The sequence below is a fragment of the Xanthomonas melonis genome (assembly GCF_020783655.1).
Classification (GTDB): domain Bacteria; phylum Pseudomonadota; class Gammaproteobacteria; order Xanthomonadales; family Xanthomonadaceae; genus Xanthomonas; species Xanthomonas melonis.
Map to the genome: position 1 here is coordinate 1 of NZ_JAJGQH010000009.1, position 57,671 is coordinate 57,671.

Annotated in this window: 45 protein-coding genes and 1 pseudogene (1 of these 46 running past the window's edge); 39 read left to right on the forward strand and 7 right to left on the reverse strand. The window is 67.3% G+C overall.

What is annotated here, in order from left to right; translation table 11 throughout:
- The first annotated feature begins 334 nt into the window (after positions 1-334).
- From LL964_RS10255 to LL964_RS10265, 3 genes are all read left to right on the forward strand, one after another.
- Complete coding sequence (locus tag LL964_RS10255; RefSeq protein WP_167395360.1) at positions 335-718, forward strand: hypothetical protein; 384 nt, start codon at positions 335-337, stop codon at positions 716-718.
- Between the two features lie 55 nt (positions 719-773).
- The gene (locus LL964_RS10260) at positions 774-2,039 is read left to right on the forward strand and encodes a TolC family protein (RefSeq protein WP_104587813.1); all 1,266 of its coding nucleotides are present in this window, start codon (positions 774-776) and stop codon (positions 2,037-2,039) included.
- Between the two features lie 203 nt (positions 2,040-2,242).
- Positions 2,243-3,514 (forward strand): efflux RND transporter periplasmic adaptor subunit, encoded by a 1,272-nt coding sequence (locus tag LL964_RS10265; RefSeq protein WP_104587835.1) that lies wholly within the window; start codon positions 2,243-2,245, stop codon positions 3,512-3,514.
- Between the two features lie 289 nt (positions 3,515-3,803).
- Here LL964_RS10265 and LL964_RS10270 read toward each other — a convergent pair whose 3' ends face one another.
- Positions 3,804-4,139 carry a hypothetical protein gene (locus tag LL964_RS10270; protein ID WP_228329437.1) on the reverse strand — a complete coding sequence of 112 codons (336 nt, stop codon included), beginning with the start codon at positions 4,137-4,139 and terminating at the stop codon, positions 3,804-3,806.
- Between the two features lie 155 nt (positions 4,140-4,294).
- On the opposite strand from LL964_RS10270, the gene LL964_RS10275 reads away from it, so the two are divergent.
- The 3 genes from LL964_RS10275 to rpmG all read left to right on the forward strand — a co-directional run bounded on the left by LL964_RS10275 (position 4,295) and on the right by rpmG (position 8,270).
- Positions 4,295-7,507: an efflux RND transporter permease subunit gene (locus LL964_RS10275; RefSeq protein WP_104587811.1), complete on the forward strand. Its 3,213-nt coding sequence runs from the start codon at positions 4,295-4,297 to the stop codon at positions 7,505-7,507.
- Positions 7,508-7,852: 345 nt separating this feature from the next.
- Positions 7,853-8,089, forward strand: coding sequence for a 50S ribosomal protein L28 (gene rpmB, locus LL964_RS10280; RefSeq protein WP_002809459.1), 237 nt, complete (start codon positions 7,853-7,855; stop codon positions 8,087-8,089).
- Between the two features lie 13 nt (positions 8,090-8,102).
- Positions 8,103-8,270, forward strand: coding sequence for a 50S ribosomal protein L33 (gene rpmG, locus LL964_RS10285; RefSeq protein ID WP_002809462.1), 168 nt, complete (start codon positions 8,103-8,105; stop codon positions 8,268-8,270).
- Positions 8,271-8,545: 275 nt separating this feature from the next.
- Here rpmG and LL964_RS10290 read toward each other — a convergent pair whose 3' ends face one another.
- The 3 genes from LL964_RS10290 to LL964_RS10300 all read right to left on the reverse strand — a co-directional run bounded on the left by LL964_RS10290 (position 8,546) and on the right by LL964_RS10300 (position 11,786).
- The gene (locus LL964_RS10290; RefSeq protein ID WP_104587810.1) at positions 8,546-9,568 is read right to left on the reverse strand and encodes an amidohydrolase family protein; all 1,023 of its coding nucleotides are present in this window, start codon (positions 9,566-9,568) and stop codon (positions 8,546-8,548) included.
- Positions 9,569-10,066: 498 nt separating this feature from the next.
- The gene (locus LL964_RS10295; RefSeq protein ID WP_104587809.1) at positions 10,067-11,122 is read right to left on the reverse strand and encodes a 4-oxalomesaconate tautomerase; all 1,056 of its coding nucleotides are present in this window, start codon (positions 11,120-11,122) and stop codon (positions 10,067-10,069) included.
- A complete protein-coding gene (locus LL964_RS10300; protein WP_104587808.1) occupies positions 11,115-11,786 on the reverse strand; it encodes a 4-carboxy-4-hydroxy-2-oxoadipate aldolase/oxaloacetate decarboxylase in 672 nt (223 codons plus the stop codon). Before LL964_RS10300 ends, LL964_RS10295 begins: the two co-directional genes overlap by 8 nt.
- Positions 11,787-11,887: 101 nt before the next feature.
- Here LL964_RS10300 and LL964_RS10305 point away from each other — a divergent pair, with 101 nt between their 5' ends.
- The 4 genes from LL964_RS10305 (at position 11,888) to uvrD (ending at position 18,806) form a co-directional block, all read left to right on the forward strand.
- Positions 11,888-13,198 (forward strand): LysR family transcriptional regulator, encoded by a 1,311-nt coding sequence (locus LL964_RS10305; protein WP_104587807.1) that lies wholly within the window; start codon positions 11,888-11,890, stop codon positions 13,196-13,198.
- A 13-nt stretch (positions 13,199-13,211) separates the two neighbouring features.
- Positions 13,212-14,630: a cardiolipin synthase gene (cls, locus tag LL964_RS10310; RefSeq protein WP_104587806.1), complete on the forward strand. Its 1,419-nt coding sequence runs from the start codon at positions 13,212-13,214 to the stop codon at positions 14,628-14,630.
- 211 nt (positions 14,631-14,841) lie between these two features.
- Positions 14,842-16,278, forward strand: coding sequence for an FAD/NAD(P)-binding protein (locus LL964_RS10315; RefSeq protein WP_104587805.1), 1,437 nt, complete (start codon positions 14,842-14,844; stop codon positions 16,276-16,278).
- Between the two features lie 341 nt (positions 16,279-16,619).
- Entirely contained in the window at positions 16,620-18,806 is a 2,187-nt protein-coding gene (gene uvrD / locus LL964_RS10320; RefSeq protein ID WP_104587804.1) for a DNA helicase II, read from the forward strand.
- 429 nt (positions 18,807-19,235) lie between these two features.
- On the opposite strand, the gene LL964_RS10325 is transcribed toward uvrD, so the two are convergent.
- Positions 19,236-19,541, reverse strand: coding sequence for a hypothetical protein (locus LL964_RS10325; protein ID WP_146092381.1), 306 nt, complete (start codon positions 19,539-19,541; stop codon positions 19,236-19,238).
- Between LL964_RS10325 and LL964_RS10330 the strand changes: the two genes are divergently transcribed.
- A complete protein-coding gene (locus LL964_RS10330; RefSeq protein ID WP_104587802.1) occupies positions 19,534-19,980 on the forward strand; it encodes a universal stress protein in 447 nt (148 codons plus the stop codon). The genes LL964_RS10325 and LL964_RS10330 overlap by 8 nt on opposite strands.
- A gap of 138 nt (positions 19,981-20,118) precedes the next feature.
- Here LL964_RS10330 and tagK read toward each other — a convergent pair.
- Positions 20,119-20,777 (reverse strand): annotated as a pseudogene (gene tagK, locus LL964_RS10335) (transcriptional regulator TagK).
- 292 nt (positions 20,778-21,069) lie between these two features.
- Here tagK and tssB point away from each other — a divergent pair.
- The 21 genes from tssB to LL964_RS10440 all read left to right on the forward strand — a co-directional run bounded on the left by tssB (position 21,070) and on the right by LL964_RS10440 (position 47,196).
- Positions 21,070-21,579 carry a type VI secretion system contractile sheath small subunit gene (gene tssB / locus LL964_RS10340; protein ID WP_008572540.1) on the forward strand — a complete coding sequence of 170 codons (510 nt, stop codon included), beginning with the start codon at positions 21,070-21,072 and terminating at the stop codon, positions 21,577-21,579.
- 4 nt (positions 21,580-21,583) lie between these two features.
- The gene (gene tssC, locus LL964_RS10345) at positions 21,584-23,077 is read left to right on the forward strand and encodes a type VI secretion system contractile sheath large subunit (RefSeq protein WP_104587801.1); all 1,494 of its coding nucleotides are present in this window, start codon (positions 21,584-21,586) and stop codon (positions 23,075-23,077) included.
- 83 nt (positions 23,078-23,160) lie between these two features.
- Positions 23,161-23,664: an Hcp family type VI secretion system effector gene (locus LL964_RS10350; RefSeq protein WP_104587800.1), complete on the forward strand. Its 504-nt coding sequence runs from the start codon at positions 23,161-23,163 to the stop codon at positions 23,662-23,664.
- Positions 23,665-23,872: 208 nt separating this feature from the next.
- A complete protein-coding gene (locus LL964_RS10355; RefSeq protein ID WP_104587799.1) occupies positions 23,873-24,667 on the forward strand; it encodes a type VI secretion system accessory protein TagJ in 795 nt (264 codons plus the stop codon).
- Between the two features lie 6 nt (positions 24,668-24,673).
- Positions 24,674-25,177, forward strand: coding sequence for a type VI secretion system baseplate subunit TssE (gene tssE, locus LL964_RS10360; RefSeq protein WP_104587798.1), 504 nt, complete (start codon positions 24,674-24,676; stop codon positions 25,175-25,177).
- 1 nt (position 25,178) lies between these two features.
- Positions 25,179-27,062 (forward strand): type VI secretion system baseplate subunit TssF, encoded by a 1,884-nt coding sequence (tssF, locus tag LL964_RS10365; RefSeq protein WP_104587797.1) that lies wholly within the window; start codon positions 25,179-25,181, stop codon positions 27,060-27,062.
- Positions 27,026-28,066 (forward strand): type VI secretion system baseplate subunit TssG, encoded by a 1,041-nt coding sequence (gene tssG / locus LL964_RS10370; RefSeq protein WP_104587796.1) that lies wholly within the window; start codon positions 27,026-27,028, stop codon positions 28,064-28,066. Before tssF ends, tssG begins: the two co-directional genes overlap by 37 nt.
- Positions 28,067-28,122: 56 nt before the next feature.
- Positions 28,123-30,864 carry a type VI secretion system ATPase TssH gene (gene tssH, locus LL964_RS10375; RefSeq protein WP_104587795.1) on the forward strand — a complete coding sequence of 914 codons (2,742 nt, stop codon included), beginning with the start codon at positions 28,123-28,125 and terminating at the stop codon, positions 30,862-30,864.
- A 90-nt stretch (positions 30,865-30,954) separates the two neighbouring features.
- Positions 30,955-31,170: a hypothetical protein gene (locus LL964_RS10380; RefSeq protein WP_104587794.1), complete on the forward strand. Its 216-nt coding sequence runs from the start codon at positions 30,955-30,957 to the stop codon at positions 31,168-31,170.
- A 42-nt stretch (positions 31,171-31,212) separates the two neighbouring features.
- On the forward strand, positions 31,213-32,007 hold the full coding sequence (locus LL964_RS10385; RefSeq protein ID WP_146092380.1) for a hypothetical protein: 795 nt from the start codon (positions 31,213-31,215) through the stop codon (positions 32,005-32,007).
- 240 nt (positions 32,008-32,247) lie between these two features.
- Positions 32,248-32,706 carry a hypothetical protein gene (locus LL964_RS10390; RefSeq protein ID WP_104587792.1) on the forward strand — a complete coding sequence of 153 codons (459 nt, stop codon included), beginning with the start codon at positions 32,248-32,250 and terminating at the stop codon, positions 32,704-32,706.
- A 302-nt stretch (positions 32,707-33,008) separates the two neighbouring features.
- A complete protein-coding gene (locus LL964_RS10395; RefSeq protein ID WP_146092379.1) occupies positions 33,009-33,845 on the forward strand; it encodes a hypothetical protein in 837 nt (278 codons plus the stop codon).
- Between the two features lie 150 nt (positions 33,846-33,995).
- Positions 33,996-34,718 carry a ThuA domain-containing protein gene (locus LL964_RS10400; RefSeq protein ID WP_104587791.1) on the forward strand — a complete coding sequence of 241 codons (723 nt, stop codon included), beginning with the start codon at positions 33,996-33,998 and terminating at the stop codon, positions 34,716-34,718.
- A gap of 201 nt (positions 34,719-34,919) precedes the next feature.
- Positions 34,920-35,459, forward strand: coding sequence for an ECF-type sigma factor EcfK (ecfK, locus tag LL964_RS10405; RefSeq protein WP_104587790.1), 540 nt, complete (start codon positions 34,920-34,922; stop codon positions 35,457-35,459).
- Positions 35,438-37,966, forward strand: coding sequence for a serine/threonine-protein kinase (locus LL964_RS10410; protein ID WP_104587789.1), 2,529 nt, complete (start codon positions 35,438-35,440; stop codon positions 37,964-37,966). The genes ecfK and LL964_RS10410 overlap by 22 nt, the downstream gene beginning before the upstream one ends.
- Before the next feature lie 69 nt (positions 37,967-38,035).
- Positions 38,036-38,323 (forward strand): PAAR domain-containing protein, encoded by a 288-nt coding sequence (locus tag LL964_RS10415; protein WP_029218002.1) that lies wholly within the window; start codon positions 38,036-38,038, stop codon positions 38,321-38,323.
- A 208-nt stretch (positions 38,324-38,531) separates the two neighbouring features.
- Positions 38,532-39,863 carry a tetratricopeptide repeat protein gene (locus tag LL964_RS10420; RefSeq protein ID WP_104587788.1) on the forward strand — a complete coding sequence of 444 codons (1,332 nt, stop codon included), beginning with the start codon at positions 38,532-38,534 and terminating at the stop codon, positions 39,861-39,863.
- A gap of 149 nt (positions 39,864-40,012) precedes the next feature.
- Complete coding sequence (locus LL964_RS10425; protein WP_104587833.1) at positions 40,013-41,977, forward strand: type VI secretion system Vgr family protein; 1,965 nt, start codon at positions 40,013-40,015, stop codon at positions 41,975-41,977.
- Positions 41,974-42,522 (forward strand): DUF6931 family protein, encoded by a 549-nt coding sequence (locus LL964_RS10430; RefSeq protein ID WP_104587787.1) that lies wholly within the window; start codon positions 41,974-41,976, stop codon positions 42,520-42,522. The genes LL964_RS10425 and LL964_RS10430 overlap by 4 nt, the downstream gene beginning before the upstream one ends.
- 271 nt (positions 42,523-42,793) lie before the next feature.
- Positions 42,794-44,128, forward strand: coding sequence for a type VI secretion system-associated FHA domain protein TagH (gene tagH, locus LL964_RS10435; protein ID WP_104587786.1), 1,335 nt, complete (start codon positions 42,794-42,796; stop codon positions 44,126-44,128).
- 800 nt (positions 44,129-44,928) lie between these two features.
- Complete coding sequence (locus LL964_RS10440; RefSeq protein WP_146092378.1) at positions 44,929-47,196, forward strand: rhamnogalacturonan lyase family protein; 2,268 nt, start codon at positions 44,929-44,931, stop codon at positions 47,194-47,196.
- 374 nt (positions 47,197-47,570) lie between these two features.
- On the opposite strand, the gene LL964_RS10445 is transcribed toward LL964_RS10440, so the two are convergent.
- Positions 47,571-48,452, reverse strand: a complete 882-nt coding sequence (locus LL964_RS10445; protein ID WP_104587831.1) for a LysR family transcriptional regulator — start codon at positions 48,450-48,452, stop codon at positions 47,571-47,573.
- A gap of 234 nt (positions 48,453-48,686) precedes the next feature.
- Here LL964_RS10445 and LL964_RS10450 point away from each other — a divergent pair, with 234 nt between their 5' ends.
- From LL964_RS10450 to LL964_RS10480, 7 genes are all read left to right on the forward strand, one after another.
- Positions 48,687-49,586, forward strand: a complete 900-nt coding sequence (locus LL964_RS10450; protein ID WP_104587785.1) for an oxidoreductase — start codon at positions 48,687-48,689, stop codon at positions 49,584-49,586.
- Positions 49,583-50,050 carry a nuclear transport factor 2 family protein gene (locus LL964_RS10455; RefSeq protein ID WP_167395359.1) on the forward strand — a complete coding sequence of 156 codons (468 nt, stop codon included), beginning with the start codon at positions 49,583-49,585 and terminating at the stop codon, positions 50,048-50,050. Before LL964_RS10450 ends, LL964_RS10455 begins: the two co-directional genes overlap by 4 nt.
- A 485-nt stretch (positions 50,051-50,535) precedes the next feature.
- The gene (gene tssK / locus LL964_RS10460) at positions 50,536-51,870 is read left to right on the forward strand and encodes a type VI secretion system baseplate subunit TssK (RefSeq protein ID WP_104587783.1); all 1,335 of its coding nucleotides are present in this window, start codon (positions 50,536-50,538) and stop codon (positions 51,868-51,870) included.
- A gap of 4 nt (positions 51,871-51,874) precedes the next feature.
- Positions 51,875-53,125 (forward strand): type IVB secretion system protein IcmH/DotU, encoded by a 1,251-nt coding sequence (gene icmH, locus LL964_RS10465; protein ID WP_104587782.1) that lies wholly within the window; start codon positions 51,875-51,877, stop codon positions 53,123-53,125.
- Positions 53,122-56,649 carry a type VI secretion system membrane subunit TssM gene (gene tssM / locus LL964_RS10470; RefSeq protein WP_104587781.1) on the forward strand — a complete coding sequence of 1,176 codons (3,528 nt, stop codon included), beginning with the start codon at positions 53,122-53,124 and terminating at the stop codon, positions 56,647-56,649. The genes icmH and tssM overlap by 4 nt, the downstream gene beginning before the upstream one ends.
- A complete protein-coding gene (gene tagF, locus LL964_RS10475; protein ID WP_104587780.1) occupies positions 56,646-57,221 on the forward strand; it encodes a type VI secretion system-associated protein TagF in 576 nt (191 codons plus the stop codon). Before tssM ends, tagF begins: the two co-directional genes overlap by 4 nt.
- Positions 57,218-57,671 carry the 5' portion of a PP2C family protein-serine/threonine phosphatase gene (locus tag LL964_RS10480; RefSeq protein ID WP_104587779.1) on the forward strand. It continues 263 nt past the right edge of the window, so the window shows 454 of its 717 coding nt (coding positions 1-454); it begins with the start codon at positions 57,218-57,220; its stop codon lies beyond the right edge, outside the window. The genes tagF and LL964_RS10480 overlap by 4 nt, the downstream gene beginning before the upstream one ends.

Sequence of the window (57,671 nt, forward strand, 5' to 3'; positions counted from 1 at the left end):
CTTGGGTGGGCGCCCCATCTCGATCCCTTGTTTCCACGTTGGGATCATAGATTACCATTATGTAAACACCCTCTTAGGGTTGTGGCGCGGCGCCCTTTGCTCTCAACACACTACCAGCCAACTGCCTGGTGCGGTGTCCTCGCCGCTTGCGGGACCGTTGGCGGCATGGATGCCGCCATCGAGCCCCCATGGAGGGGTTCACGGCGTGTCCCGCGAGCGGCGAGGGCACCGCGCACTCGGTCACCAGGCATCTGACTTGAGCGACCGACGACACCAAGCAATACAACGCTCCCGTGCAATTGCGTAACCACCCCGGCCTCTATACGCTGCGCCCATGCTGCTCCGCCGCGCCCGTCGATTGCATCCCCTGCTGCGCCTGATGGCGCTGGCGGTATTGGTGTTGGGCGTGCTGGTCGCGCCGGTGGCCTGCGCGCTGGGCGATGTGCATGCGCTGGCGCACGACCAGGCGCATCTGGACGACACCGCGCCGCATGGCCATGACGGCGCCGATGAAGGCGATGCCGGTGACCGCGATGGTGCCGGCCTGTTGCATGCGCTCATGCACAGCGGGTATTGCCATGGGCATAGCCCGGCGATGCTGCCCGCGCTGGTCTGGGGGCAGCTGCCGCTGCGCGCGCAGGTGCAACCGGCCGCGCTGATCAGCGACTACCGATCGCATCTGATCGACACCTTGTTGCGTCCCCCGATCGCGGCCTGATGCCTTGCCGGCGGCTGCCGGCTGACCATCGATCCCGATTTGCGGAGACTTCCACATGTGGTTGCGACTGGCGGCTGTTGCTGCCTTCGCGGTCGTGCCGTGCGCCGTGGCGCAACACGCACCGCCCCAAACCGTGCTGACCCTGGACGACGCCATTGCGCGCGTCGCCGCAACGCACCCCGATCTGCGCCTGGCCGACGGCCAGCAGGCCGTACTCGCCGCCGAGGCGCAGCGCGATGCCCTGCGTCCACCGTTGCGGGTGGGTGCGGAGATCGAAAACGTGTTCGGCAGCGGACCGACCCGCGCGCTGGATCAGGCCGAGCTCACCGTCACCCTGGCCAGCGTGCTGGAACGCGGCGGCAAGCTCGATGCGCGCCGCACCCTGGCGCAGGCGCGCATCGATGCGCTGGCACCGCAACGCGCGCTCGCTCGATTGGACGTACTGGCCGACGTGGCGCGGCGCTACCTGGCCATCACCGCCGCGCGCCAGCGCCGTGCCATCGCGCTGGAAACCCTGGCGCAGCGCCAGCGTACGGTTGCCGCTGCACGTCAGCGGCTGCAGGCTGGTGCCTCGCCGGAATCGGTGCTGCTCACCGCACAGGCGTTGCAGGGCCGGGCGGAACTGGAGCGCGACCGCGCGCAACTGGAGGTCGCCGCGGCGCGCCGGCAACTGGCGGTGCTGTGGGGCGCACGCAGCCTGGACGCCGGCGACACCAGCGGCGATGCCCTGCAGTTGCCGGACATCCCGGAGTTCGAGGTGCTGGCGCAATTGCTCGACAGCACGCCGGAACTGGCGCGCCTGACCAGCGAACAGCGCCTGCGCGAGGCGCGGCTGCAGCTGGCCCGCAGCCAGGCCACGCCGGACCTGGACTGGCAACTGGGCGTCCGCCGGCTGCAGGGCAGCGATGCAACCGCACTGCTCGGCAGCGTGTCGCTGGCGTTGGGTAGCGCGGCACGCGCGCAGCCGGAGATCGGCGCTGCGCAGGCCGAACTGTCGCTGCTGGACATCGAACACCAGGCGCAGGCGCTGCAGCTGTACGCCACGCTGGCCGATGCGCATGGACGCTACCGCGCCGGCCAGCTCGAAGTGGCGCGCATGCGCGATGAGGTGTTGCCGGCGTTGGCGCGTGCCGATCTGGCAGCCGAACGTGCCTACCGCGCCGGTGCCACCAGCTATCTGGACTGGGCGCAGGTGCAGGCACAGCGCAGCGATGCACGCCAGCAGCAACTGGCCGCCGCAGTGGAGGCGCAGACCGCCTTGATCGAGATCCAGCGGCTCACCGGCCAACCGTTCGTCGCCACTGCGCAGGCAAGGCCATGAGCGCGCGCACCGTGATACCCGCAGGTCTGCATGCGCGGGGCGACTGCTTGCCACCCATCCGTGCGGTGCTCAAGCACGCGCCGACCGCGTTGCGCACGCCTGCGCATCGCCATTGGCACATGGCCGACAACGCGCGCCGTTCGTCGCTTCCCTTCGCTGCACTGGTCGGCGCACTGCGCCGGCCTTCCAGAGGATTTCCATCGATGACGCACTCCATTCTTGCGCCACTGCTGCTGGCGCTGCTGCTCGGCGGTTGCGGCCGCACCCAAGAAGACGGCCATGCCCATGCGGGCGGCGAGGCAGGACACAGCGAAGAGGGCGGCAGCGATCATGCCGACGAGGCGGCCAAAGGCGCGCACGGCGGCCGGCTGCTCAGCCAGGATGGTGACAGCGTGGAGCTTGCGATCGCCGAAGACGGCCGCCCGCCGACGTTCCAGGCCTGGCTGTATCGCGATGGCAAACCCTTGCCGGCCAGCGCCGGCAGCGTGGAGATCAAGACCACGCGGCTGGGCGGTAAGGTCGACATCTATCCATTGCGCGCGCACACCGACGGCAGCCTGCTGGCCACCAGTGAGGTGGGTGAGCCGCATTCGTTCGATGTCGAAGTGCGCGCCACCGTGCAGGGCAAGACGCATCGATGGAGCTATCCCAGCTACGAGGGGCGCACCACCATCGCATCGACGATCGCGCAGGAGGCGGGCATTCGGGTAGCGACAGTCGGTGCCGGCAGTATCGCCGATCAGCACGAAGTGCAGGGCCTGCTCACGCCGGCCGAAGGCGCGCAGGCGCAGGCCACCGCGCGTTTCCCGGGCCCGGTGCGCAGCCTGCGCGTCAATGTCGGCGATCAGGTCCGTGCCGGGCAGGTGCTGGCCACGGTGGAAAGCAACCTGAGTCTGACCACGTACACGATCACCGCGCCGATCGGCGGCACCGTGCTGGCACGCACTATCAGCCTGGGCAGCACTGCCAGTGAAGGCCAGGCCTTGTTCGAAATCGCCGACCTGTCCACCTTGTGGGTGGATCTGCACATCTTCGGCGCCGACGCCGGGCACATCACCGCCGGCGCACCGGTGACGGTCACGCGCATCAGCGATGGCGCGGTGGCGCAATCCACCCTGGAGCGTGTGTTGCCGGGCACGGCGACCGCCAGCCAGAGCACGGTGGCGCGGGCGGTGTTGCGCAATGCCGATGGGTTATGGCGGCCAGGGTCGGCGGTGAAGGCGCGGGTGACCGTGGCGCAACAGCCTGCAGCGATGGTGGTGCCGGTGGGGGCGTTGCAGCGCTTTGGCGACTGGGACGTGGTGTTCGTGCGGGTGGGCGATGTGTACGAGGCGCGGCCGGTGAGGCTGGGTGCGCGCGATGCGCAGCAGGTGGAAGTGGTGTCGGGGGTGTCGCCGGGCGAGACGGTGGTGGTGGAGCAGAGTTATCTGGTGAAGGCCGACATCGAAAAGTCGGGGGCGTCGCATGATCATTGAGCACGTTGGTTTGGGTGGCATTGCGTTGTCGAGTAAGGGCGTTTGTTGGGTGCAGGGGGATGCGCCACGTCCAAGGCTTTCGCGCCCTGTCGGGCTAGAGCAAAGGCTTTCGCGCCCTGTCGGGCTAGAGCAAAGGCTTTCGCGCCCTGTCGGGCACGAGTTACTTTTCTTTGCTTGTGCAAAGAAAAGTAACCAAAAGAAAGCACACCCCGTCCTCGCGCCCTCCGCGCCTGCGGCGCTCCGGGTTCCCAAGTCCAGCAGAAATTTTTGTAAGGGACATCCATGTCCCCTACAAAAACGGCGCGCATCCCTGCGCGCCGCCCTGCGGGTCGTATCTGCCGGCCTTGCCGCTGCGGTATGGGGGCCCGAAAGCAAACAGCAACAGCAACAGCAACAGCAACAACAACAACAACAGCAACAACAACAACAGCAACAACAACAACAACAGCAACAACAGCAACAACAGCAACAACAACAGCAACAACAACAGCAACAACAACAGCAACAACAACAGCAACAACAGCAACAACAGCAACAACAACAGCAACAACAGCAACAACAGCAACAACAACAGCAACAACAACAGCAACGGCAACGGCAACGGCAACGGCAACGGCACTGGCACTGGCACTGGTGCTGGCACTGGTGCTGGTGGGTTGGCGGAGGTTGGTTTGGGGTGTTGCGCCGCGCCGCGGTTGGGAGGCGGTGCTATGGGTCGTTGGCACGGCGGGGCGCGCGCGCTGCGCAGTGCGATGTCAGGTTCGCAGGGAGGGGCCTGTCATGCTGACCCACGTCATCCGCTTTGCGATCGCACAGCGCTGGTTGATGCTGGCGTTGACAGGGGTCTTGATTGCGATCGGGACATGGAGCTTTACACGCCTGCCGATCGATGCCACGCCCGATATCACCAACGTGCAGGTGCAGGTCAATACCGCGGCGCCGGGCTATTCGCCGCTGGAATCCGAACAGCGGGTGACCTTTCCGTTGGAGACGGTGCTGGCGGGCTTGCCCGGTCTGGAGTCCACGCGCTCGCTGTCGCGCTACGGGTTGTCGCAGGTGACCGCCGTGTTTGCCGATGGAACCGATCTGTACTTCGCGCGGCAGCAGGTGGCCGAGCGTCTGCAGCAGGTCAAGTCGCAATTGCCGGCCGGGCTGGAGCCGCAGCTGGGGCCGATCGCCACCGGCCTGGGCGAGATCTTCATGTACACCGTGGAGGCCAAGCCCAATGCGCGCAAATCCGATGGAACGGCGTGGACGGCGACCGATCTGCGCACCCTGCAGGATTGGGTGGTGCGGCCGCAGCTACGCACTGTGCCTGGCGTGACCGAGGTCAACACCATCGGCGGCTACGCGCGGCAACTCCATATCACCCCGGATCCGGCACGTCTGGTCGCACTGGGTTTCACGCTGGACGATGTGGCGCGGGCGGTGGAGGCGAACAACCGCAACGTCGGTGCCGGCTATATCGAACGCAACGGCCAGCAATTCCTGGTGCGGGTGCCGGGGCAGGTGGACGACATCGCGCAGATCGGCGCAATCGTGCTGGATCGCCGCGAAGGCGTGCCGATCCGGGTGCGCGATGTGGCGCAGGTGGGCGAGGGCCGTGAGTTGCGCACTGGTGCGGCCACGCAGGACGGTACCGAGGTGGTCCTCGGCACGGTGTTCATGCTGGTCGGCGCCAACAGCCGCACCGTGTCGCAGGCCGCTGCCGAGCGCTTGAAGGTTGCCAACGCCAGCCTGCCGGCCGGCGTGCAGGCGGTGCCGGTCTACGATCGCACCGCACTGGTGGACCGCACCATCGTCACCGTCGCCAAGAACCTGATCGAAGGCGCGTTGCTGGTGATCGTGGTGCTGTTCCTGCTGCTGGGCAATGTACGCGCGGCCCTGATCACCGCCGCCGTGATTCCGCTGGCGATGTTGTTCACCCTTACCGGCATGGTGCGCGGTGGCGTGTCGGGCAACCTGATGAGCCTGGGCGCGCTGGATTTCGGCCTGATCGTCGATGGCGCGGTCATCATCGTGGAAAACTGCCTGCGCCGGTTCGGGCAGGCGCAGGCGCGGTTGGGGCGCGTGCTGCAGCGTGAGGAGCGCTTCGAACTTACCGCCGAGGCCACCGCCGAGGTGATCCGCCCCAGCCTGTTCGGGCTGGGCATCATCACCGCAGTGTATCTGCCGGTATTCGCGTTGACCGGCATCGAAGGCAAGATGTTCCACCCGATGGCGATCACCGTGGTGCTGGCACTGACCGGCGCGATGCTGCTGTCGCTGACCTTCGTGCCGGCCGCCATTGCGTTGCTGCTCGGCGGCAAGGTGGCCGAGCACGACAACCGCGCGATGCGCGGGGCACGCAGGGTGTACGCGCGCCTGCTCGATCGCACGCTGCGCCACGGACGCTGGGTCGGCATGGCGGCGCTGGCAACGGTGGTGGCGTGCGCGCTACTGGCCACGCGGCTGGGCAGCGAATTCATTCCGAACCTGGACGAAGGCGATGTGGCGCTGCATGCCTTGCGCATTCCCGGCACCAGCCTGGAACAGGCCATCACCATGCAATCCACGCTGGAGAAACGCATCAAGCAGTTCCCGGAAGTGGCGCATGTGTTCGGCAAGCTGGGCACTGCCGAGGTGGCCACCGACCCGATGCCGCCGTCGGTGGCCGACACGTTCCTGATCATGCATCCGCGCGCGCAATGGCCGGACCCTCGCAAGCCCAAGGCGCAGTTGCTGGCCGAGATCGAGGCGGCAGTGAAGCAGTTACCGGGCAACAACTACGAGTTCACCCAGCCGATCCAGATGCGCATGAACGAGCTGATCTCCGGCGTGCGTGCGGATGTGGCGATCAAGGTCTACGGCGACGATCTGGACACGCTGCTCGCGCTGGGCCAGCGCGTGCAGGCGATCGCCCGCACGGTGCCGGGCGCAGCCGATGTCAGCCTGGAACAGGCCAGCGGCCTGCCGATGCTGGCGGTGGTGCCGGATCGCGTCGCCCTGGCCGGCTATGGGCTCAATCCTGGCGTGGTGCAGGACACCGTGGCTGCGGCAGTGGGCGGGCAGCAGGCCGGGCAACTGTTCGAGGGCGACCGCCGCTTCGATATCGTGGTGCGCCTGCCCGAAGACCTTCGGCAGGATCCGGCCGCCCTGGCCGACCTGCCGATCCCGCTGCGCGGCGATGGCGAGCGCACCGATGCCGACGAATCCAGTCGCGCGGCCGGCTGGCGCAGTGGCGAACCGACCGCCGTGCCACTGCGCGAGGTGGCCAGGATCCAGGCCGTGCTGGGGCCCAACCAGATCAATCGCGAAGACGGCAAGCGCCGCATCGTGATCACCGCCAACGTGCGCGAGCGCGATCTGGGCAGCTTCGTGGCCGAGCTGCGCCAGCGCGTGCAGGCCGAGGTCGCGCTGCCCACCGGTTACTGGGTCGGCTACGGCGGCACCTTCGAGCAGCTGATCTCCGCCGGCCAGCGCCTGGCCTGGGTCGTACCAGGCACCTTGCTGCTGATCTTCGCCCTGCTGTACTGGTCGTTCGGATCGTTGCGCGATGCGGTGGTGGTGTTCAGCGGCGTGCCGCTGGCGCTGACCGGCGGCGTGGTGGCGCTGGCCATACGCGGGCTGCCGCTGTCGGTGTCGGCCGGTGTCGGCTTCATCGCGCTGTCGGGCGTGGCGGTGCTCAATGGCCTGGTGATGATCGCCTTCGTGCGCAGCCTGCGGACCGAGGGCATGCCGTTGGAGCAGGCGCTGCGCGAGGGTGCGCTGGCCCGCCTGCGGCCGGTGCTGATGACCGCGCTGGTCGCGGCGCTGGGTTTCGTGCCGATGGCGTTCAATGTCGGCGCCGGCGCCGAGGTGCAGCGCCCGCTGGCCACGGTGGTGATCGGCGGCATCGTCTCCTCCACTCTGCTCACCTTGCTGGTGTTGCCGGTGCTGTACCGATGGTTGCATCGGCAGCGGGCCGGGCGCCGGGCTGAACCGGTCGAGGGCGCGTACCGCAGGCAGGGCTGAGCGCGCCTGGCAGGATGGCTGCGCGGCTGCCGGACGAGCGCAGCCGGTGCCAGGGATCGGCATCTCTGCCCCGTGCTGCGGCTTGCGCGCGCCGCCCCGCTGCTCCTGGCGACTGCTCGCCCGGTTTCGGTCAATCGCTCCAAGTGCTTGCGGCACAAGGGATTGCCGTGCATAATGCGCGGCTCGCTGTGCCCGGATCGCTCCGGATGGCGGCACCCAACGCGATGGGGTGCCGGCCTGTTCCAGCGGTAAGTGATTGATTCCCAACGTTGCGTGGCAGCCAGGCGCTGTCGGGGCCGCCGTTTTCCTGGCTAAGGAAGACACCAAACTTCATCGAGGTGCGCAATGTCCCGCGTATGCCAAGTGTCCGGCAAGCGTGTGCAGACGGGTAACAACGTCTCCCACGCCAACAACAGAACCCGTCGTCGCTTCCTGCCCAACCTGCACGAGCGCCGCTTCTGGGTCGCCAGCGAGAACCGCTGGGTCAAGCTCCGTGTTTCCGCGCATGCACTGCGCACCATCGACAAGAACGGCATCGATGCCGTTCTGAAAGAGCTGCGCGCGCGCGGCGAAAAGGTCTGAGGAGTAAACAGTCATGGCAAAAGGCAAGCGTGACAAGATCCGTATGATTTCCTCGGCCGCTACCGGCCACTTCTACACCACGGACAAGAACAAGAAGAACACTCCGGGGAAGATGGAAATGATGAAGTACGACCCGGTCGTGCGTAAGCACGTGATGTACAAGGAAGGCAAGATCAAGTAATCCACCGATTACCGATCTGCATCCGGGCAAACACCCGCCGCGAGGCGGGTGTTTGCGTTTGTATCGAGCCCCTCTCCCACCGGGAGAGGGGTTGGGGTGAGGGTACGGGGCGGGCAGTGAAGCAGTCGGTGATTCAGGTCTGATGGCGCGTGGCGACGCGTTTGTCATGACAGGTGATGGTAGATGTCCGAGGCGCACCCTCATCCGCCCTGCGGGCACCTTCTCCCAGTGGGAGAAGGGAGCAATAACAGGAAGCGCGCCGTGCAACGCCGCCGTCAAAGCCCGCGCGCGCGCAACTGCGCGTCCAGCCGCGGGTACACGCGCCGCGCGTTGCCTTCGAACACCTTGCGTTTGTCGGTATCGGATATCGCCAAGGCATCGATGTAGCGCTTGGTGTCGTCGAAGTAATGCCCGGTCTGCGGGTCGATGCCACGCACCGCGCCCACCATTTCCGAGCCGAACAGGATGTTGTCGATGTCGATCACCTCGAACAGCAGGTCGATGCCGGGCTGGTGATACACGCAGGTATCGAAGAACACGTTGCGCATGACGTGGGTGGCCAACGGCGGTTTGCCCAGCATGTCGGCCAGGCCGCGGAAGCGGCCCCAGTGATACGGCACCGCGCCGCCGCCGTGCGGGATGATGAAGCGCAGGTCGGGGAAATCGCTGAACAGATCGCCTTCGAGGAACTGCATGAAGGCGGTGGTGTCGGCATTGAGGTAATGCGCGCCGGTGGCATGAAAATTTGAGTTGCAGCTGCCCGACACATGCACCATCGCCGGCACGTCCAGTTCCACCATCTTCTCGAAGAACGGATACCAGGCGCGATCGGTCAGCGGCACGCCGGTCCAGTGGCCGCCGGACGGGTCCGGGTTGAGATTGCAGCCCACGAAGCCGAGTTCGCCGACACAGCGTTCCAGCTCGGCGATGGACTGGGCGATCGACACGCCCGGCGACTGCGGCAGCTGGCAGACGCCGATGAAGGTCTGCGGGTAGAGCTGCACCACGCGCGCGATGAGGTCGTTGCAGTGGCGCGTCCACACCTGGCTCACCGCCTCGTCGCCGATGTGATGGGCCATGGTGCTGGCGCGTGGGGAGAAAATCGTCATGTCGGCGCCGCGTTCGCGCAACAGGCGCAGTTGGTGCTGCTCGACGCTCTCGCGCAGCTGGTCGTCCGAAATGTGCGGATACACCGCCGCCGGCAGCGCGGCATCGCGGTAATGCGCGATCTGCGCCTTGCGAAACGCGTCGTGCGCAGCGGGCGCGGTGGTGTAGTGACCGTGGCAGTCGATGATCATGGCGCTACTCGTGCAGTGATGGAGAAGACGCGGATGCGCCGCAGCACGCAGGCGTGCGATGGGCAGGGGCCGACGCGCCTGCCATATGGCCACCAGGCGCGCGGTCGATGCGCGGCACCGGCGGGGATCGCCCCATCGGCAGGTGCGGCCTGATGGCCGCCAGACGCGCGCCATGGCGTGTCTGCCGTGCCTGCGCCTGCGCCTGCGCATCGCAGGCTGCGGTCATTGCACCGGCCTTCGGGCGCACCAGCGGAGCTGCCCTAGCCATCCAGTGGATCCGCAGATGGGTCCTGGCGGCCATCGCGGTAACGCCCGGCTGCGCTGGAAGGCGCCGCCCCGGCATCTGCTCTGCGGGGCGGCAGGCGCGTCATCTTGCAGGGGAATGGAGACAACGCAGGGCAGCGCATCGAGGATCGGGGCCGCAGACGGCGCGTGCCGCATCCTGTTGCCGCAGGCCGGGCGGGCATTCTGGCTGCACCTGCGCGCTGGTCAGCGCGGTCATCCAAACAGCTCACCATCGAACAGTTTGCGCGCAGTCCTGACCACCGCTGCGCGTACCACCGCGCCCGACGCATCGCATTCGATGATGCAGCCGCTCGCACCGCTGGGATGCTCCACCTCCAGCTGTTGCGTACTGCCACCGGGGAGCTGCGCCAGCGCATGCGCGGGCGAATCGGGCAACAGGCAGGCGGTGGCGACGCTGACCGCGCCCAGTACGCCGATGGAGGCGTGGCAACGATGCGGAATGAACGAGCGCACGCTGATCGCGCCGCCGTTGCGCGGTGCGGCCACCAGCATCATCTTCGGGACCGTGGCCGTGCCGACATTGCCCAGCCGCATCAACGGGCCCGCCTGCAGGCGAATGGATTCCAGCCGCGCCTTGAGCGGCTCATCGGCATCCAGCGTGGCGCGGTCCTCGTAGCCGCTGATTCCCATGTCGCTGGCGCGCAGCACCACGCAGGGCATGCCGTTGTCGATCAGGGTGAGCGGCACGCCGTCGAGCACATCCACCGCGCGCCCGGTGGGCAGCAGCGCGCCGCAGGAGGAGCCGGCGATATCGGCGAATGCCAGTGCGACGGGCGCGGCGGTGCCGGGCACTCCGTCGATGCGGGTGTCGCCGTCGTAGCGCACCCGGCCCCCGGGCGTCTGCACGCTCGCGGTGGCCAGGGTACCGGTGTTGCGCATGAAGATGCGCACCTCGGTGCTGCCATCGCGCGCCGGCAGCAGGCCGCGTTCCAGCGCGAAGGGGCCGACGCCGGCCAGCAGGTTGCCGCAATTCTGTGCGTCGCTGACCTGTGCCTTGTCCACCGCCACCTGCAGGAACAGATAGTCCACGTCGGCATCGGCGCGCGCCGAGCGCGACACCACCGCCACCTTGGAGGTCAACGGATCGCCGCCGCCCATGCCATCGATCTGGCGTAGATCCGGAGAGCCGTAGGCGCGCAGCAGGAAGGCGTCGCGGGCGCTCGCCTCGCCGGGCAGATCCTCGGCCAGGAAGAAGCCGCCCTTGGAGGTGCCGCCACGCATCCACATCGCGCGGACGCGCTCAGACATAGCGCAGGCCCTTGGCTGCCAGCCGTTCGCGCATGGCGTAGATGTTCAGGCCCAGTTCGCCGCGCGCCAGCCGCTCGCGCTTGAGCGCCTCGCGCGCTTCGCGCGCCCGCGCTTCGGCCAGCACGTCTTCGGCGCTGGCGCGCGGCACCACGCATACGCCGTCGTCGTCGGCCACCACCACATCGCCGGGCTGGACCAGCTGTCCGGCGCACACCAGCGGCACGTTGACCGAACCCAGCGTCTCCTTGATGGTGCCCTGCGCGCAGATGGCGCGGCTCCAGGCGGGGAACTGCATCGCGGTGAGATCGCGTACGTCGCGGACGCCGGCATCGATGATCAGCCCGCGGCAGCCGCGCGCCTGCGCCGAGGTCGCCAGCAGGTCGCCGAAATAGCCATCGCAGCAATCGCTGGTGGGCGCCACCACCAGCACGTCGCCGGGCTGCAGCTGTTCGATGGCCACATGCATCATCCAGTTATCGCCTGGCGGCACCGAGACGGTGATCGCCGTGCCCGCCACCCGGCATCCGGCATAGATCGGGCGCAAACGGTGGTGCAACAACCCGCTGCGACCCTGTGCCTCATGCACCGTGGCCACGCCGGCCTGTGCCAGGCCGTCGACGATGGCGACAGGCGTGCGCTGGACCTGGGTGACGACCTCGCTCATCCATCCATCCTCGTTAGCGTTGTGGCGAGTCTGTGCGCGCATCGCTAGACAGCTCAAGCTACATTTGAGGTATGCACATTGATTTTGCTTATAGTTAGAGCATGCCTCCACATGCCGGCCCGAATCTTCGTCATCTGTATGCCCTGGTCGTGGTGCATCGGCTGGGCAGCATCAGTGCGGCTGCGCCGCAGGTGAACCTGTCGCAGCCGGCCCTGACCCAGGCGGTGGCGCGGCTGGAGCAGCAGCTGGGAGCGCGCCTGTTCGAGAGACAGCCGGGCGGCATGCAGGCCACCGAGGCGGCCTTGCTGGTGGTGCCGCGTATCGAGCGCGCGCTGGCGCACCTGGGCCGGGGCATCGCGGTGGCCCGGCGTGCGCTGCGGTTGCCGGCCCACCCGGGGCTGGAACGACGGGTGTCGTTGGGGCAGTTACAGGCGCTGGTGGCAGTGGAGACTGCCGGCAGCTACTCGCTGGCGGCGGCGCGTGCCGGCGTGTCGCAACCGGCGATCTACCGCGCCGTGCAATCGCTGGCCGACGTGATCGGGGTGGCGCTGACGGTACGCCGTGGCAAGGCGGTACAACCCACACCGGTCGCCGAACGGCTGTTGCGGCAGGTGCGCCTGGCCTTGGCCGAAGTGCGCGCCGCGCTCGACGAGGTGGCCGCGCTGCGATCGCAGCACGCCGGCCGGATCGTTCTGGGGGTGATGCCGCTGGCGCGGGCGATCCTGCTGCCGCAGGTACTGGCACGGTTCGCGCGGGCACATCCGGACGCCAGCATCGGCGTGGTGGAGGGGCCGTATGAAGCCTTGCTGGGGCATCTGCGCGAGGGCGGGCTGGATCTGCTGATCGGCGCGTTGCGCGAGCGCCTGCCGGTCGGCGATGTCGTGCAGGAGCCGCTGTTCGACGACGAGCCGGTGATCGTGGCACGTAGCGGGCATCCGCTGGCGGCGCGACCCTACACATTCGCGCATTTGCTGGAGTATCCATGGGTGATCGCTGCCGCCGGCACACCGGTGCGCGAACGCTGGGAGCGCATGTTCCGCGACCACCAGCTGACGCCGCCGCCGCTGCGCATCGAATGCGGGGCCGAGCTCACCGTGCGCGGGCTGTTGCTGGACGGCGACTGGCTGACCCTGATGTCGCGCGATCAGTTCCTGTTCGAGCGCCGCGCCGGACTGCTGTGCGAGATCGGCCGTGCCGGGCCGCAGTTGCGCCGCCAGATCGGCATGACCACCCGCAGCGACTGGCACCCCACCCGTGCGCAGACGGTGTTCGTGCAGATGCTGCGGCAGGTCTGCGCCGAGCGCGTGCAGCCGGCCGACGCACATGCAGGACCCTTCCGCCATTGCGCCATGCCGGCGGCCGAGCCGCCCTTGCGTTCACGCCCGGCCGGGTCAGAATCGGCTTCCTCATGAGATTGGAGTGCCGATGCTGCCCGACTGGGTGAGCGGAACCTGGCTGCTGGCGCTGGACTGGACGATCCGCCTGGCGGCCCTGTTCTGGATTCCTGCGCGCACCACGCCGGGAGCGGCACGCAGCTGGCTGCTGTTGATCGGATTCGTGCCGGTGGTCGGCCTGCCGCTGTATCTGCTGTTCGGCCATCCGTGGTTGTCGCGTTTGCGCGTGGAGCGGCAGGCCACCGCCTCCCAGGTGATCCGCGAGCAACAGCTGCCGCTGCATGCGCTGCGCTGGACACCGCCGGCGGGCACCAGCAGCGCCGAGGTGGTGCCGTTGGTCGAGCGGCAGGGCGACTTCATGCCGACCCTGGGCAATGCGGTGGAACTGCTCGACGACTATGCGCAGTCGTTGCAGGCCCTGATCGCGGCGATCGATGCGGCCGACAAGCGGGTGCACCTGCTGTACTACCTGATGTTCGACGACGCGGTGGGCGAGGCGGTGGCTGCGGCGCTGGAACGCGCACAGGCCCGCGGCGTGCGTTGCCGCGTGTTGCTCGATGCGGTGGGCGCCAAGCGCGGTCTGCGGCGGTATCGCAAACGCCTGCGGGCCGGCGGCATCGAGGTGCTGGAGGTATTGCCCGGTGGCCTGCGCTGGCGTCGCAGCGGGCGCATGGATCTGCGCAACCACCGCAAGATCGCGGTGATCGACAACCAGGTGGGGTTCGTCGGTTCGCAGAATCTGGCCGAGGCCGGCTTCATCGACGGGGTGCCCAATCGCGAGCTGGTGGCACGCGTGCGCGGGCCGGTGGTCAATCATCTGGAAGCGGTGTTCGCCAGCGACTGGTTCACCGAAACCGGGCAGCGCCTGGACGTGTGGCCGGACGCGCCGGTCTGCCAGGCCAATATCGCAACCCAGTTGCTGCCCAGCGGGCCGGCCTATCCGTTCGAGAACGCACGCGATGCGATCAATGCGGTGATCCATCTGGCACGGCGCAGGGTGGTGCTGGTCACGCCGTACTTCGTGCCGGATGAGGCCCTGCTCAGCGCGCTGCGTATCGCGGCGGTGTCCGGCGTGGAGGTGCAGCTGATCCTGTCCGAGCGCAACAACCAGTGGCTGGCCGCCTGGGCGCAGGACGCCTACTTCGACGAACTGCTGCGCTGCGGAGTGAAGATCGCGCTGTACCGCCCGCATTTCCTGCATGCCAAGCACCTGAGCGTGGACGAGGACATGGCGCTGGTCGGATCGATCAACCTGGACATCCGCTCGTTCGCGCTCAATGCCGAGATCGGCCTGCTCTGCTACGACCGGGGTGTGGTGCAGCGGTTGCGCCAGATCGAGCAGGACTATCTGGACAACGCACGCCAGCTGGATCTGCAACAGTGGCGCCGCCGCCCTGCCTGGCGCCGCAGCCGCGAAGGCATTGCGCGGCTGGCCGATGCGTTGATGTGAGCTGGCGCGGGCACTGCGGGCTGATGGGTCGATTGGCGGCGGCTCCTGGTCTTCCTGCAGCGCTGGCAGCCGCCGCGCCTGCCAGGCCCGGAGCGTGGCCGCGCGTGCGCCGGCGGATGCGTCCGGCAGCAGGCGTGACGGCTGCTGCCAGGCGTATGTCCGGTCGCGCAGCGGTCATCGGCGCGACGCAGGCATCGCCTACACTTGCGGTATGAGTGAACTGCACAATTCCGGCGACGCGGTGATCGTCATCGTCGGCGGTGGCGCATCCGGTGTGCTGGTGGCAGTGCAGCTGTTGCAGCAGGCGACCACACCGGTGCAGATCGTGTTGATCGAACCGCATGCGGTGCTGGGCGAGGGCGTGGCGTATTCCACCACGCGCCCCGAGCACCTGTTGAACGTACCGGCCGGCCGCATGAGTGCGCTGGTGGATGTGCCGCAGGATTTCGTCGACTACCTGCGCATGCAGGGATGTTGCGCGGAGCTGGACGATGCACAGCTGCCGCTGCAGTTCGTCGGGCGCAGGCATTACGCAGCGTATCTGCGCGATCGCCTGCAGGCCGCACGTGGTGCCAGCCCGGCCACCCTGCGTGTGCACACCGCACGCGTGCAGACCCTGCAACCCAGCGCCACCGGTGCGTTGTTGCAGCTGGACGATGGACACACGGTGCTGGCTGCCGCGGTGGTGTTGGCGGTGGGCAACGCGCTGCGGCCGCTGCCGGTGCGCGGCGCCACCGGCTTGTCGGGCACCCAGCGGGTGGAAGCCTGGGACACCGGGGCGGTGGCGGCGTTACCGCCGGAGGCCGCAGTCTGTATCGTCGGCTCCGGCCTGAGCATGGCCGACACCGTGGTGACGCTGGCTGCGCAGGCGCACCGCGGCGCGGTGCATGTGGTCTCGCGGCACGGCTTGCTGCCATTGCCGCATGCGCATGGCGCGCTGGCCGACTTCGACCCTCAACCGCTGCTGGGCTTGCCGCTACGCGCACGCCTGCGTCGCCTGCGCCAGCAGGCGCGTGAGGCAGGGGCGCAAGGGGTGCCGTGGCAAAGCGTGATGGAGCGGATCCGTCCGTTGAGTCAGGCGCTGTGGCAGACGCTGTCGCTGGACGATCAGCGCCGTTTCCTGCGGCATGTGGTGCGCTACTGGGATGTGCACCGCCACCGCATCGCCGCGCCGGTGTATGCGCAACTGCAGGCGATGCAGGCGCGTGGACAACTGCAGCTGCACCGCGCGCGGCTGGACGTGGCCTTCGAAGTGGGCGCCTGCGTCCGCGTGAGTGCCGGTGCCGCCAGCGCCGGGCATGCCTTGCAGCTGGATGTGCAGACGCTGGTCAACGCCACCGGCGTGGAAATGCGCGTGCAGGCGATGCGCAATCCATTGTTGCAGCAGCTGCTGGGGCAGGGGATCGCGGTGGCCGGCCCGCATGGCATCGGCATGGACACCGCTGCCGACGGCAGCCTGATCGATGCCGAAGGGCGGGCCGATCCGCGGCTGCGCGTGATCGGCAGCCTGCGCATCGGCTCGCTATGGGAGAGCCTGGCGGTGCCGGAATTGCGCGAGCAGGCTGCGGCGATTGCGCGGGATGTGTTGGTAATGCCGGGCGTTGTTCCCTTCTCCCCTCGGGAGAAGGTGCCCCGAAGGGGCGGATGAGGGGCGCCGCAGAGAGTCGCCAGTCTCTGCACTGATAAACGCGTCGCCACGCGCCTGCAGAGGTGACGCGACCACTGCTTCGCCCCGGACCCTCACCCCAACCCCTCTCCCCAACCCCTCTCCCGGCGGGAGAGGGGCTCTGCCACGGCGAGCATCCGCCTGCGCTCTTGCAGGCGGTAAAACAATCAGCGCCCCGCCTTCTCTGGCAGGCGGCAGAGCAACCACTATCCTGCCTTCACCCGCCTGCGGGGGAAGGTGCCCGAAGGGCGGATGGGGCAGCAATCCCAACCCCTTCATCGCAATCTCAGCCGCAGCGACGTCACAACCGGTAAAATGCGCCGGTGGATGTCTCTCATTTGCTCGATCATCTGAACCCCGCCCAGCGCGAGGCCGTTTCCGCGCCGCCGGGGCATTACCTGGTGCTGGCCGGCGCCGGCTCCGGCAAGACGCGCGTGCTGATCCATCGCATCGCCTGGCTCAACGAAGTCCAGGGCGTGCCTCCGCACGGCATCTTCGCGGTGACCTTCACCAACAAGGCCGCCGGCGAAATGCGCCACCGCACCGACCTGCAGCTGCGCAACGGCAGCCGCGGGATGTGGATCGGCACCTTCCATGGACTGGCGCACCGGCTGCTGCGTCTGCACTGGCAGGATGCGCGGCTGCCGGAAGGCTTCCAGGTGATGGACAGCGACGATCAGCTGCGGCTGGTCAAGCGCGTGGTGCAGGCGCTGGAGCTGGACGAGGGCAAGTATCCGCCCAAGCAGATGAGCTGGTGGATCAACGAGCAGAAGGACGAAGGCCGCCGTCCGCAGCACATCCAGCCCGAGCCCAACGACGACTGGACCGAGGTGCGCCGGCAGGTCTACGCCGCCTACCAGGAACGCTGCGACCGCTCCGGCCTGCTGGACTTCGCCGAGTTGCTGCTGCGCGCGCATGAGTTGCTGCGCGATACCCCGGCGCTGCTGGCGCATTACCGCGCGCGCTTTCGCGAAATCCTGGTGGACGAGTTCCAGGACACCAACGCCATCCAGTACGCCTTCGTGCGCGTGCTGGCCGGTGAATCGGGCAATGTGTTCGTGGTGGGCGACGACGACCAGGCCATCTATGGCTGGCGCGGCGCCAAGGTCGAGAACGTCCAGAAGTTCCTGAAGGATTTCCCCGGTGCGCAGACCGTGCGGCTGGAGCAGAACTACCGTTCCAGCGCCAATATCCTGGGCGCGGCCAATGCGGTGATCGCGCACAACCCCGACCGGATCGGCAAGCAGCTGTGGACCGATTCGGGCGACGGCGATCCGATCGATCTGTATGCGGCCTACAACGAAGTGGACGAAGCGCGTTACGTGGTCGAGCGCGCGCGCCAATGGGTGCGCGATGGCGGCAGCTATGGCGAAGTGGCGGTGCTGTACCGCAGTAACGCGCAGTCGCGCGCGCTGGAAGAGGCGCTGATCTCCGAGCAGCTGCCGTACCGCGTGTATGGCGGCATGCGCTTCTTCGAGCGTGCCGAAATCAAGGACGCACTGGCCTACCTGCGCCTGCTCACCAACCGCAGCGACGACGCCGCGTTCGAACGCGCAGTCAACACGCCCACGCGCGGCATCGGCGACCGTACGCTGGACGAAGTACGCCGGCTGGCGCGCGCCAATGCGCTGTCGTTGTGGGAAGCGGCGATGCTGGCCACGCAGGAGAACAGCCTGGCCGCGCGCGCGCGCAACGCCCTGGCCGGCTTCCTGAGCCTGGTCGGCCAGCTGCATGCCGAGACCGGGCAGATGGACCTGGCCGAACGCATCGACCACGTGCTGGTGCGCTCGGGCCTGCGCGAGCACTGGGCCAAGGAAAGTCGCGGTGGGCTGGATTCGGAATCGCGTACCGAGAACCTGGACGAACTGGTCTCGGTGGCCTCGCGCTTCACCCGTCCGGACGACGAAGACAGCCAGGGCATGACCGAACTGGTCGCGTTCCTGGCCTACGCCTCGCTGGAGGCCGGTGAAGGCCAGGCGCAGGCCGGCGAGGAAGGCGTGCAGTTGATGACGCTGCATTCGGCCAAGGGCCTGGAGTTTCCGATCGTGTTCCTGGTCGGTCTGGAAGACGGCCTGTTCCCGAGTGCACGCTCGCTGGAGGAAAGCGGCCGGCTGGAAGAGGAGCGCCGCCTGGCCTATGTGGGCATTACCCGCGCGCGGCAGAAGCTGGTGCTGTGCTACGCCGAATCGCGGCGCATCCACGGCCAGGACAACTACAACGTGCCCTCGCGCTTCCTGCGCGAGATTCCGCGTGAGCTGCTCAACGAAGTCCGCCCGAAGGTACAGGTCTCGCGCACCGCATCGCTGGGTGCGGCACGCGGCGGCCCGGTGCATGGCATCGTGGAGACGGCACCGATCAAGCTCGGCGCCAATGTCGAGCATCCCAAGTTCGGCGGCGGCGTGGTCGTCGATTACGAAGGCGCCGGCGCGCATGCCCGGGTGCAGGTGCAGTTCGACGACGTCGGCGCCAAGTGGCTGGTGATGGCCTACGCGAACCTGACGGTGGTGTAGCCGGGTTTGCTTCCGGCGGTGCCGTGCCGTCTCGAAAGATGGACGTTGCTTGCGCTGGAACAAGCCTTCACCGACCCTGCATTGAGAACAGGTAGCGCCTGGGATGACACTGCCAGCCGGCCGTTGAAATCTCCCCGCCGCAGTCGTGCCCCCACCCCCCCCTCTTCCGCGGGCGGGAGCGGGGCAAACTCGCGTGTTCGTGTGATTTCCCGCGCGTGTAAGACATGCACCTCGCCGTACACCCGTATGGCCTCCTTCCCCCGCTTGCGGGGGAAGGTGCCCGAAGGGCGGATGGGGTGGAGGCCTTCGTTCGCATCGGTACCCGGGTCGCCGCGCCGGTCTGAGCTGTTGGCACGGCTAGCGGGTGCGCCGGCGTGCACCCTGCACGGCCGCGTCAGCATCCGGCGGCAATCCCGGGCAGATGTGCGGTCATGGCGGCATGGCATCGCGCCATGGATCGTCCGCGTCGCATGCGCCCCGCAGCCCATTGGTGCATCGCTCGATGCATTGCCCATTGCACCCATGACACCCTGCTGTCGACGTTGTCGCCAACGCAGTCAACGGATACAGCCACAGCGCCACGAACCAAGCAGCAGCGAGCACATCTGCGCCACGCCAGCGCATGCCGCCGCGATCGCCGCACTGATCCGCATCAAGGTCGCGCACACCCGCATATGCCACCGTGTACTCACCCATCGGCAGCAATGCCGCCTTGCAGGAGGTCATCATGTACAAACGCATTCTCATCGCCATCGATGCATCCGAGCTTTCGCATCGGGGGCTGTTCCAGGGCCTGGAACTGGCCAAGGCCACCGGGGCCAGCGTGGATATCGTCACCGTGTCCGAGCCATGGGCAATGGGCATGTACGACGCGATGGGCTGGAGCGTGGGATACGAGGCGAGCCCGGAATACCGCAAGGAGCGCGAGGCGGCCGCCGAGAAGATCCTGCGCCCGGCGCTGGAGCTGGCGGCCGCCGCCAACCTCAAGGCCAACGCGCGCCACGTGCTGGACCGCTTCGCGGCCGAAGGCATCGTGCAGACCGCCGAGGAGTGCAAGAGCGATCTGATCATCATGACCTCGCATGGCCGCCGCGGCATGCGGCGCATGCTGCTGGGCAGCCAGACGGTGGAGGTGCTGACCCACAGCACGATCCCGGTGCTGGTGATCCGCTGACGCAGCGACCCTGCGGTGCCAACAGGAGCGTCGCACCGTGGTTGCCTGCAGATCCAGCGTAGAGGGGCGACGGGGCGCTGCCGACCCGCTCCATTGCGCATGCAGGCGCGCTCCAACGCAGCGCGCCCCAACCAGCGCTCAGGCGTCCATCGATTCCACTCGGGCCGCCGTGTTCTGCGCCGGCCGTGCCAGCCGGCGCAGCGCCTCGGCGTGCACCAGCGGCGCGCCGTGGCTGGCTGACACACCGTTGCGCGGTGTGGCAGCCGTCGGGGCCGGTGCGTCCTGGCTCAGCTCGCGCATGAAACGCCACATCGGCATGTAGTGGCCGCGGCGCGGCGCCGGTGCGTGCGGCCTGGCGCGGCACTGGCGTCGCCACTGCATCGGCGGCATGCCGAAGCGCTGCTGGAAGGCCCGCTGGAACTGCCGCTCCGAGGCGAACCCCATCTCATACAACAGCCAGGTCAGGCTGCAGTCCGGATAGGCCTGCAGATAGCGATGCGCAGTGCACAGCCGCTGCTCGCGGATATAGCTGGCCACCCCGCCGCGCGACTGGAATAGCCGATACAACGAGGCGCGCGAGAGCGCGAATGCCTGCTGCAGCGAATCGGTGCCGAGTTCGGCTTCGCCGATATGCTGTTCGATGTATGCCAGCAGATCGATCATCAACGGCGTCTGCGCGTCCATGGTCGCGCACGCCTGCGGAACGATGGCGCTGTAGTAACCCATGCTCATGTGGTGCTGCCTCCGGCCCACTCCCCGGGGCCTGTCCCTGGATCAACCGAAAAAAGCGGCGGCAACCCATCACGCGCCTTTCACGAACCCGGTGGGGCATCACGCATCGATGCGATTGAGACGATTTGTCGGGTGAGCGTTGCGGGCCGTTCCTAGACTCGCCGCAGCGCTGAGAAAGCGTCATCGCACGGCCTGCCGCTTCGGTCCGCGTGGTGCGCGGCAGTTGCGGGATGGCCCGCAGCACCGGCGTCGCACGCAGGCCGCAGGCCATTCGCCGGGCCGGCGACATCCAAGCCACACGGCAGCGCCCGTGCCCGACACGGTGGCGCAACGGGCAAGCTCAATCGGAGATCAGGCATGGCCAGCAGTCAGAAGTTCATCGCCCGCAACAGGGCACCACGGGTGCAGATCGAATACGACGTGGAGGTCTACGGCGCGCAGAAGAAGGTGCAGATTCCGTTCGTGATGGGCGTGATGTCGGACCTGTCCGGCGCCAATGCCGGCGAGCTGCCGTCGCTGGACGAGCGCAAGGCGCTGGAGATCGATGTCGACAACTTCGACAGCCGCCTGCAGTCGATGCGCCCGCGTGCGCAATTCAAGGTGCCCAACACGCTGACCGGCGAAGGCGAACTGGCGGTGGACATCACCTTCGAGAGCATGGACGACTTCTCGCCGGCCGCGATCGCCCGCAAGGTCGCGCCGCTGGCCAAGTTGCTGGAAGCGCGCACCCAGCTGGCCAACCTGGATACCTACATGGATGGCAAGGCCGGTGCCGAGCAGCTGATCGCCAACGCCATCCGCGACCCGGCGCTGCTGCAGTCGCTGGTGTCGGCGGCCAAGCCCGCCTCCGAGCCGGAAGGAGCCTGACGCCATGTCCGCCACCGAAGCCGCACTGGCCAGCAGCAGCACCGAAACAGCCGAGCAAGGCGATTTCGCCGCGCTGCTCAACCGCGAGTTCCGCCCCAAGAGCGAACGCGCCAAGGAAGAAGTGGAATCGGCGGTCCGCACGCTGGCCGAGCAGGTGCTCGCGCGCAGCGATGTGGTCGGCGAGGACGTGTCGCAGACCATCAAGGCCTATATCGCCGAGATCGACCGCACGCTCACCGAACAGCTCAACCAGATCCTGCACCACCCGGATCTGCAGCAGCTGGAAGGCGCCTGGCGCGGCCTGCACTATCTGGTCAACAACACCGAAACCGACCAGCAGCTCAAGATCCGCGTGCTGAACATCAGCAAGAAGGAACTGGGCAAGGTACTCAAGCGCTACAAGGGCACCGCCTGGGATCAGAGCCCGATCTTCAAGAAGGTCTACGAGCAGGAATACGGCCAGCTCGGCGGCGAGCCGTATGGCTGCCTGGTCGGCGATTACTACTTCGACCAGAGCCCGCCGGACGTGGAATTGCTCAACGGCATCGCGCAGGTGGCCGCAGCCGCGCACGCGCCGTTCATCGCCGCCGCCGCGCCGAAACTGATGGGCATGGACAGCTGGAACGAGCTGTCCAACCCGCGCGATCTGGCCAAGATCTTCTCCACACCCGATTACGCCGCGTGGCGCTCGCTGCGCGAATCGGAAGACTCCAAGTACATCGGCCTGGCGATGCCGCGCACGCTCTCGCGGCTGCCCTACGGCGCGGCCACCAGCCCGGTGGACGAGTTCGATTTCGAGGAAGACACCGCCGGTGCCGATTCGGGCAAATACACCTGGCAGAACGCTGCGTATGCGATGGCGGTGAACATCAACCGCTCGTTCAAGCAATACGGCTGGTGCTCGCGCATTCGTGGTATCGAGTCCGGCGGCGCGGTGGAGGGGCTGCCCACGCACACCTTCCCCACCGACGACGGTGGTGTGGACATGAAGTGCCCCACCGAAGTGGCGATCACCGACCGTCGTTCGGCCGAGCTGGACAAGATGGGCCTGATGCCGCTGGTGCACCGCAAGAACTCGGACATGGCGGCCTTCATCAGCGCGCAATCGTTGAACAAGCCAGACGAGTATGACGACCCGGATGCCACCGCCAATGCGGCACTGGGCGCACGTCTTCCCTACATGTTCGCCTGCTGCCGGTTCGCGCATTACCTCAAGTGCATCGTGCGCGACAAGATCGGCTCGTTCTCCGATCGCGAGCAGATGCAGAGCTGGCTGACGCGTTGGGTGACCCAGTACATCGATGGCGATCCGTCCAACTCCAGCGAGGAAACCAAGGCGCGCAAGCCCTTGGCCGCGGCCGAAGTGGTGGTGGAGGAAGTGGAAGGCGCGCCGGGCTATTACAGCTCCAAGTTCTTCCTCAAGCCGCATTACCAGCTCGAAGGCCTGACCGTGTCGCTGCGCCTGGTCTCGCGCCTGCCTTCGGCCGCCAAGGCCTGATCCGACGCATCCGCGTCATGGGCGCAATGCCACCGCGCGTTGCGCCACCCCTGTGTTGTCACTTTCATTGAAGGAGCAGTTCCATGGCGTTCGACATGCACATCAAGTTCGGCAGCGGCAAGGTCAAGATCGAAGGCGCGTCCAACCACAAGAAGCACAAGGGCGAGATTCCGATCCTGGCGTGGTCGTGGGGCGCGAGCAATTCCGGCGACCTGCATACCGGTGGCGGTTCGGCCAGCGGCGGCAAGGCGCACGTGCAGGACATCTCCATCACCAAGTACGTGGACGGCTGCTCCAACGCGCTGCTGGATGCAGTGTGCACCGGCGCGCGGGTAGAGAACGCCTGGCTGTACGTCACCAACGCCACCGGCGAGCAGAGCGACTTTCTTACCCTGGAACTGAGCGAAGGCGTGCTGATCACCTCGCTGTCCACCGGTGGTTCCGGCGGCGAAGACCGTCTGACCGAGAATGTGACCCTGCACTTCGGCAAGTTCAAGTACGGCTTCCAGCCGCAGGACGACAAGGGCGCGGCGCAGGGCGGCGCGAAGGAATTCACCTACGACATCCAGGGTGTCGCCAAGGCGTAGGGCCAGGCGCATTAAGACCGCACGAGCGCAGGGTGCGCGGCCCAGGTCCTAGGTCAGCATGTACCACACGACATGCTGGCGACGCGGCCGCGCTTGCGCCGTTCCGGCAACGCCGCGCGGCAGTGCGCTGGCTGCCCTGATCTCTGCCAGGTATTGACCGGCGGTGCTGCGATCGGCGCCGCCCCCTTTTTCGACGAGGACATGCGCGATGGATGCCACCGCACAGACCTTGCTCGCCCGCGGCGAGCCGGCGCAGGCACTGCAGCAGCTGGTGCAGCAGGTACGCCGGCAGCCGGCCGATGCCGCGCAGCGCGTGTTCCTGTTTCAGCTGCTGGCGGTGCTGGGCCAATGGTCACGTGCGGCCGACCAGCTGCGCGCCTGCGGTGAGCTGGATGGCACCATGCAGCCGTTGGTGCAGACGTATCTCACCGTGTTGCAGGGCGAGCAGACACGCGCGCAGGTGTTTGCCGGCACCCAGTTGCCGCATGTGATCGGCGAGCCCGCCGAGTGGCTGGCGTTGCATCTGCAGGCCTTGCGTCTGTCTGCGCAGGGGCATGGCGAGCAGGCGAGCGCCTTGCGTGCGCAGGCCTTCGAACTGGCGCCGGCAAGCGCAGGCGCGCTCGATGGCGAACGCTTCGAATGGCTGTCCGACGCCGATACGCGCTTCGGTCCGTGCATCGAACTCATGCTCGACAGCGGCTATGCCTGGGCGCCGCTGCAGCAGATCCATCAGCTGCGCTTCGAAGCGCCGGTGGATCTGCGCGATACCGTGTGGGCGCCGGTGAGCGTGTTGTGGCGCAATGGCGGGCAGGCGCTGGCCTACATGCCGGTGCGCTACCCCGGCAGCGAACATCTGGATGCGGGCGAGCTGCAGCTGGCGCGCCGCACGGAGTGGACGCAGGGCGCGCAGGGCGAGATCGGCCTGGGTCAGCGCATGTGGAGCACCGACGCGCGCGAGGTGGCACTGCTGGACGTGCGCCATCTGCAGTTCGATCTGGGCTGACAGCACATGGCCGAACTCACCACCACCGAACGCCTGCAGCCCTCGCTGCTGGACCGGCTCACCGATGCCGCGCCCAGCCAATGCGAGGAGAGCCGCGAGCAGCGGGTGATCTCGGCCACACGCCTGCGCGAGTGCGTGATCCGCGATCTGTCGTGGTTGTTGAATGCGGTCAATCTGGATACCAGCCATCCATTGGGCGCGTATCCGCAGGTGCAGCGTTCGGTGCTCAATTTCGGCATTCCGGATCTGGCCGGCGTGGCGGTCACCGGCATCGATGCGGCGGCGCTGCAGCAGCGTCTCCGCGAGGCGATCCTGGCCTTCGAGCCACGCCTGATCCCCGACACGTTACGGGTCAGCGTGCATGCCGATACCACGCGCATGGACCGGCGCTCGCTGCTGTTCACCATCGAATCGGAGATGTGGGCGCAGCCGCTGCCGCTGAATCTCTACCTGAAGACCGCGCTGGACCTGGAAACCGGCCGGCTCGATGTCGTCGAAGGGCATGGCTGACATGGACCCGCGCCTGCTCCCGTACTACAGCCGCGAATTGCAGCATGTGCGCGACATGGGCGCCGAGTTCGCACGCGAGTACCCCAAGATCGCCGGCCGGCTCGGGCTGGACGCTTTCGAATGTGCCGACCCGTACGTGGAGCGCCTGCTCGAAGGCTTCGCGTTCCTGGCCGCGCGCGTGCAGCTCAAGCTGGATGCGCAGTATCCGGTGTTCACCCAGCACCTGCTGGAAATGGTCTATCCGCACTACCTGGCGCCGCTGCCATCGATGGCAGTGGTGCAGTTGCAGCCGGACCTCAAGGACAGCGGCCTGGCGGCCGGGGTGACGGTGCCGCGCCACAGCGCGCTGCGCAGCCTGATCGGCGCAGGTGAGCGCACCGCCTGCGAGTTCCGCACCGCGCACGCGGTGACGCTGTGGCCGCTGCAGGTGGCCGAAGCCAAGTATCTGGACTCGCCGGCCGCGCTGGCGGCCGCCGGCATCGGCTTGCCGGCAGGGCGCACGGTGCGTGCGGGTATCCGCCTGCGGCTGGAGCTGGTGGGTGGCGCACAGGTGCAGGCACTGGCGCTAGATCGCCTGCCGATCTTCCTCGCCGGTGCCGATGGCCTGCCCAAGCGGCTGTACGAACAACTGCACGCCGACACCAGCGCGGTGGTGGTGCGTGGCAGCGACGCCGGCGGTGGCAGCGTGGAAACCATGCTGGCTGCGCACAGCTTGCAGATGCGCGGTTTCGACGACGCCGATGCATTGATTCCTTACGATGGCCGCTCGTTCAGCGGTTATCGGTTGCTGCAGGAATACTTCGCCTGCCCGGAGCGCTTCCAGTTCGCCGAGTTCGCCGGATTGCGCACTGCGCTGCGCCGCCTGCACGGCAGCAGCGTCGAGCTGGTCGTGCTGCTGGAGCGCAGCGTGCCCAGCCTGGCGGCGGCGCTGAGTGCCGAACACATCAAACTGTTCTGCACGCCGGCGATCAACCTGTTCCCGCGCCGTGCCGATCGCATCCACCTGCAGCCTGGCGCGCATGAGTACCACGTGCTGGCCGACCGCACCCGGCCGATGGATTTCGAGATCCATCACCTGGGCGAGGTGGAAGGCTTCGGCGACCGTCAGGAGCCGGAGCAGCGCTACACGCCGTTCTATGGCGGCGACGCATGCAGCTGGCACGCGCGGCATGGCGCGTTCTACACCGTGCGCCGCGAGCCGCGGGTGTTGTCGGCGCGGCAACGGCGCGACGGCGCGCGCTCCAGTTACGTGGGCAGCGAGGTGTTCGTCAGCCTGGTCGATGCCAATGACCAGGCGCAGGCCAGCAGCCTGCGCCAGCTGGGCCTGCAGCTGTGGTGCAGCAACCGCGACCTGCCGCTGCACATGCCGGTGGGCAAGGGTGCGACCGACTTCACCATGGACAGCGGCGTGCCGGTGCACAGCGTGCGCTGTGTGGCCGGGCCGACCAAGCCGCGCCCCGCACTCTCCGACGGGCAGACCGCCTGGCGCTTGCTCAGCCAGTTGCAGCTCAATTACCTGTCGTTGTTCGAAGACGGGCCCAATGGCGTGGCCGCGCTGCGCGAAATCCTCACCCTGTACTGCGATCCGTTCGATGCCGCCGCGCAACGCCAGATCGAAGGCATCAAACAGGTGAGCGGCACACCGATCGTGCGGCGCATTCCGGTGCCCGGCCCGATCACCTTCGGCCGCGGACTGGAGATCACCCTCACCTGCGAGGATGCTGCGTTCGAAGGCACCGGCGCCTTCCTGCTGGCCGCGGTGCTGCGGCACTTCTTTGCGCGCTATGTCTCGGTGAATTCCTTCACCGAAACCGTGCTGCGCACCACCGAACGCAACGAGGTGGCCCGATGGCCAGCCCAGCCCGGCACGCGCCCGCGCCTGTGAGCGCGGCGGCTGCGGCGCTGGCACAGGCGCTGCAGACCCGCCCACAGGATTTCAGCCCGTTCGCGGCCTTGCGCGCGCTCGAGCGCTGCCATCCGCAGCATCCGCGCCTGGGCGAATCCGCCCGTGTGGCGGACGACATGGTGCGCCTGCGCCACACGCCGTCGCTGGCGTTCGCTCCGCATGCACTGGACCGGTACACGCCGGCGCGGGAAGACCGGCCGGCCGCCTTGCACAGCCTGTTTCTTGGTCTGTTCGGCCCGAATGCCCCGTTGCCGTTGCACCTGACCGAATACGCCATCGAGCGTGCGCAGCAGGCCAAGGACGGCACCTTCGCCGCCTTTGCCGATGTGTTTCATCACCGCATGCTGAGCCTGTTCTATCGCGCCTGGGCGCAGGCGCAGCCTGCCGTGCAGGCCGAACGCCCGGCAACCGACCAGTTCCGCGCGTGGCTGGATGCCTTGGTGGGCATTGCCAGCCCGCACCTGCGCGAGCGCGATGCACTGCCCGACGATGCGCGCCGGTACCACGCCGGACGTCTGGGCGCGGTCACCCGCACGCCGGAAGGCTTGCGTGCCCTGCTGCAGCAATTGTTCGAGTGGCCGGTGCAGGTGCAGGAATTCATTGCCGAATGGATGCGGCTGCCGGCCGACGCGCAGCTGCGGTTGGGCCAGGGCCCACGCACTGCGCAGTTGGGTGTGGATAGCGTGGTCGGCGCACAGGTGCGCGGCGCGCAGCAGCGCGTGCGCATCCGTCTGGGGCCATTGCCACGCATCGTGTTCCAGCGTTTCCTGCCCGGTGGCCAAGCGCTGCGCCAGCTTACCGCTGCGGTGCGCGCCTATCTGGGCGACGAATTCGGCTGGGAACTGCAGTTGCTGCTCAAGGCCGACGAGGTGCCCACCCCGCAGCTAGCACGCAACAGCCGGCTGGGCCTGGACAGCTGGCTCGGCCGCCGTGCCTGGAGCATCGCCGACGCCGACGACGTGTTGCTACGCCCCTCTGGCTGACCCGCACGGCTCTCACTTTCGCTCATACGCAACGTACCGACTTCGAAGGACGCATCATGGCCGAGATCTCCCGCAATGCCCTGTTCGGCAAGCTCAACCCGCTGGCGTATCGCGGCATCGAAAGCGCCACCGTGTTCTGCAAGCTGCGCGGCAACCCGTACGTGGAGTTGGTGCACTGGCTGCATCAGTTGCTGCAGCTGCAGGATTCGGACCTGCACCGCATCGTCAAGCACTTCCAGCTCAACCCGTCCGCGCTGGCGCGCGATGTCACCGCCGCGCTGGACGGCCTGCCGCGCGGCTCCACCGCCGTGACCGATTTGTCGGCCAATATCGAAGAAGCGGTGGAGCGCGGGTGGGTGTATGCCTCACTGAGTTTTGGTGAAGCGCAGGTGCGCACCGGCTATCTGGTGGTCGGCATTCTGAGCGTGCGCGGCTTGCGCAATGCGTTGCTGGCGATCTCCAGGGAGTTCGACAATCTCAAGCCTGCGGCGCTGAGCGAGCATTTCGCGCAGATCGTGGCCGGATCGCCGGAAGAGGGCCTGCTGCCCAGCGATGGATTTTCGCTTGGTCAGACCGCTGCACCGGGCGAGGCGAGCGGTGCCATCGCACCGGCGGCGATGGGCAAGCAGGAAGCGCTGAAGAAATTCACCACCGACCTCACCGCACAGGCGCGCGAGGGCAAGCTGGATCCGATCATCGGCCGCGACGACGAGATCCGCCAGGTGGTCGACATCCTGATGCGCCGCCGGCAGAACAACCCGATCCTGGTCGGCGAAGCCGGTGTCGGCAAGACCGCGGTGGTGGAAGGCTTCGCGCAACGCATCGCACGCGGCGACGTGCCGCCGGCATTGAAGGACGTGCAACTGCGCGTGCTGGATGTGGGCCTGCTGCAGGCCGGCGCCAGCATGAAGGGCGAGTTCGAACAGCGCCTGCGCGCAGTCATCGATGAAGTGCAGGCCAGCCCCAAGCCGATCATTCTGTTTGTCGACGAAACCCACACCCTGGTCGGCGCCGGTGGCGCGGCCGGCACCGGCGATGCGGCGAATCTGCTCAAGCCGGCGCTGGCGCGCGGCACGCTGCGCACGGTGGGTGCCACCACCTTTGCCGAGTACAAGAAATACATCGAAAAGGATCCCGCACTGACGCGGCGCTTCCAGGCCGTGCAGGTGGACGAGCCGGACGAGGCCAAGGCCGTGCGCATGATGCGCGGCGTCGCCTCGATGATGGAGCAGCACCACCGCGTGCAGATCCTGGACGAGGCGCTGGAAGCGGCGGTCAAGCTCAGTCACCGCTATATCCCCGCCCGCCAGCTGCCGGACAAATCGGTGAGCCTGCTCGATACCGCCTGCGCGCGCGTGGCGGTGAGCCTGCATGCCACGCCGGCCGAAGTGGATGATAGCCGCCGCCGAATCGAAGCGCTGGACACCGAGCACGCCATCATCGCGCGCGAGCGTGCCATCGGCATCGTGGTCGACGAGCGCGCTACTGCATGTGCCGGCCTGCTGGCCAGCGAGCACAGCCGGCTGCAGGAGCTGGAACAACGCTGGGCGGCCGAGAAGACCTTGGTCGACGAGCTGCTGTCGCTGCGTGCGCAACTGCGTGGCGGCCACGCGCCAGTCGAAGGCACTGGCAGTGCGTTGGAAGCGGAGGCGGCTGCCGAGCAGGTCGCGTCCGGCGACACCGCGGTACTCGAAGCGCCTGCCCACGTGGACCGCGACACGCTGCTGGCACGCCTGCAACTGGTGCAGGCCGAACTGGCCGCGTTGCAGGGCGAATCGCCGTTGATCCTGCCCACGGTCGACTACCAGGCGGTGGCCGCCGTGGTCGCCGACTGGACCGGCATCCCGGTCGGGCGCATGGCGCGCAACGAGATCGACACCGTGCTGCGCCTGCCCGAGTTGCTGGCCAAGCGCGTCATCGGCCAGGACCACGCCATGGAGATGATCGCCAGGCGCATCCAGACCAGCCGCGCCGGCCTGGACAACCCGGACAAACCGATCGGCGTGTTCCTGCTCGCCGGCACCTCCGGCGTGGGCAAGACCGAAACCGCGCTCGCGCTGGCCGAAACCTTGTACGGCGGCGAACAGAACCTGATCACCATCAACATGAGCGAGTACCAGGAAGCGCACACCGTCTCCTCGCTCAAGGGCGCACCGCCGGGCTATGTCGGTTACGGCGAAGGCGGCGTGCTCACCGAAGCCGTTCGGCGCAAGCCGTACTCGGTGGTGCTGCTGGACGAGGTGGAAAAAGCCCACCCGGACGTCCACGAACTGTTCTTCCAGGTCTTCGACAAGGGCTGGATGGAGGACGGCGAAGGCCGCCGCATCGACTTCCGCAACACCTTGATCATTCTCACCAGCAACGCCGGCACCGACCTCATCGCCAGCCTGTGCAAGGACCCGGAACTGATGCCGGATCCCGAAGGCATGGCCAAGGCTATTCGCGAACCGCTGTTGAAGGTGTTCCCGCCGGCCTTGCTCGGGCGCCTGGTGGCGATTCCGTATTACCCGCTGAGCAATGACATGCTCGGCCAGATCGTGCGGCTGCAGTTGAACCGGATCAAGCGACGGATCGAGGAGCGCTACAGGATTCCGTTCGAGTACGACAACTCGGTGGTGGAGCTGGTGGTGAGTCGGTGTACCGAAAGCGAATCGGGCGGGCGGATGATCGATGCGATTTTGACGAATTCTATGTTGCCGGAGATTTCGCGTGAATTCTTAGACCGGTTGATTGAGGGCGAGCCGATCAAGAGAGCAAGGGTCGACGCTACCGATAAGGACTTCCGCTATGTGTTCTGACTGGCTTGAAGCGTATTGCACGTGGGCGGCCCTTGGAAGCTGGTGCTCCCGTTATGCCACTGACGATGCACTCGGCCAGGAGAGTATGTGATGCAGCTTATCGAGGGCCAGGCCGGCGCATGTCACGCGTATGGCGAAGATATTATCTATCCGTTGATCAAAAGCTGCATGACCATGACCGTCGTCTACAGCGATCCGGCATATGTCGTCAGCGGACATTCTCCAAGGCTGGTACTCGGGATGGCGAGCATGGCGCGACTCACCGTCGCCCAGACAGCAGACATACTCAGGCTCAGATTCAGTTGATTCCCTCTTACGCACACTCCAATAGGTCCTGACATGCCAGCGGTGAATGAAGCTGAGATCAAGAGCGCTTATGATGACTTGATCGAATATAGCTACAACAATCTTAGCGGTGCGGAAAGAAACGAGGGTATTGTTCTTTGCGAGGATCTAGAAACGTATTGCCTGGGGGGTAGGTGGGCTGGACTTGCACTCGACTACCGCCGGGCGTGGCTGGGTGAGATCATTCGGCGCGTGCAGGGACTGATTTCCAGCAAAGACGCAATCGTTGCAGGAACAACATCGCGCAAGGTGTTGGTTGAGAGGCTGAGCGGGGATGCAGGATGCCGTCCGCTCAAGATAAGCACAATAGGCTTCAGCCAGTACACCGTTAATCGGCACTTCCAAAGCCATTACGTTGGCCAGCCGGAGTGGGTTGCCAATAAGGAAATCAAGGATGTTGCCAAGGTGTTGCGTGGCGAGCCAAAGAAAAGTACCGATCTGAGAATCCGTCTGCATTTACATGCAGGAACGTGGGTTGCCTTGAATAATCGAGGATTCGCACTGCATTGTCTGGCCAATGTCGTTCCCCGGCGCCTCGCTTTTGATCCAGATCTGTCGAGCGACGAAACCTCGCGTATGACAAAGTCATTTGCAGACTCAGGGTTGAGGTTGACAATGTCCATTCCGGAGAGTCGGCGATCCAAGGACCAGTGGAGCAAGACGATTCCGACCCTAATCACAGGAATTCCCGAGACCAGAAACAGTGTCGAGATTTTGTACACGATCAAGGCCATCGGTATGGCGGTCGGCGCAGCAGCGGATGTTGGAAACGAAATTGTCTACAACACCGGGCCATAGTCGGAGTAAAGGTGTTAGGTTATTTTCCAAATCGACCTGGCCCGTTTCCGCTACGCTTCCGCCGTCTCCGTAGCGATGTCATCTCCAAATTTGCCAGCTGAGCGAAGCGTCGCTGTGCGATACATGCGCTTCGGTAGCCTACCGACAGCCACGAGCGGGCAGTCATGGAAAGGCGCGCAGACACGGATATCGAGAAGGGATGCAGAAGCGATGGATCGCCATCAACAGAGGAGTGATGAAATGCCAGTTTTGATCAAGGTTACCTACGATATAAACAGCGCCAATGGTGTGGTCCAGGCGTGCCTGCGGAAGAAGCGCGAAGTCGTCCAGTCCAGGGACAATGGCGGTATCACCGGTATCGGTGCGGGCTCATGTTGTTCCTTCGTGGCGTACATAACGCACGGAGGAGAAGTCGACAACGTCTTTGGAAATAGCCGCATTCGCATCCCGTTCAAGGTCAACGGGGTCGATGTCGCAAATGCCTGCGCCCACGGCGAACTGACCGCCTTATGGAACGCAATTGCCGACGAACCCTCTATTCCCACAATTCTGGCGATGTACATCGAGATGTCGCCTTGTACTAAATGTCAGAGCGCGCTGGACAACCTCTTGCAACCTGGTCAGGAAATCTATTACTCCTTCGATCACCCGGGGGAGTTGGGAGCCTGGCAAACCGCAGCCAAGCATCTTTGCGCATGACGCCGGAATCAGGGGCGTAACGCGCATTGGGAATGTGTTGAGATCAATGACAAACGTGGGCCAGTCGACACACCGGGCATATGGCCTATCCCGTCGATGGCGCGTCTGATTGATCGCCCCGGCGTCGTCGTTGGTTCCACTGTGGGGCATGTGATCTTGGCGGCGCAGCGCTGCAACGCGGCGCGTTCAGTAGATATCGATGAGTCGAACCGGAGAGCATTGTCATGGGGTCTTGCGAAGAATGCGGTCAGCAGCTGTACGGAAGTGCGCACGACCATATGCCCACCTGTAGTCGCCGCAGGATGCTGCTCAAGCGTCAGGGTAACGGATTATCTCGGGGGAGCGACAACGTTTCCAATGACGGTGTCGTCAAGCGGCAGAGATCGGCGCGGATTCAGCAGCGTGCGCAGTCCGAGATGGGGGCGCTGCTGAATTCCGCATATGGACATGACAGGCCAACGCTGATCGTTGGAGACATCACGCCGTCGCTCTATCGACCCTTGACCCAAGGGAATGATGGAAGGTATTACACGTCGACACAGGCGCGTCGGGAGATCGAGAGAATCATCGATAGCACGGCGAGAACCTACGCCAGTGAAGATGAGCTGCCTGCACTGGCGCAGCAGATGCTGCAGCGCTCCAGGAGTACCGGCAGATCGATGCTGCATTTCAGTAGTCGAACTGCGAATACCGGCTACCGCACGGGACAGGACGTGACCTACACCGAGGTCACCGGTGCCGATCACTCCGGTACGAGGACAGCAAACGACACGCCGCGGCCAAGAAGTCCTCCGCCGATGTCCACCGGCGAGGAGCTGCCAGTTCCAAACCTGCGCTACGAGCAAACTCATCAGTCGGCTTATAGTTTTACCGGTTTGCCCGGTAGCACGGTGCATGCGCCGACGCAGGCCAATCAGGCGGCCGATACCAATCTGGAGCGATTCGTGGGTCGCTCGCCGGGAGGATTCATCGTGCGTGAGGACACTTATGAGCGGTCATCGCTATCGGCCTTTCGCCCTACCGGTGGCGGACGCTACGAAGGCCGCAGCGTAAGTTACATGCGGCGCCTGTCTGTACCGGATGACACAAGCGTGCCGCACACGGATGGTTCGGGGTCAAAGGACCAGTCGAAAAAATGAGCGGCTTACCGAGATCTTGCCCGCATGTTCACTGATGGCTTGCCGGGTATCGGTATCGTATATCGAAGGTGCGATCGAACGTCGGTGGCAGCCGCAGGTACTTGTCGCCACGGTCGTGTGTCCAGAGCAGGATTGCGCAACAATGCCCGCATGCACAGACTCCTGCTCACCCTGATCTGCATGCTCGCCTCATCCGCCGCCACGGCTGCGTCCGCTCCGGAGCGGATGTTGATCTTCAGCAAGACCGCCGGGTTCCGGCATGAGTCGATTCCGACGGCTGTGGCGACATTGCGCCAGCTGGCGGCTGAGGAGGGCATGGCGGCCGACCATAGCGAGGACGCGGATGTCTTCACTGCCGACAACCTGGCGCGCTATCGCGTAGTGGCGTTCGCCAGCACCACCGGGGAGATTCTGGCGCCGGCGCAGCAGCAGGCGTTCGAAGGATTCGTTCGTCGGGGTGGTGGCTTTCTGGGCGTGCATTCGGCCGCCGATACCGGCTACCAGTGGCCGTGGTACGGGCAGTTGGTCGGGGCCTGGTTCAAGGGGCATCCGCCGGGGCTGCAGTCCACCCGTGTGCAGCCTGAGCGAGAGGGGCAGGCGGTCGGCAAGAGCTGGCCGATCACCGACGAGATCTACAACTACCGGCACAATCCGCGCGGGCAGGTGCAGGTGATCGCCACGGTGGACGAGCGGCTGTATGCCGGCGGCACGATGAGCGCCGACCATCCCATCGCCTGGTGTCATGCCTTCGACGGTGGCCGTGCCTGGTACACCGGGCTGGGCCACGATGCGGCGGTGTATGCGAATGCAGAGTTTCTGGCCCAGCTGCGGCAGGGCCTGCGCTATGCGGCCGGGCGTGAGCCTGGCTGCTAGGTGCGTCGGCCGGATGGATCGGGTGCGTCGATCAAGCGTGCGAAGATGGCTGGCAACGCTCCGACCATCACGGTCTAGGTCGCTGCAAACGCCGCCGCTTGTCTGTCGCCGAGTCCCAGCCAGCTAAACCATTACGTCTCGCCTGTTCCGCCTGCTCGCCAATGCGGGATACTGCGCGCTCACGCAGGCGAGATGAGGCCAATGGCGGAGCTGCCGATCACCGAGTTGTTGCAGGCCTGGCAGCGCGACGAGCCAGGGGCGGGCGACGCACTGGCGCGCCAGGTCTACGAGGTGCTGCGTGCCACCGCACTGCGCGAGCTGCGCCGCGACGGGCGCACCGGCCTGCAGGCGACCGAGCTGGTGCATGAAGCCTGGATGCGACTGGAACAAGGCCAGCAGGCATTTCGTTCGCGCACGCACTTCTATGCGGTGGCCGCCTTGCAGATGCGGCACCTGCTGGTGGATCTGGCGCGTCAGCAGGCCAGCGCCAAGCGGCTGGGGCAGGCGGTGACGCTGACCATCAGCCTGTCCGATGGCGCGGCGCGGCCGGAGGCGTTGATGCTGGTGGCCGATGCCTTCGACAAGCTGGCACAGGTGGACGAACGCAAGGCCCGTGCGTTCGCGTTGACCGAGCTGGTGGGTTTCAGCGTGGCCGAGGCGGCCGCGCAACTGGATGTCTCGGTGCCCACGTTGGAACGCGACCTGCGCTTTGCACGGGTCTGGCTGGCGGCGCAGCTGTGAGTACGGCTGCGACCACCTGGCAGCGGCTGGAGGCCTTGTTCCATCAGGCGTGTCTGTTGCCGCCGGAACAACGCGATGCCTTTGCGTGGGAGCAGACCGGCGAAGACGCGGCGTTGCGCACACAGTTGCTGGCGATGCTGGCGGTGGAATCGCAGGCCACCTTGCGCGTGCGGGGGCCGCTGAAGCAGGCCGTGGCCACCTTGCATGCTCCGCTGCCGGAGCTGCCGGCGGGGACACGCTTCGGCGCTTGGGCGATCGACCGCCTGCTCGGTGCCGGCGGCATGGGCCAGGTGTACCTGGGCCACCGCGCCGACGGTGCCTACGAGCGCGAGGTGGCGATCAAGCTGGTGGCCGCCGACGCGCTGGACGCGCAGGGCCGGGCCTTGTTCGAATTCGAATGCCGGCTGCTGGCGCAGATGGTGCACCCGGCCATCGCACAGATCCACGACGTGGGCACCGATGCACAGGGCCGGCCGTATCTGGTGATGGAGTATCTGCGCGGGGAGCCCATCACCTGGTGGTGCGACGAACACCGGCTGTCGTTGCATGCGCGCGTGCTGCTGATGCTGCGGGTGAGCGAGGCGGTGCAGCATGCGCATCAGAAGGGTGTGATCCATCGCGACCTCAAACCCAGCAATGTGCTGGTCAGCGACATCGACGGACGGCCGATGCCCGGGGTGATCGACTTCGGCATCGCCATCGATGCGGCCAACCCGGGCCTGACCTCGGCGCATGGCCGTGGCACGCCCGGCTACATGAGCCCGGAACAGGCGCGTGGGGCGCAGGACGTGGACGCACGCAGCGACATCTATGCGCTGGGTGCGATGTTCTACGAACTGAGTTGCGGGCTGGCGCCGGTGGCCGGCAGCGACGGCCTGCCGCAACCGCCATCGCAACGGGTGGCGACGGTGCCGGCGGATGCACGCGCACGCATCTGTGCGGCACGTGCCACCACCCATGCGCGGCTGCAGCAGCAGCTGCGCGACGGCCTGGATGCGATCGTGCTGCGCGCCCTGGCTCCCCAGCCGGGCGCACGCTACGCGTCGGTGTCCGCGCTGCTGGACGATCTGCACCGCTGGCTCGATGGTTACCCGCCGCGTGCCCTGCAGGCCGGCCGCTGGCTGCGGTTGCGCAAGTTCGTCCAGCGTCACCGCAGCGGCGTGCTCGCGGGAGGGTTGGCGGCGGTCGCCTCGGTCGCCGGCCTGGGCGCCACGCTGTGGTCGCTGCAGCAGGCCGCGCGCGATGCGCAACGCGCACGCGTCACCGGCGAATTCATGACCTCGGTGCTCTCCAGCGTGGACCCGGGCGTGGCGCAGGATCTGGACAAGACCCTGATGCTGCGGGTGCTGGAGCAGGCCTCGCAGCGTGCGGCACGCGAGCTGGCCGGCCAGCCCGACGCGCGCACCGATGTCGAGCTGACCCTGGGCCGTACCCTGATTGCGCTGGCCAAGTATCCGCAGGCGGTGGAGCATCTGCGCACCGCGCAGCGCCTGGCGCAGGACAGCGCGGGTGCGGGCAGTCTGACGGCGTTGCAAGCCACCTCCATGCTGGGCCAGGCGCTACGCGGTGCAGGCAAGCGCGAGCAGGCCGTGCAGGTGCTGCGGCAAGGCATTACGCAGGCGCAGCGTGGCGATGCGCAGCAGCAGACCATGGCCAACGACATGCGCGGGTGGCTGGCCTGGACCCTGCGCGATCAGGGCCGGATTGCCGAGGCCATGACCGAAAGCCGGCATGCCTACGTGGCGGCGCTGGCCAACCCCGCCACGCGCGCGGGGCAGCGGATCAACGCGGGCAATGTCTATGCCGGCATGCTGGCCGAGGTGGGGCAACTGGCGCAGGCGATCACGCTGCAGCGCGCCCTGCTGCGCGATCGCATCGCCCTGGACGGGGCCGAGCATCCGCTGGTGCTGTCGATGCGCAACAGCCTGTCGGTGTATCTGCTGATGCAGCGCGACTTCGCCGGTGCGGAGGCCGAACTGACGCCACTGCTGCAGATCAGCCGCAAGCTCTATGGCGATAACGCCGTCGACACCGTGATGGTGGAAGGCAACCTGGCCGGCGCGTTGCGGCAGCAGGGCAAGGTGGCCGAAGCCGGCCCGCATTACCGGGCGGCCCTGGAACGGGCGCGCACGGTGTTCGGAGAGCAGGCGCCCGAGACGATCGCCTCGCGCAGCAACCACGCCTTCTGGTTGCTGGATGCCGGGCAGGCAGCGCAATCGCTGGCCGAACAGCGTGCCGCGCTGGCCGCGTCGCTGCAGGTGCTGGGGCGTGCGCACCCGCAGACCGCCGAGATCCTGCGCGGCATGTCCGAGGCCGAGCGCACCTTGGGCCAGACAGCCGACGCACGCGTGCATGCGCAGCAGGCGGTGCAGATCCTCACCGGCATCTTCGGCAACGCCGAGGAACCCTTGCGCGCTGCACGGCAGACCCTGGCGCAGGTACAACCGGCAACGCCGGCGCCCGCCGACGCCGACGCAGCGAGCACCTCGGTGGTGGCGCAGCGCTGAGACGAATTGTCGGGTGAGCGTGGAACAGGCGGGCCACAGTAGCCGCCACCATTGCATCGAAGCGTTGCCATGCAACCCGCCGCACGCCTGACCGACCTGCACGTCTGCCCGATGGTGACCGGGGTGGTGCCGCACGTGGGTGGTCCCATCCTCGGCCCCGGTGCGCCCACGGTACTGATCGGTGGCTTGCCGGCCGCACGCATCGGCGATGCGGCGGTGTGTGTCGGCCCGCCGGACAGCATCGTGGCCGGCGCCCCGACGGTGCTGATCGCCGGCCAGCCGGCCGCCCGCCTGGGCGACAGCACCGCACATGGCGGGGTGATCACCCTGGGCTGCTTCACCGTATTGATCGGTTGAGTGCCGCCGCCCAACGCAGGACGGTTGCTGCGCGTTCGCGGCGTGCGTGCAGGTCATCGCCATGGCCGCGATGCCGCGAACGCACTGCGCCTGCGACAGGCACAACGCTGGCGCGCGGCATGCACTGGCCGGTCACAACGCACATCGTCGAACACGCACCCGCACTGCAGTCGCTCCGTCGTCATCTTGTCGCCCTTGGAGAGCCCCGATGCAAACCGCCACCCGCCTGCCGCCGGATACCTTGCAACATGCCATCGAGGCACACCGCAGCGGCCAGTTCGAACGCGCGGCGCAGTTGTACCGGCAGGTCCTGGATGCAGAGCCGACGCATGTGGCTGCACAGCATTTCCATGGCGTGCTGCTGCACCAGCGCGGGCAGAGCGCTGCGGCGGTGGCCTCGATCACCCAGGCGCTGGCACTGGATCCCGCGCAGCCGGACGCCTGCAACAACCTGGGCAATATCCACCGCGAATGCGGCCGCCTGGGCGAAGCCGAACAGTGCTATCGCCGCGCCCTGGCGCTGGCACCGGCGCATGCCGATGCGCTGGCCAATCTGGCCGCGGTGCTGGAAGCGCAGCGCCGCGCGGAAGAGGCCTTCGTGACCTATGCGGCGCTGCTGCATACCTATCCGGACTCGGCGCAGGCGCATTATCTGTTGGGCTTGTTCCTGCGCAACAACGCGCAGGGCGCCGAGCATCTGCAGCAGTCGGTGGAGTGCCTGCAGCAGGCCTGCACCCTGGCGCCGGAGCATTTGCCGGCGCGCGAGGCACTAGGGACCGGGCTCTATCTGCTTGGCGAGCATGTGCAGGCGCAGGCGGTGTACCGCGCGTGGCTGGCGCGCGACCCGGGCAATGTGGTGGCCGCGCATATGCTCGCGGCCTGCGGGGGCGCCGCAGCGCCGCCGCGTGCCGGCGACACCTATGTGCGCGAGCTGTTCGATGGCTTTGCCGACAGCTTCGACGAACAGCTGCTGCACAACCTGGAGTACCGCGCACCGCAGCGTCTGACCGAGGCGCTGGCCGCCTGCCTGCCCGCCCCGAGCGCTGCACTGACCGTCCTCGATGCCGGCTGCGGTACCGGGCTGTGCGCGCCACTGCTACGGCCGTACGCGCGGTGGCTGGTAGGTGTGGATCTGTCGCCCGGCATGGTGGCCAAGGCGCGTCAACGCGGCGGCTATGATGCGTTGGAGGTCGCCGAACTCACCGCCTACCTGCGGGGCACGCCTGCACACTGGGATGTGGTGGCCTCGGCAGACACGCTGGTCTACTTCGGTGCGCTGCACACCGTGCTGGCCGCGGCGGCCGCTGCATTGCGACCGGGTGGCGTGCTCGGCTTCACCGTGGAGGCGCTGGACGCAGACAGCGACAGGGTCGCGCTCGATGCCAGCGGACGCTACCAGCACAGCCATGCACATGTGCTGGCCGCGCTGCACGGTGCCGGCCTGCAGCCGGTGGCGATCGCGCCGGATGTACTGCGCAGCGAGCGTGGCCAGCCGGTGCACGGCTGGGTCGTGACCGCGCGCAGGCCTGCGCAGCGCTGAGACGAAATGTCGGCTTTGCCTGCGGCCCGCATGTGAGCATGGCCCGGCAGTGAGGGGTGGTGACTGGCGCGCAGCGGTTCGCGCAGGCCGGCGATCCTGCGCTGCGAACCGGCGCACTCCGCGTTGCCTACCCACCTGTGGATGCTTCGATGCCGCGCACCATCACGCTGCACTCCGACCTCGGCGACCGCCTGTGGCTGCACCGCATGCAGGCGCACGAGGGCTTGGGGCAGTTGTTCGACTACCGCATCGACGCCCTCTGCACGGATGCCCAGCCCGACCTGGGCGCGCTGCTCGGCACGCCAATGGCCGTCCAACTGGCCGACGCGGCGGGCGAGCAGCGCTGGTACCACGGCATCGTGGCCACCTGCGCCCAGGCCGGGATCACCGTTGTCGATGCGATCTCCTACACCGCGCTGGACCTGCACCTGGTGCCACGGCCCTGGCTGCTCACCCAGCGCCGCGACTGCCGTATCTATCAGGATCTGAGCGTGCCGGAGATCGTCACCAGCGTCCTGGCCGAGATCGGCTACAGCGATGTGCAGCAGCAACTCAGCACGCAGTATCCCAAGCGCAGCTACTGCGTGCAGTACCGCGAGGACGACTTCAGCTTCCTCAGCCGGTTGCTGGAGCAGGAAGGCATCTATTACTACTTCACCCACAGCCGCAGCGCGCACACCATGGTGTTGTGCGATGCGCTGGGCGCGCACGCGCAGCGCAATGGCGTGGACAACCTGCCGTACGTGCCACCGGAGCTGGAGAACCGGCGCATCCTGCGCTCGGTGGTGAGTCAGTGGCGTGCGGCGCGCGCGCTGCATTCCACCCGGCATGCGGTCACCGACTACGATCCGCAGCAGCCGCGCGTCTCGTTGGCGGCCGAGTGCGACGCCAGCGGCGCCGGCCTGCATCCGGTGGATGGCCTGGCGGTGTTCGATTACCCCGGCTCGCATGCGTTGCAGGCAGACGGCAGCCGCTACGCACAGGTGCGTACCGAGGCGCATAACGTGCAGCGCGCCAGCCACCAGGCCACTACCAATGCCTGCGGGCTGATGGTCGGCGCCTTGTTCACCCTGCGCGGCCATCCGCGCAGCGCGCTCAATCAGGAGTACCTGGTGCTGTCGGCGCAGACCACGCTGGCAGCGCCGGAGCACGGCAACGAACCGCCGTTCTCCAGCAGCGTGCAGGTGATGGAAAGCCGGTTGCCGTTTCGCAGCCTGGCGCGCACGCCCACGCCCAGCATCGCCGGCCTGCAGACCGCAGTGGTCAGCGGCGATACCGACGAAGACATCGTGGTGGATGCGCATGGCCGCGTACAGGTCACCTTCCACTGGGCCGGCGCCGCACGCACGCATGGCGCACCGTCGTGCTGGGTGCGCGTGGCCTCGATGTGGGCAGGCAAGGGCTGGGGTGCGATGAGCCTGCCGCGGGTGGGCCAGGAAGTGGTGGTGAGCTTTCTGGACGGCGACCCGGACCGCCCGCTGATCGTGGGCAGCGTCTACAACGCCGATCACGCGCTGCCGTTCGCGCTGCCGGACAACAAGACCCAGAGCGGCGTGCGCAGCCGCAGCCTGCTGGGCGGTGCGGCAGACTTCAACGAGCTGCGCTTCGACGACAAGGCCGGTGCCGAAGAGATCTACCTGCGCGCGCAACGCGACCTGCGCGAAGCGGTGCAACACGACCACACCGTCAGCGTGGACAACGACCAGGTGCTCACGGTCAAGCACGACCGCAAGGCGCGCATCGACAACAACGACAGCGTGGATGTCGGCAAGAAGCTGCTGCTGCAGGCTGGAGAGGAGATCGAGCTGGTGACCGGCAGTGCGCGGCTGGTGATGAAGCAGAACGGCGACATCGTGCTCAGCGGGGTCAAGATCCTGATCGATGCCAGCTCCGAAGCCAAGACCACCTCCACCGCCATCAAGCTGATCGCCAACGCACAGCTGCAGGCCAAATCGCCTGCCACCGAAGTGGCCGGCGACGGCACGCTGAAGTTGTCCTCGGGCGGCATGCTCAGCGCCGAAGCCGGCGCCTCGGCCACGCTCAAGGGCCCGCTGGTCAGCATCAAGGCCGATGCCCTGGTGCAGGTCGGTGGCGGCCTGATCATGATCGGATGAGCGCGCCCACGCTCTCGCTGGCGCAGGCGTGTGCGGACATGCAGGTGTCCGAGCCGGCGCGCGCGCAGCTGGCAGCGCCCATCGCGCCGCAGGCGGCGGTGCGCGCCCTGCTGGCGCATGGCCACGACGAGGATGCGATCAAGCTGCTCGCGCGCCTGCTGCCCAAGCGCTACGCAGTGGCCTGGCTGTGCCAGTGCGTGCGCGGCGAAGCGCTGGACGAGGAAGATCGCGCCGGTGCCGCACTGGCGGAGAAGTGGGTGCGCGAACCCAGCGAAGCGCACCGCCGCGCGGCGCAGGCGTTTGCACATGCGGGCGGCTATGTCTCTCTGGGCGCCTGGCTGGCGGCGGCGGTGGCCTGGTCCGGTGGCAGCCTGGCGCCGCCGCAGCAGGCCACCACCGTGCCGCCTGCCGAGCATCTGACCGCGCGTGCGGTGGCGGCGGCCATCACCTTGCTCGCTGCGCGCCAGCCCGCCGCACTGGCCACGCGCCGCAGCGGATATGCCACGCATGCGCTGGAATTGCTGGCCAACGTGCAGACGCCATGAGCGCGCTGCGGCACATTTTCCTGCGTCCCAGCGTGATCGGCCTGCGGTGCGCGCGGGGGCGGTGCGACGCAGCGATGGGGTGCGCAGGCGTCCGGCTTGCCGCGCGAGGCGCCTGCGCCGCACGTGTCAGCGGTGCCGCAGGCGCTCACGCGCAGTGGTCGTCTGGCCTGGCGGCGGTGCTGGTGGCACCGGTTCGTTACCGCCGACGCATGCGCGTCGGTTGCAAGGCGCCCTTCGATGGCGCCGGTCCTTACCTGCAGGAGCCCGTGTCGTGTCCAGTTCGCAGTTGATCCTCACCGTCAGCGGTGCGCAGGCCGCGCAGTTCGGCGCCGGCGCGCAGAAGCGTTTTTCAGGCAGTGGCGGCAGCATCGGCCGCTCCGACGAGAGCGACTGGGTGCTGGCAGCGCCAGGCGTGTCGCGCACGCATGCGGTGGTGCGTTTCCTCAACGGCATGTATTTCATCGAGGACCGCAGCACCAACGGTATGTCGCTCAACGGCGCGGCCCTGACTCGCGCCGACCCGTGCGCGCTGAGCGATGGCGACCGCCTGCAGCTGGACAGTTTCGAGATCCAGGTGCAGGTGCAGGCACCGGCAGCCGCGCCCGAGGTGCCGCCGGCAGCGAACCCGCTGCTGGATGCGATGGACGACCGGACCCAGGTCGCGCCGCCGCCATCGCCAGTGCGCGCGGCAATCGCCGACAGCCCGTTCGACCTGCTGGACTTCGCTGCACCAGCGGCCGCGCATGGGGCCATCGACGATCCGCTGGAGGGTCTGCTTGCGGGCCGCACGCCGCGCGAACTGGATCCCTTGCGCCTGCTCGACCCCGTGCCCGCTCCCGCGCCCAGCGTGGCGCCAGGCGCCTGGAATCACAGCAGCGCCAGTCATGATCACTTCCGTCCGCCGGCCAGCGGCGATGTGCGCGCCACGCTGCCGGAAAATTGGGACATGACTCTGGGCGATTTCGCACCGGTCGCGCCCACGCCATCGCACGCAGCGCAGGCCGCTTCCGCGCCGGCGTTCGCGGCGCAGCCAACGCCCGGCAACGCCGCCGCACCGACGCTGCAACTGCCACCCGAGCTGGAGCGCATCTTCGCCATCGTGGTGGACGGGGTGATGGACGTGCTGCGCGCACGCGCGGAGATCAAGAACACCTTCCGCCTGCCGGTCACGGTGATCCAGCGCTCGGAGAACAATCCACTCAAGTTCGCCGCCACCGCGGAAGATGCATTGCAGAAGCTGCTGGCCCCGCCCAGCCCTGCGTTCCTGTCCGGCGTGCCGGCCTTCGAAGACGCTTTCGACGATATCCGCTGCCATCAGATGGCCATGCTGGCCGGCATGCGTGCGGCCTTCGACGCCATGCTGTTCCACTTCAGCCCGGACCGGCTGGAACAGGAGGCCGACGCCGGCGGCAAGCGCCTGAGCTTCGGTGGCAAGGGGCGCTACTGGGAGCGCTATCGCGACAACTTCGACCAGCTGCGCGGCGACCCGGACGAGTGCTTCCGGCGCCTGTTCGGCGACGAATTCGCCCGCGCCTACGAGGCGCAGCTGGCACGGCTGAAGTCGGCACGGCGCCAGCCTGCGGCGCGCGGATCGCAGGGGGGGTGAGGGTCGCGCGGACGCGATCGACACAATGGCGTTTCGATGGCATCGCGATCGGGCTGCCTGCCGACCCGAATCGAGGAAGCATGCGAGTTGCGCTGCTATGCCTGCACAAGCGATGAGTGGCAAGGCAGCGCACTGCTTGATGTCAGCTGGGCATCGTTGCATGCCACATGGGCGGAGCTGGTACTGACAAGACAGTGCTGCCGGACATGCCTCGGCGGCTGTGGTTGGAGCTGTCCCTGCGCCCTCGCCGGATACGTATGCGCAACACCGATGACTGCCTGGTCCCGAGTAGCCGAGCCAGGCCAGAGGCCGTGAGCAGAGGTCGTCGGCGACACGCGTTTGCTGGTCTGCAGGATGCAACAGCGCAGGGCGGCGGCGACTACGTTCGTGATGCTTCGACCCACCAGCACTGACACGCCGTTTTGCGCTACGCGGCAGTTGGCAATAGCGAAAGTAACCAGGCGCAGTTGTAGGGGTACGTAGCGTCACTTGTGGCCGTATCCGGTCATATGTGCGACGTTCACGGCCATTGCATGCCGCACTTGCAAACGCCGATGCGATCCTCTCGATGAGCTATCTGATATTTGAATGGCGGCATGCCAGCAAATGAGAGGTATATCACTCAATGGCGGGTTGTCGCGTCATCCCACGTGTGACTAAATACCGCCGCGCCAGGTCGGCAGACCGCTCTAGGGTGGCGCCATCGCTTAAGGGGAAAGAGCGATGCAGTGTCGTTGGACACATCTTCACGGCACTGCGAGAGCGGGAGTCTCCTGCAGCGCTCTCATGAGATCACTCTGATGAACTATCGCTCACGCATGCGTGGCATGCCGCTGCGGCTGCTCGTCCTGACAGCCGCCATCACACCTTGTCTAGCTTTTGCAGGCTCTCTGGCAGAAAACGGCATTCCAAACGTCGCCGGACCGCGCGCGATGGAAGCGCTGGACCGCGGTGTCGTCGCACTGCGCACCTCCAGCGGCGTCTTCGTGTCGTGGCGGCTGCTGGGACTGGACCCGGATGGCATTGCCTTCAACGTCTACCGCTCCACCGATGGCAAGGCTGCAACGAAATTGAATGCGGCCCCGCTCACCCAGGGCACCAACTTCAGCGACACCACCGCGCCGGCAGGACGCAACAGTTACAGCGTGCGACCTGTGGTTGGCGGGACCGAACTGCCCGCCGATGGACAGTTCGAACTGAAGGCCGACGCGAATGGACCGCTGGTGCGGATTCCGCTCAGCACTGCCCCTGGCGACGGCTACCACACCCGCTACGTGTGGGTGGGCGATCTCGATGGCGACGGGCAATACGAGTTCGTGCTGGATCGGATTCCGCCCCAGAATCCAGCGGACTACGGGTTGTCACTCAGCAACCAATACCTGGATGCCTACAAGATGGACGGCACCCACCTGTGGCGCATCGACATGGGTATCAACAGCCGCAATATCTGCCGCATCAGACCCGGTTCGGCGACCTTGAGCACGGGCATGTATGACGGCGTCACTGTCTACGACTTGAACGGCGATGGCAAGGCCGAAGTCGTGCTGAAGGTAGCCAACGGTGTCAAATTCGCTGATGGTAAGACGTTCACTGCCGCAACCGACGAGGACCAGTCAGTCGCGATCCTGGATGGACAAAAAGGCACCTTATTGGCGTCAACGCCATTTCCCGCCGACTTTGCTTCCGCAGGCAGGCTGGGAACCCAGTTTGGCATCGGTTCGGTCGACGGGATGACCCCCTCGATCATGTTCTGGGGACGTAACCGCAATAAGGACCACTCCTTCAATGACGTGTTCGCCTCCTGGAGCTGGCGCGGCGGCAAGCAGATCACCACCAACTGGGTGTGGCCCAGGACGTCTGGCCTTGGGTTGGCGCCCTCGCACCAGCTGCGCATCATCGATCTCGATGGGGATGGCAAAGACGAAGTCATGACTGGCACCTTCGCTATCAACAGCAATGGCACGCTGCGATACGGCTTGCCGGGTGTGGTGCACGGCGATCGCTTCTACATCGGAAAGTTCGAAAAGGATCGTCCGGGTTTGCAGGGCTACGGCATTCAGCAATACAACCCCAGCGGGCTGCTCGAGTATTACTACGATGCCACCAAGGGCACGATCCTGTGGACCCACAGTACCAACGACGGCACCTCCGTCGATGTGGGCCGAGGACTGGTGGGCGATATCGACGCACGGTTTCCGGGCTATGAGGCCTGGTCGTTCTCCGGCATCCATAACGGTGCCACCGGCCAGCGCACCGAGCCATCGGATCTGGCGCCGTATCCGACCCATTCGATTTGGTGGGATGGCGATGAACTGAACGAAGGCTTGAATGGGCCCAAGATCGAGAAGTGGGACCCACTCAAGCCACGCGACTCCGGGCATGTGGGCCGCTACGAGTTGCTTACCAACCAGGGCGCAGCCCTCTGGGACGGCTTCAACCCGATGTTCTTCGGCGACATCATCGGTGACTGGCGTACCGAGGTCGTGGCGATCAACGCCGCTGGCACCGAGCTGCTGATGTTCAGCACCCAGATCCCGACCGACAGGCGCCATTACACGATGGCGCACAACCCCGCCTATCGTAATCACATGACCATCAAGGGGTATCTGCAATCCCCGCTGCTCGACTACTACTTCGGCGGTGGCATGGGCGCCTCGCCTCGGCCCAGGATCCACTACGCCGGTGACGGCTGGCTTCAGGCCGAAACGGCGGTATTGAGCGGTGGCGCGAAGTCGACAACCAGTAATGCATCGGGATACACCGGGACCGGCTTCGTGACTTTTCCCGGCAATGGTGGTGTGGCGCAGTTCCCGTTCGTGGACGTTGCAGGCGGCGGAACCAAGGACGTGACCATCCGCTTCGCAAATGGCGGTGCCAGTAGAAGTGGCATTTATCGCTTGAACGGGAAGACCTACCCGATCACGTTCCCCACGACAGGTAGCTGGAGCCGTTGGTCCAACCTGACCATCAAGATGCCCTTCGCCAAGGGCAGCGGAAACACACTGAGCTTTGAATCGACAGGCAATGACTTGGCGAACATCGACTGGGTGTTGATCGGTAAGAAATAGCGTTGCCTGACGCCATGCCCGCCACCGGGACCAGTGGTGGCGAGCATGGCGTCAGCCTCTTCATTGCTGCCAGCGGCTGGACTGACCGGCGGTGCGCAGCCTCCCTGAGGTGGCCGCATCAGCGCATCTGGCCTTTGTAGCCGACAGGTGCGGCGCGCCGTAAGCGTGCAGGCTACGTCCGTGCGCCGGTTTCGGTGGGGATTGTCCATTCGTTGCGCTCGTCGCAGATGGCGACGAAGGCTTGTCTGCAGCGCTTGGGCGAGCAAGCCCCGGATCCTGTCGCAAGACTGCCTACTCGCAGCGTTGCAATGCAGGAATAGAGCACGCGGTGTCGGGCATCGTCTTGGCAAGCCGCTGCGAGCGGGGTGCAAGGCTCAGTCAGGCAACTGTTTGACGAATTCAATGAACGCGCGCAGCGCGGGCGGGGTGAGATTGCGGTTGGGGTAATACAGAAAGGGGCCGGGAAACGGTTGCCACCAGGGGCGCAGCACCGGCTCGAGCGCGCCGGATGCCAGGTGCGGCGCAAGCCATTGCTCGAACAGGTGAATGACCCCGTTTCCGGCGATTGCCGATTGAATCGCAAGATCGAGGCCTCCGCCGATCTCCACCAGCAGTTGCCCACGCGGAAGGATGGTGACGATCTCCCCCTTGCGCTCGAACTCCCACTCGGCAATCACGCCGCTTGGAAAACGACCACGGATGCAATCGTGGTCGATCAGTTCGCGCGGGTGGTTGGGGCGGCCACGCCGATCCAGGTAGCCGGGAGATGCCGCGGTTGCGCTGCGTTGCACACGCGGGCCGATCGGGATCGCCACCATGTCCTGCTGCAGCCGCTCGCCGTAGCGGATGCCCGCATCGCACCCGGCGGCGATCACGTCGATGAAGCTCTCTTCGGTCAGCACCTCGACGGTGATGTCCGGATAGGCCGCCAGAAACGGCGGCAGAATGCGCGGCAACACCAGCCGCGCCGCACTGACCGGCACATTGAGGCGCAGCGTACCGGCCGGCGTGTCGCGAAACGCGCTGACCACCTCCTTGGCGCCCTCCAGCTCGATCAATGCCGGCTCGATGCGGGCCAACAGCGCCTTGCCCGCATCGGTCAGCACCACGCTGCGCGTGGTGCGGTTGAACAGGCGTACGCCAAGCCAGGCTTCCATGCGCTTGATCGCATCGCTGAAGTTGGATGCGCTCTGGCCCGCGCTCTTGGCCGCTTCCCGAAACCCGCCGGCGCGCGCCACCCGCACGAACGCGTCCATGTCACCCAGACGATTGCTCATTGTTCGGAAATTCGTACGGCCCGTTCAATTTATACCCGATTGTCGCACAGAGGTCGCGGCCGTAAATTGCAGCGGCACTACCGAAGTGAAGCGTTTCCCCTGCCACAGGCACGACGTCACATAGCTCGTCCCGGACGAGCGTGCGCCGTGCCCGCAGCGGCCGCTCCCGCTCAATCGCAGACGCCGCTCCGCCCACCAATCCAAGGACATCTCATGACCGACACTCAACTCGGTGGCACCTTCACCCTGCCCGGCACCAGCCTGCAGCTCAAGCGCATGGGCTACGGCACCATGCAATTGCCCGGCTCCCACGTGTGGGGACCGCCGTGCGACAAGGCCCAGGCGCTGGCGGTGCTGCGTCAGGCGGTCGCCCTGGGCGCCAATCACATCGACACCGCGGAATTCTATGGGCCTCACGTCTCCAATGCGCTCATCCGCGAGGCGCTGCATCCCTACCGCGACGATCTGGTGATCGTCACCAAGATCGGTATCGCCCGCGGCAACGACAGCTCGTGGAACATCGATCTGTCGCCGGACAGCCTCCGGCAGCAGGTGCACGCCAACCTGACGAGCCTTGGTCTTGAGACGCTGGATGTGGTCAACCTGCGGCTGGGCGCCCTGGCCGACACCGACGACAGCGCGATCGCCGAGCCGGTGGCCTGCCTGGCCGAGTTGCAGCGCGAAGGCCTGGTGCGCCATATCGGCTTGAGCAATGTCACGGCGCGACAGCTGGAGCAGGCGCAGTCGCTGGCCAGGATCGTGTGCGTGCAAAACCACTACAACCTGGTCAAGCGCGACGACGACGCCTTCATCGACGCGCTCGCGGAGCAAGGCATCGCCTATGTGCCGTTCTTCCCGCTCGGCGGTTTTTCGCCGCTGCAGTCGGACGTACTCTCCGGCGTCGCCAGCGCGGTGGGCGCCACACCGCGGCAGGTGGCGCTGGCGTGGTTGCTGCAGCGCTCGCCCAACCTGCTGGTGATCGCCGGCACATCCTCGCCGGCGCATCTTGCCGAGAACTTCGCCGCATGCGACCTGGTGCTGTCTGCAGACCAGCTTGCAACGCTGGATGGGATCGCCGCTCACACTCGTCCCGTACACGAGGCACACCAATGACCACCCTCGAACAGCGACTGCAACGGTTGGAAGACGAAAGCGCCATCCGCGCGTTGGTGGCTCGCTTTGCCGACACCTGCATCCGCGCCGACCACGATGGTTTCAAGGCCTTGTGGACGGACGATGGCATCTGGGAGATCGGAGCGCCGTTCAACCTCAGGCGCGATGGCATCGAAGCCATTGCGGCATTGCTCCATCAACTACGCGATGAACGCAACTTCTTCACCCAGCTGGTACCGACCGGGGTGATCGTGATCGAGGGCGATCGTGCGGCAGCGCGTTGGCCTGTCCGGGAGCTGGCCACCGGCCCGGAAGATCACTACTACGACAATGTGGCGATGTATTCGGACACTTTCGTAAGGACCGCTAGCGGCTGGCGCTTTTCCAGCCGTTCCTACACCTATCTGTGGTTGAACACCGAGCCGTTCGGCGGCCAGTCCTTCGGCACGCCACAGCTTCCCTGACCGCCCGGCCCGACCAGGCGCGGGCCGCTTGCGCAGTGTTGCGCAGGCAGTTGGCCCGGGCACACGGCGACACGTATCCGACGCACCGGCGCTCAGCGCCGGTTTTTTCTTGCAGGCCACCCTGCAGGCATGCAACGCGTGCCGTGGTTGCGTGACTGCAGCGCTGCCTTCACTGCGTCGAACGGCACGGCCCTCGTCGGGCCCAGGCGCAACCGGCATCGTGCCGGCCCCCGTCCGTGGTTGCGCACCGTGCATCCGCGCGTTCGACCGCAGCGTATCCACCGCGATCCGCGTGCGCCGACGCTGTCTGCGCAGCGCCGTTGGCTGAGACGTTCTGTCGGGTTGCCCGGCTGCTGGCGTCGCAAGATCCATCCATCGATCCGGTCCATTGGTCTGCGTGCCGGAGCGCACATGCACTGCCAGCGACAGCGTGGCGGGGCGCCAAGGCCTCACGCGGCGGCCGTCTTTCTCACCGCAGGTGGATCATGCACAACAACAAGGTCGTGTGGAGCGAAGGGCTGTTTCTGCGCCCGCAGCATCTGCAGCAACAGGAACGCTACCTGGAGCGCTATGTCGATCTGCGTGCGGCGCGGCTGCGGCCGCATGCCTGGGGCGTGAGCGAGCTGGAATGGGAAACCGACCTGCTGGCGGTGGGCAAACTGGGGCTGCGCCGCGCGCGCGGCGTGTTCGCCGACGGCACGCCGTTCGCGATGCCGGGCGACGATCCGTTGCCGGTGGCCATGGACGTGGAGCCCAACTGCCGCGACCAGATCGTCTATCTCACCTTACCGCTGAAAGTACCGGCACAGCCGGAGCTGGGCCGTCCGGAATCGCCGGCCGATCAGTTGTTCCGCTACCGCGTGCGCGAAACCGAAAGCGGCGATGCCTCCGGCAGCACCTCCGAGGCCGTGCTGATGGAAGTCGGCGGCCTGAGCACGCGGCTGCTGCCGCAATCGCAACCGCTGGAAGGGCTGGACCGCATCGCGGTGGCGCGCATCATCGAAACCCGTGCCGATCGCCAGGTGGTGCTGGATCCGCATTTCATTCCCAGCGCGATGGTGTGCCAGGCCGCGCCGCGGCTGACCACCTTCCTCACCGAACTGCTGGGGTTGTTGCATCAACGCGGCGAAGCCCTGGCCGCACGGGTGACGCTCACCGACCGCGGCGGCGCGGCCGATATCGCCGATTTCCTGCTGCTGCAGCTGGTCAATCGCTGGCAGCCGCAGATCGCCCATTGGGCCGCAGCGCCGCTGGTGCATCCGGAAGACCTGTTTCGCGCCTTGCTGGCGCTGGCCGGCGAGCTGAGCACCTTCACCGCAGCAGGCAAGCGCCCGCCGGCCTGGCCGGTGTACCGGCACGAGGCGCAGCAGGACAGCTTCGAGCCGGTGATCGCGGCCTTGCGCAGCAGCCTGAGCGCGGTGCTCGAACAGACCGCCACGCCATTGCCGATGCAGGCGCGCAAATTCGGCGTCTGGGTGGCGATGGTGCCGGACCCCACGCTGCTGGACAGCGCGGCCTTCGTGCTGGCCGCCAAGGCGCAGATGCCCAGCGAGGAACTGCGCCGGTTGCTGCCGGCGCACGCCAAGATCGGCCCGGTGGAGCAGATCCGGGACCTGGTCAACCTGCAGTTGCCCGGCATCGTGGCCAACCCGATGCCGGTGGCGCCGCGGCAGATTCCGTACCACGCCGGGTACCTGTATTTCGAGTTCGACAAGAGCGCCGCGCTGTGGCGCAGCTTGAAGACCTCCGGCGGTATCGCGTTCCACTTCGGCAGCGAATTCGCCGGGCTGGAGTTGCAACTGTGGGCGATCCGGAGCTGAGCGCATGAGCCGTCCTCTCACCGAGTTGGAGCCGATCGCTGCGGCGCCGTTGCCGGCAGATGCCGTGGCCACCGACGACACCGACATCAGCGAACTGCTGGGGCGCAGCGTCAACCCGCTGGTGCAGGCGGCCACGCCCTTGCTGCTGCTGGCGGTGCAGCTGCGCCACAGCGCGCAGTTGCCGGAGGTGGCGCGCCTGCGCGAGCAGGTGATGGCGCAGATCCGTCGCTTCGAGCAACGCGCACGGCAAGGCGGCGCGCCGGTGGAGGCGGTCACCGCCGCGCGTTACGTGCTGTGCGCGTTGCTGGACGAAGCGGTGCTCAATGCGCCTTGGGGCGAGCGCAGCGGCTGGTCGCAGAAGACCTTGCTGGTGGTCTTCCACAGCGAGTCGTACGGCGGGGCCAAGTTCTTCCAGATCCTGGAGCGGCTGTGCGCCGATGTGCGGCGGCATCTGGACCTGATCGAGCTGATGTACCTGTGCCTGGCGCTGGGCTTCGCCGGCCGCTACCAGATCGAGGCCGGCGGCCTGGCCCGGCTGGGCGAGATCCAGGACGATCTCTACCGCCGCATCCGCGCCGAGCGTGGCGCGGCGCCGGACAGCCTGGCGCCGCGCTGGCGCGGTGTGGAAGACCGCCGCCGGCTGGGGCGGTTCCTGCCGCTGTGGGCCGCTGCACTGCTGGGGCTGAGCGTGCTGGTGGTGGCCTTCGTGTGGTTCCAGACCCGCCTGAGCAGCCTGGCCGCACCGATCGGCGCGCAGGCCGCGCAGTGGGGGCTGGCGCCGGCCACGCCGCCGGATGCCACCCCGCTGCCGCCACCGCCGGTACGTCTCAAGCAATTGCTGGCCGCGCCCGAGCGCGACGGGTTGCTGAGCGTGGATGAGCAGCCCGATGGTCAGAGCCGCGTGCGCCTGAGCAGCGCGGCCATGTTCGCCTCCGGCGGCGTGGACGTGGAGCCGGATCAGCGCGGCCTGATCGCGCAGATCGCTGCGGCGATCGAGCAACTGCCGGGTCGGGTGATCGTGGTCGGGCATACCGACGACGTGCCGGTGCGTTCGCTGCGCTTTGCCGACAACTACGCCTTGTCGGCGGCGCGTGCGCAGGCGGTGGCGCAGCTGCTGCGCGCGCAACTGACCACGCCGGGGCGGGTGGAGGCGCTGGGCGCCGGCGATTCGCAGCCGCTGGCACGGCCGCCGCAATTGCCCGCCAATCGCGCGCGCAATCGCCGCGTGGACATCCTGTTCCAGCCGGGGGAATGACGATGAAGACGCTGTTGTCCAAGCTGAGCGCCCCGCTGGTGGTCAGCGTGCTCGCCCTGGCCCTGCTCGCCGTGCTGCTGTGGGTGGGCGGGCCGTACGTGGCGATCGGTGGCTGGAGCCCGCTGGCCGGCGCGGCTGCGCGCGGGCTGGCCATCGTGCTGGTGATCGTGCTGTGGCTGGGCGTGCTGGCATTGCGCCGCTGGCAGGCGCAGCGACGTGCCGGCCGGCTGTCGAGCGCGCTGGCCGCGCCGGGCCGCGACGACGACCGCGAGTTGCGCAGCGGCCAGGAGCGCGCGCAGCTGCAGGCGCGCTTCCAGCAGGCCATTGCGCTGCTGCGCAAGCGCCGCGGCGGCGATCTGTACAGCTTGCCGTGGTACGCGTTGATCGGCCCGCCCGGCTCGGGCAAGAGCACCTTGTTGCAGCATTCCGGGCTGCAGTTTCCGCTGGCCGCACGCATGGGCGATGCGGCGCTGCGCGGGGTGGGCGGCACCCGCGATTGCGAATGGTGGTTCACCGACGAAGCGGTGTTCCTGGACACCGCCGGCCGCTACACCACCCAGGATTCGGACCAGGCCGTGGATGCCGGTGCCTGGCGCGATTTCCTGCGCCTGCTGCGCCGGCATCGCCCGCGCCGGCCGCTCAACGGCGTGCTGGTGACCATGAGCATGTCCGATCTGCTGCTGCTCGACGATGGCGAGCGCGAGACCCACATGCAGGCGATCCGCCGCCGCCTGGACGAGCTGGCCGAGCAGCTTCAAGCCGCCGTGCCGGTGTACCTGATCTTCACCAAGTGCGATCTGGTCGGTGGCTTCGGCGAGTTCTTCGACGATCTGAGCCCTGCGCAGCGCAGCCAGGTGTGGGGCGTCACCTTCCCGTTGGCGCAGACCCTGGAAGGCCAGGCCGCGCGCCGCTTCGCCGATGAATTCAACCTGCTGCAGCAGCACCTGAGCGCACGCCTGTTCGAGCGCCTGAACCTGGAACGCGACCGCTTGCGGCGCGCGGCGATCCTGGCGTTTCCGCAGCAGCTGGCTGCGCTCGGCGAGCGCGCGCGGCAGTTCGTCGAAGGCAGTCTCGCCGGCAACGCCTACGGCCCGGCGCCGCTGTTGCGCGGCGTGTATTTCACTTCCGGCACCCAGGAAGGCACGCCGATCGACCGCATGATGGGCGCGGTGGCGCGCACCTTCGGCGTGGACGATGCGCGCGTGCATGTGCCGGGCGCGCAACGCCGCACCTTCTTCGTCGAACGCCTGCTGCGCGAGGTGGTGCTGCGCGAATCCGGGCTGGCCAACACGCCCCCATCGCGGCAACGCCGCATGGCCTGGCTGCAGGCGGCCGCCTATGCCGGCGTGGCGGTGGTGAGTGGCGCGGTGCTGGCCGGGTTGGGCGCCAGCTATCTGGGCAACCGTGCCTACCTGGCGCAGGTGCAGCAGGCGCTGGACGCACGCCCGGCAGTGCCCGATCCCAATACCGCCGCCAGCATGCCCGAGTATGTGACGCGCACGCTGCAACAGGCGGCCGCCACGCAATCGGTGGTGCAGGTGGCGCAGCAGTATTGCGACGGCGCGCCGTGGTCGCTGCGCATGGGCCTGTTCCAGGGTCGCGCGCTGGGCGATGCGCTGCAGGCCGGCTATCTGCGCCAGCTCAATGCCACGCTGATGCCGGCGTTGGCCGTGCGTTTTCGCGATGGCCTGGTCGACAACGCGCAGGCACCGCAGGCGCTGTACTACACGCTCAAGGGCTATCTGATGCTGGGCCAGCCGCAGCACCTGGATCCGGCCCAGCTCAGCGCGCTGGCCGCGATCGAGGCCGGCAAGCTGTTCCCGCGCGATCCGGCGCAGCAGCAGGCGCTGGCCACGCAGTTGCAGGCCGTGCTGGACGCGCCCACGCGCGTGCGTGCGTTGTCGCTGGACGGGCAGCGTATTGCGCAGGCGCAAGCCAGCCTGCAGGCGGCCGACCTGTCCACGCTGATCTACGGCAACCTGCTGCTCACACCGCCGGCCGGCACGCCGCTGCGGCTGGACAAATCGCTGGGCCTGCTCGCCGACACCTTCGTGCGCCGTAGCGGTACGCCGTTGTCCGCACCGGTGCCGGCGCTGTACACCCAGCCGGTGTTCGCGGCCCTGCAGCGCGACGGCATCGGCCAGGCGGTGGAACGCTTCGGGCGCGACGATTGGGTGTTCGGTGGCGCGCCGCTGGATGCGGCCGCCCGCGCCGCGCTGACGCGCCAGGTCGGGCAGCGCTACGAGGCCGACTACATCCGTTACTGGGATGCGCTGCTGGCCGATCTGCAGCTGCGTCCGGCCGTCGATCTGGCCACCGCCAGTGCCACCGCGGCCAAGCTGGCCGGCCCCAGTTCGCCGCTGCGCCTGTTGCTGGGCGTGGTCGGCGAACACACCCAGGCGATGGACCGCGTCCCGCCACCGGATGCGGCGCAGCGCGCGGCCGCCGCAGTGGCCGGCAAGGCGGCCGCCAGCGCCGGCAGCGCGGTGGCCAAGCTGCCGGGCGGGGCGGCGATGCGCGCCGCGCTGGCCACCCCGGCCGATCCGTCGGCAGCGGCGGCGCCAGCGCCGGGTGCGGCCATCAGCGAGCACTTTCTTGCGCTCAACGCACTGGCCGAGGGCGCGCCAGGCAGCACGCCGCTGGATCATCTGCTGGGCGTGCTCGATCAACTCGGCAAGCAGTTGCTGGTGGTCTCCCAGGGCGGCGGCGATGCCGCGGCCGCCAACGCGCAGCTGGCGCTGGCGCGGCAGCAAATGGCGCAGTTGCCGCCGCCGGTGAGCGGCTGGTTGCAGAGCCTGGCCGGCAGCAGCGCCACCTTGATGACCCAGGGCGCGCGCGCAGCGCTGGATGCGCAGGTCAGGCAATCGGTCGGCGAGGTCTGCAGCGACTTCGTCCGCGGCCGCTACCCGTTCGACCCGACCGCGCAGGTGGAGATTCCGCTGCAGAATTTCGGCGAGCTGTTCGGCAGCGGCGGCCGGCTGGATGCGCTGTACACCGGCACCGTGCAGGCGCTGCTGGACACCCAGGCGCCGCAATGGCGCTGGAAGCAGGGCCCGGATGCGGTGGTCGGCGCGCCCGGCCTGCCGGCGCAGCTGCAACTGGCGCAGCGCATCCGGCAGAAGTATTTCCGCGGCGGGCCGGCTCCGCAGGTGGGCTTCACCGTGCTCGCACCCACGCTGGGCGAAGGCGTCACCCGGCTCACGCTCGATATCGACGGACAGCGCTACGACTACCAGCCCGGCGCCGCGCAAAGCATGCCGATGATCTGGCCCGGCCCGGTGCCGGGGCATGTCTCGATCGCCGCGTTCGGCGCCGACGGCGTGGCCCTGGGCAAGCTCGATTACCAGGGCGACTGGGCGCTGTTCCGCGCGCTGCAGGACGGGCATCTGCAAAATCCCTCCGACCTGCGCTTCGTCGCCAGTTTCGCGCTCGGCGGTCACGACGTGCAGGTACCGCTGCGCGCGGGCAACCTGCGCCATCCGTTCCTGGACAGCGACGTCCAGCACTTCGCGTGCGGCGGATGAGCATGCCGGCCACCCAACAGATCGGCTTCTACGGCAAGTTGCCCGGCGTGGGCGATTTCGTGCAGCGGCGCCTGCCGCCCAGCTTCGTACAGCCCTGGGATGCGCACTTCGCTGCCTGCCTGGAGGCGGTGCGCCAGCCGCTGGGCGAGCGTTGGCCGGCGGGCTATCGCGCCAGCGGGGTGCGTGCGTTCGCGCTGGGGCCGGGCGTGTGCGGGGCGCAGGCCTGGGCCGGCGTGCTCGGCCCGGGCGAAGACCGGGTGGGGCGGTGTTTTCCGCTGACCCTGGCGATGCCGTTGTCGCAGCCCTGCCTGCCGGCACCGGCGTGGTTCGGCGCATTGGCCGCCTGTCTGGGGCGCGCCTTGCGCGCGCGTACCGACGCCGCCGGCTTCGATGCCGCGGTGTGCGCGTTGGCGGTGCCCGCAGCGCCATCCACCGCACCGGCGCCGGCGCACGGCCAGTCCTTGTGGTGGCGGCCAGGGGACGCGGCGCAGGCGTTGGGCGGGCTGCCCGCCGCCGAGCGCTATCTGGAGTGGCTGCTGGCCGAGCAGGACATCACCGAGGTGACCCGATGAGCGCGCCCTACCGATCGGCCGGGCATACCGAAACCGGCAAGGTGCGCCGCCTCAACGAAGACGCGCTGCTGGTGCGCGAGGAGGCCGGCCTGTGGGTGGTGGCCGATGGCCTGGGCGGCCATAGCGCCGGCGATTACGCCAGCCAGCTGCTGGTGCAGCGCCTGGGCGCCCTGGTACGCCCGCCGGACCTGTGCGACTTCCTGGATGCCATCGACGACGCCCTGGCGCAGATCAACGCCGAGTTGCTGCACGCCGCGCGGCAGCGCCGCGTGGACATGATCGCCACCACCGTGGCAGTGCTGGTGCACGACCCGGATTTCATGCTGTGCGGCTGGGTCGGCGACAGCCGTATCTACGCCCGCCACGCCGGCCCGCTGCGCCAGCTCACCCGCGACCACGTGCACGGCGTGCGCGAGGACGTGACCCGGTTCGGCAACGCCCAGGCCGCCG

Excerpts from the sequence above, each read along its gene's own strand:
- LL964_RS10255 (WP_167395360.1), top strand. The coding sequence starts at position 335 with ATGCTGCTCCGCCGCGCCCGTCGATTGCATCCCCTGCTGCGCCTGATG.
- LL964_RS10260 (WP_104587813.1), top strand. The coding sequence starts at position 774 with ATGTGGTTGCGACTGGCGGCTGTTGCTGCCTTCGCGGTCGTGCCGTGC.
- LL964_RS10265 (WP_104587835.1), top strand. The coding sequence starts at position 2,243 with ATGACGCACTCCATTCTTGCGCCACTGCTGCTGGCGCTGCTGCTCGGC.
- LL964_RS10275 (WP_104587811.1), top strand. The coding sequence starts at position 4,295 with ATGCTGACCCACGTCATCCGCTTTGCGATCGCACAGCGCTGGTTGATG.
- rpmB (WP_002809459.1), top strand. The coding sequence starts at position 7,853 with ATGTCCCGCGTATGCCAAGTGTCCGGCAAGCGTGTGCAGACGGGTAAC.
- rpmG (WP_002809462.1), top strand. The coding sequence starts at position 8,103 with ATGGCAAAAGGCAAGCGTGACAAGATCCGTATGATTTCCTCGGCCGCT.
- LL964_RS10290 (WP_104587810.1), bottom strand. The coding sequence starts at position 9,568 with ATGATCATCGACTGCCACGGTCACTACACCACCGCGCCCGCTGCGCAC.
- LL964_RS10295 (WP_104587809.1), bottom strand. The coding sequence starts at position 11,122 with ATGTCTGAGCGCGTCCGCGCGATGTGGATGCGTGGCGGCACCTCCAAG.
- LL964_RS10300 (WP_104587808.1), bottom strand. The coding sequence starts at position 11,786 with ATGAGCGAGGTCGTCACCCAGGTCCAGCGCACGCCTGTCGCCATCGTC.
- LL964_RS10305 (WP_104587807.1), top strand. The coding sequence starts at position 11,888 with ATGCCTCCACATGCCGGCCCGAATCTTCGTCATCTGTATGCCCTGGTC.
- cls (WP_104587806.1), top strand. The coding sequence starts at position 13,212 with ATGCTGCCCGACTGGGTGAGCGGAACCTGGCTGCTGGCGCTGGACTGG.
- LL964_RS10315 (WP_104587805.1), top strand. The coding sequence starts at position 14,842 with ATGAGTGAACTGCACAATTCCGGCGACGCGGTGATCGTCATCGTCGGC.
- LL964_RS10330 (WP_104587802.1), top strand. The coding sequence starts at position 19,534 with ATGTACAAACGCATTCTCATCGCCATCGATGCATCCGAGCTTTCGCAT.
- tssB (WP_008572540.1), top strand. The coding sequence starts at position 21,070 with ATGGCCAGCAGTCAGAAGTTCATCGCCCGCAACAGGGCACCACGGGTG.
- tssC (WP_104587801.1), top strand. The coding sequence starts at position 21,584 with ATGTCCGCCACCGAAGCCGCACTGGCCAGCAGCAGCACCGAAACAGCC.
- LL964_RS10350 (WP_104587800.1), top strand. The coding sequence starts at position 23,161 with ATGGCGTTCGACATGCACATCAAGTTCGGCAGCGGCAAGGTCAAGATC.
- LL964_RS10355 (WP_104587799.1), top strand. The coding sequence starts at position 23,873 with ATGGATGCCACCGCACAGACCTTGCTCGCCCGCGGCGAGCCGGCGCAG.
- tssE (WP_104587798.1), top strand. The coding sequence starts at position 24,674 with ATGGCCGAACTCACCACCACCGAACGCCTGCAGCCCTCGCTGCTGGAC.
- tssF (WP_104587797.1), top strand. The coding sequence starts at position 25,179 with ATGGACCCGCGCCTGCTCCCGTACTACAGCCGCGAATTGCAGCATGTG.
- tssG (WP_104587796.1), top strand. The coding sequence starts at position 27,026 with ATGGCCAGCCCAGCCCGGCACGCGCCCGCGCCTGTGAGCGCGGCGGCT.
- tssH (WP_104587795.1), top strand. The coding sequence starts at position 28,123 with ATGGCCGAGATCTCCCGCAATGCCCTGTTCGGCAAGCTCAACCCGCTG.
- LL964_RS10380 (WP_104587794.1), top strand. The coding sequence starts at position 30,955 with ATGCAGCTTATCGAGGGCCAGGCCGGCGCATGTCACGCGTATGGCGAA.
- LL964_RS10390 (WP_104587792.1), top strand. The coding sequence starts at position 32,248 with ATGCCAGTTTTGATCAAGGTTACCTACGATATAAACAGCGCCAATGGT.
- LL964_RS10395 (WP_146092379.1), top strand. The coding sequence starts at position 33,009 with ATGCTGCTCAAGCGTCAGGGTAACGGATTATCTCGGGGGAGCGACAAC.
- LL964_RS10400 (WP_104587791.1), top strand. The coding sequence starts at position 33,996 with ATGCACAGACTCCTGCTCACCCTGATCTGCATGCTCGCCTCATCCGCC.
- ecfK (WP_104587790.1), top strand. The coding sequence starts at position 34,920 with ATGGCGGAGCTGCCGATCACCGAGTTGTTGCAGGCCTGGCAGCGCGAC.
- LL964_RS10415 (WP_029218002.1), top strand. The coding sequence starts at position 38,036 with ATGCAACCCGCCGCACGCCTGACCGACCTGCACGTCTGCCCGATGGTG.
- LL964_RS10420 (WP_104587788.1), top strand. The coding sequence starts at position 38,532 with ATGCAAACCGCCACCCGCCTGCCGCCGGATACCTTGCAACATGCCATC.
- LL964_RS10425 (WP_104587833.1), top strand. The coding sequence starts at position 40,013 with ATGCCGCGCACCATCACGCTGCACTCCGACCTCGGCGACCGCCTGTGG.
- LL964_RS10430 (WP_104587787.1), top strand. The coding sequence starts at position 41,974 with ATGAGCGCGCCCACGCTCTCGCTGGCGCAGGCGTGTGCGGACATGCAG.
- LL964_RS10440 (WP_146092378.1), top strand. The coding sequence starts at position 44,929 with ATGAACTATCGCTCACGCATGCGTGGCATGCCGCTGCGGCTGCTCGTC.
- LL964_RS10445 (WP_104587831.1), bottom strand. The coding sequence starts at position 48,452 with ATGGACGCGTTCGTGCGGGTGGCGCGCGCCGGCGGGTTTCGGGAAGCG.
- LL964_RS10450 (WP_104587785.1), top strand. The coding sequence starts at position 48,687 with ATGACCGACACTCAACTCGGTGGCACCTTCACCCTGCCCGGCACCAGC.
- LL964_RS10455 (WP_167395359.1), top strand. The coding sequence starts at position 49,583 with ATGACCACCCTCGAACAGCGACTGCAACGGTTGGAAGACGAAAGCGCC.
- tssK (WP_104587783.1), top strand. The coding sequence starts at position 50,536 with ATGCACAACAACAAGGTCGTGTGGAGCGAAGGGCTGTTTCTGCGCCCG.
- icmH (WP_104587782.1), top strand. The coding sequence starts at position 51,875 with ATGAGCCGTCCTCTCACCGAGTTGGAGCCGATCGCTGCGGCGCCGTTG.
- tssM (WP_104587781.1), top strand. The coding sequence starts at position 53,122 with ATGACGATGAAGACGCTGTTGTCCAAGCTGAGCGCCCCGCTGGTGGTC.
- tagF (WP_104587780.1), top strand. The coding sequence starts at position 56,646 with ATGAGCATGCCGGCCACCCAACAGATCGGCTTCTACGGCAAGTTGCCC.